Genomic DNA, 53853 nt, shown 5'->3' on the forward strand with positions numbered 1-53853 from the left:
GCCCCCCCCCCCCCCTCCTGCCCACCCCCCCCCCCCCCCTCCCCGCCCCCCCCCCCCCCCACCCCCCCCCCCCCCCCCCTCCCCCCCCCCCCCCCCCCCTCCCTCCCCCCCCCCCCCCCCCCCCCCCCCCCCCCTCTCCCCGCCCCCCCCCCCCCGGGCCGGCCTCGGCCACCTTCGACGACCAGGTGGCGGCCGTGCTCGCCGCCGTGGACTCGGCGTCGGGGGCGCCCATGGTGGTGGGGCACTCCGCCGCCTGCACCCTGGCCTGGCTGGCCGCCGACGCGCGGCCGGAGAGGGTCGCCAAGGTCGTGTTCATCGGAGGCTTCCCGGCCGCCGACGGGCAGCGCTACGCCGACCTCTTCGAGCCGGAGGACGGCGTGACGCCCTTTCCCGGCTGGGGTCCGTTCGAGGGGCCGGACTCCGCCGACCTCGGTGAGAAGGCCAGGCGGGACTTCGCGGACGCGGCGATCCCCGTGCCCGCAGGGGTGACGAAGGGCGTGGTGCGCCTGAGGGACGAGCGGCGGTTCGGCGTCCCCGTCCTCGTCGTGTGTCCGGAGTTCACCCCCGCCCAGGCCCGGGAGTGGATCGCCGCCGGTGACGCGCCCGAGGTGGCCGGGGTCGAGCACCTCGACCTCGTGGACATCGACTCGGGCCACTGGCCCATGATCACGGAGCCGTCCGGACTCGCCCGGCTCCTGGCCGCAGCGGCCCCGCGATGAACGCACCGCGGCGGCCGGGCGGCACGTCGGGCGTACCGCAGGCGCGTCCGGTGCACGGCCGGTGCGGGGCCGGTGCACGGTCTTGTCCGACGGGTACCATTCCTCGCCGGCGGGCTCGTCCTTTCGGCGAGCCCCTGGAGGGTGCGGCATGGACGGCATCGGCGGTATCGGCTGCGCGCCGGCCCGCAACGGTGGAACATGTGGGGCGTTGCGCATCACCCCGACGGCTCATCCGCCGGGGATGCGGCCGGAAGGGGAGCTGGATCATGGCGGCGTGCCCGCGGTGACGATGACGGTGGCGTCGGCGCCGATGACTCATCCGGCGGCCTGCGGTGACGGCCCTCTTCACGTTGATCTGAGCGGGTCGGCCGTCATCGATGCCGGTGGTCTGCGAGTGCCGGTCGGCGCCGGTCTCGACGCGGGTGACGGCGACGCGGGCGTGATCCGGGCGACGTCGATCTCGCCGGTGGCGGGTCGCCCGTCGAAGCCGGTGGCGGGTCGCCTGTCGAAGCCGACCGGACGGGAGAGCGGACCCGGCCGGGGCCGAGCGTCCGTCATGGGCCGGGCGCGGCCCGGCGTCGGCGGACATCGCCGGCCCGTGGTCGCCACGGACACCGGTGTCGTGGACGGCGGAGGTTGATGGACAGGCGGCGCTCGGCGGCGGTGTGGACGGCGATCAACGACCACGCCCGTGCCGAGGGCACGGCGGTCCGTCTCGAGACGGTGTGCCTGGTCTGCGCGCGGACACTACGCGCCCAAGGGGTGGGCATGGCCCTCAACGGCCGGCTCACGGGGTACGAACCGGTGTGCGGGAGCGGTGCGGGCGCCTTTCGCTCGATGGACCTGCACGCCACGCTGGGCGAGGGCCCGGGGCATGACGCGCTGGCCGGGGACCGGCCCGTGCTGGTCGACGACCTGGCCGATGACGCCACGCGGCGGCGCTGGCCGATGTTCGCCCCGGCCGCCGTGCAGGCAGGCGTCCGCGCGATTTTCGTGTTCCCGCTGCTGCTGGGAGTGATCTCGGTCGGTGTGCTGGAGATCAGCCGCACCGAGCCCGGATGGCTGACGCCGCAGCAGGTGGCCGACGCGCTGGTGTTCGCCGATGCGGCGCTGCTGGTGCAGGTGCAGCACCTGGCGTCCCCCGACGACGCCGACGAGGTGAAGGAACTGCGGTGGGAGAGCGCCGAGCGCTGGGCACAGGTGCACCAGGCCACCGGCATGGTGGCGATCCAGTCAGGTACCGACCTGAGTGCAGCGTTCGTCCGGTTACGCGCCCGCGCCTTCGCCGATGGACGCGGCCTGCTGGAGGTGGCCCGCGACGTGGTGGCGCGGCGGCTGCGATTCGAACCGGACTGACACCGGACCGGAGCCGCCGTGGCTCCCACGGACGACGAACCGCCGGACACGATCACGATCATGGAACGAAGGTGAGGACAGTGCTCGACCGACGGACGGCGCAGACGTTCGTGGAGCTGGCCGACACGCTGGTGGTCGGCTTCGACGTCATCGATTTCCTGCAGACGCTGGCCGAGCGCTGCGTGGACCTCCTCGACGTCGACGCCGCCGGCATCCTGCTGGCCGACCCGCGTGGCTCCTTGACGCTGGTGGCGGCCTCCACCGAACAGGTCCGCCTGCTGGAGCTGTTCCAGCTGCAGAACGAGGAAGGCCCCTGCCTGGACTGCTACCACAGCGGGCGACCGGTGATCTGCCCGGACCTGGCCGCTCCCCCGCAGCGATGGCCGCGTTTCGCCGCGGCGGCCCACCAGGTGGGCTTCGCCGCGGTGCAGGCCTTTCCGCTGCGGCTGCGCGACCAGGTACTGGGAGCGATGAACCTGTTCAGCGCCACCACCGAGGCCGTCTCTCCCGACCATGTCGCCGTGGCTCAGGCGCTGGCGGACGTGGCCACCATCGGCATCACCCATGAGCGCACCCTGCGCCGGCAGCAGCTCGTCACCGAGCAACTGCAACACGCCCTCAACAGCCGCATCGTCATCGAACAGGCCAGCGGCATGCTCGCCGAGCGCGGCCAGATCCCCATCGCCGAGGCGTTCGCGCTGATGCGCGCCCATGCCCGCAACCACAACGAGCGGCTGTCGGCGGTGGCCCGTCAGGTGACCGACCAGGACCCGATCGTGTCCGAGCTGCTCGGCGCCGCCCCGTCGTAGCCGGGCGGTCCGGGCAGCCGGTCGCTCAGGTGATGGGGGTCTGGGCGGTCGGCCGGTGGTCCGGGCCGACCGCGACGGGGAAGAGGGACTCCAGGCGGGTCAGGCACAGAAGCCGCCGGACGAAGGGGGTGAGCGCGGCGAGCCGCAGAGGGATCATGGCGGTGTCCGCACGGGTCCTGATCGCGACCAGGGCGGTCAGTCCACGGGCGTCCATGAAGGTCACCGCACCGAGGTCGAGGACCAGCGGGCCGGCGGCGCCGTCGATGAGCGAGGCGAGGCAGGCGTGCAGGCGGGGGGCGGTGGCCAGATCCACCTCACCGCCGACCTCGACCACGGTGTGGTCGTCGGGGTAGTCGTGCACGGGGCGGACGGTCAGATGAAACGGACCCATGGTGTCTCCCTGATGCATCACCTGAAGGACGCGGGGTCAAGACGGCCCAGGGAGATGGCGATGTACGAAACATGCCGAATAGGAAAAAACTCTGTGTGTATTTTTAAATACACTCCGTAGTGTAGGGCGTGGTCTCTCGCGGCACCAGCCCCGTCCCGAAGCGATCGCCGGACGAGGGCCGCGGGAACGGGCCGCCGATCACGCCGTGAACCCTTCCCGCCGAAGGACACCGCCGGAGGCGGGCCGGTGACGCCGTAGCGGCCCGTGCGTCATGACGTGGTGATGAGCTCGTCGGCGACCCGCCGCGCGACCCCCTCGGAGAAGGGGGCGGGTCGCGCGGCCGGGGCCAGGGCGGGGGGCGTACGGCATGGGCGTGGTCCTTTCGGTGCCGCGGGGGCTCAGCGGCGCCGCAGCGAGGGGTCGAGCAGGGCGGGCGGGGTGTCGAACCGCTCGTGCGGGGCCAGGTCGACGCCGGGTGCGACGACGGAGTCGACGGCGTCGAGCACGTCGGCGGGCAGCACCGTGTCCGCGGCGGCGAGCTGTGAGCGCAGGTGGTCCAGGGTGCGGGGGCCGATGATCGCGCTGGTCACGGCCGGATGGGCGGTGACGAAGCCGAGCGCGAGCTGGATCATCGTCAGACCGGCCTCGTCGGCGACCTTCGCCAGCCGCTCGACCGCGTCGAGCCTGGCGCGGTTGGACGGGACGGACAGGTCGAAGCGCTCGGGCATGAACGCCGAGCGGTGGGTGGCGATCCGCCGGCCCTCGCGGATCGCGCCGGTCAGCCAGCCCGAGGCCAGCGGGCTCCACGCCAGCACCCCGAGCCCGTACTGCTCGGTGACGGGCAGGACGTGGGTCTCGATCCCGCGCTGCAGGATCGAGTAGCCGGGCTGCTCGGTGACGTAGCGGCCGAGGTGGTGCTCCCTGGCGGCCCACTGGGCCTGGACGATGCGGTAGGCGGGGAAGGTCGAGGAGCCGAAGTAGCGGATCTTGCCGGCGCGCCGCAGGTCGGTCAGGGCCGACAGCGTCTCCTCGTCACCGGTCGCCGGGTCCCACCGGTGGATCTGGTAGAGGTCGACGTGGTCGACGCCGAGTCGGCGCAGGCTGTTCTCCAGCTCGACGACCAGCCAGCGGCGCGAGCCGCCCCGGTGGTTGCGTTCCCGGCCCATCGGCAGGCCGGCCTTGGTGGCCAGCACGATGTCGTCGCGGCGGCCGGCGATGGCCCTGCCGACCATCTCCTCGGACTCGCCGGCGCCGTACATGTCGGCGGTGTCGACGAGGTTGATCCCGGCCTCGAGGGCGGCGTCGACGATGGCGGTGGCCTCGTCCTGGGTGGTGCGCCCGATGGCGCCGAAGTTCATCGCGCCGAGCGCGAGGGAGCTGACCTGAACGCCGGTACGGCCCAGGGTGCGGTACTGCATGGCGGGGTTCCTGACGTTGGTGGAGGGGATGCGACTCTGGCATCATGAGTAAACGGAACACCGTTCCGCATGACTCACGATACGGAACCGTGTTCCGTTTGGCAAACGCGACAGGGAGGACGTGGCACGTGAACGGCGGCGACGAGGACACGGGGCGGGCGGCCCCGCGCAAGCGGGCGGACGCCCGGCGCAACGAGAGGGTGCTGCTCGACGCCGCGGCGGCCGTCTTCGTGGCCTCGGGCGTCGAGGCGCCGATCCGCGACATCGCGGCCAGGGCCGGGGTCGGGGTGGCCACGATCTACCGTCACTTCCCGACGCGCGCGGACCTCGTCATCGCCGTCTACCGGCACCAGATCGAGGCCTGCGCCGAGGCCGGGCCCGTGCTGCTCGCGAGCGGCACGAGCCCGCACGCGGCACTGGGACGATGGATCGACCTGTTCGTCGACTTCCTGGTCACCAAGCACGGGCTCGCCGCCGCGCTGCGGTCCGACGAGGCCGGCTTCCGGCAGCTGCACGCCTACTTCCTCGACCGGCTCCTGCCCGTGTGCGCCCGGCTCGTGGAGGCCGCGGCCGCGGCCGGCGAGATCCGTCCCGACCTGGAGGCGTACGAGCTCATGCGCGGCGTCGGGAACCTCTGCATCGGCGCGGACAGCGACCCCCGCTACGACGCGCGCCGCCTGGTCGGGCTCCTCGTGGACGGCCTGCGCCTGCCCGGTGCCGCCGGTCGGGCCGAAGGCGTGCCGTTCCCCGTGATTCCTTGATCCACACGGGTATAGCATCGGCGGCATGGCGATGCGGCTTGTTCAGATTGCGATGGACGCCCGGGACGACTCCGCGGTCGGCCGGTTCTGGGCGGAGGCGCTCGGCTGGGGTGTCGGCAGCGAGGAACCCGGTGTGACCAACATCGAGCCCGTGGGTTTCGCCTACCCCGACCCCGTCGCCGTCTGCATCGACGTCATCGCCGTCCCGGAACCCAAGACGGTGAAGAACCGCGTGCACGTCGACCTGGCCACCACCTCCGTGGCCCATCAGGCGGAGCTGGTCGAGCGCCTGAAGGGGCTCGGTGCGACGCCCGCCGACATCGGCCAGGGCGATGTGCCGTGGACGGTCCTCGCCGACCCGGAGGGCAACGAGTTCTGCGTGCTGGAGCCCCGGGAGATCTACCGGGACACCGGGCCGATCGCCGCGGTGGTCGTCGACTGCGCGGACCCGCGGGCCATGGCCCGGTTCTGGGACGAGGCGATCGACTGGACCCTGCACGAGGTCACCGACGACCACGCGAGGATGCGCTCGGCCAGGGGCGTGGGCCCGTACCTGGAGTTCCTCCGCACGCCCGGCGTCAAGACCGTGAAGAACCGCGTCCATCTCGACCTGCGGCCCTACCCCGGCGACGACCAGGCCGCGGAGGTGGCCCGGCTGCGGGCGCTCGGCGCCACCGACCTCGACCTCGGCCAGGGCGACGTCCCGTGGACGTGCCTCGCCGACCCCGAGGGCAACGAGTTCGACGTCCTCACCCCCCGCTGACCTCCGACGCGGCCACCCCGCACCGCCGGGCCGCGGACCCGGTCCGGCGCCGCGGTCGTCACCGGGATCCGCCGGGCGGACCGGCCGGCCGGAGACTTGAAGATCGTCAAGGTGTACCGAGCAGCAGGCCGACGGTGAAGGAGCCGCCGATGACCACCGACCCGACGATGACCCGGATCGGCCAGGGGGTGGAGTTGCATCACCACCAGGGCCGGCGGGAAGCCGCGCGCGAGCTGTTCGCGCAGATCTGGGACGACATCGGCGGCGAGCAGGGCGATCCGCTGCACGTCTGCGTCCTCGCCCACTCGATGGCCGACGTGCAGGACGACGTACGGCAGGAGCTGATGTGGGATCTGCGGGCGCTCGACGCCGTCGCGCTGGTCACCGATGAGCGGGTGGCGCAGGCCGGGGTGCCGCTCTCGGTGGCCGGCCTGTATCCGTCGCTGCACCTCAACCTGAGCGACTGCTACCGCAAGCTGGGCGACCTCGACCGCGCCCGCGAGCACCTGCGGCAGGCGCGGGCCCGGATCGGCGCACTGGGCGACGACGAGTACGGGAAGATCGTCAAGGGGGGCCTGGAGCGGCTGACCGAACAGCTGGGCGACACCGTCTGACCGCGCCTTCGGCGATCCGGACCCCCGACGACCGGAACGGACGGCCGCCGACCGGCCGCGTGCGGCGGTGAGCCCGGGGCAGGTGTCGAGGGAGCATCCGCGTCTTCGGGCGAAGGGGCCGGGCGCTTAGGTTGGGTCCATGGGTGACGACGGGCTGCAGGCTGCGGGCGAGGGCACCGGGAAGCCGCCGGTCCCCCGCGGTGGGGAGGGCTGATGGCCACGGAGGAGGCACCCGAGCTGTACGAGGCGCTGGCCGTGTTCGCCGCGTCGGCGCGGTCGGCCTACGCCGACGGTTCGAACCTGCGGGTGCGCTCGTCGGGCATCGTGCACGCGGTGGTGATGACGCGCTGGCTGGGCGGGGAGCGGATGCCCGGTCCGGCGTGCATGGTCGGGGTGAGCGGGTGGGATCCGGGCGCGGCGCATCCGGACCGGGGCGCGGTCACCTGCCGGCGCTGCCTGAAGCTGACGACCTCGGAACCCGGGGACGAGCAACTGGAGCTGTTCCCCGTGACCACCGCCGAGCCCGAGCGCGCCACCCCCGGCCGGGCCGATACGGGCGGGGCCGATACGGGCGGGGCCGGGTAGTACGCGTCCACGGCGCCCCGGTGCCGGCGACCGCCCGCGGTACCGCACCCCGCCCCCGGGCAGGGCGTCCGGAGCGGCGCCCATGGTCCTGGTGCCGGGGCCTGCCGTCTTGCCGGTGAAGTGACCCGTAGAGGACCGGCCGATCGTACTCGATCCTCTCGGCGACCCGTCGCGTGGTCACCGCGTCCCGGGCTTCCGGCAGGACGGTTTCCCGCGCGGTCGTTTTTCGCGCGGCTGTTTCCCCCGCGGCCGTTTCCCGGGCGGTCGTGGTGATCGGCCGCTCTCGCTCACGGCACGTCCTGGTCGGCACGACCTCGATTCTATCGTCGCTGTTTTTCCTGTCATTGACATGTTAGTTTCGCTCTATATTCTAGCGCTGCTAGCAAAAGGAAAGATCATGCTCACCCCCGTCGCCTACGGCCTGGCCGTCGTGCTGAATCTGTTCATCATCTTCATCGGCCTCCGGTTCCTCCTGACACCCCACGCCTCGGCCGCCGGTTACGGCGTCCCCGCCAGGAAGGACGGTGACGGCGCCTACCTGGCCGTCAAGGGCGTGCGCGACCTCGGTTACGGCGTCCTCGGCCTCGTCCTGCTCGCCTTCGCGGGCGCCCGCGCCGAGGCCTGGTTCATGCTCGTCGTCGCCCTCGTCCCTCTGGGCGACACCGTCATCGTCCTGCGCCACGGTGGCACCAGGGCGGTCGCGTTCGGCATCCACTTCGCCACGGCCGTGGTCGTGCTCGTCAACGCCGCCCTCCTGTTCGCCGTCTGAGGCCCGAGAGCCCGTGACGGCCTTCGTGAGCCGGTCGGTGAGCCGGTCGGTGGCCCGATGCCGGGACGGTCTCCAGCCGGCCGGGGGCGGGGTCAGCCGTGTTCGGCGTGCCGGCCGTGGTCGGCGACCTGGGCGTCGAACCAGGCGTGCAACGCCTTCACCAGGGACGGGTCGGTGGTGGTGTAGGTGATCGTGGCCCCGGCGGGGAGTTCGGCGTAGCGGATGGTGATGCGGTCGTGGCCTTGTTCGAGGTCGCGCAGGCCCGGCATCCGGCCACCGTGGATGGAGGCCGGGTCGCCGTAGTCGCCCCTGCCGAAGCGTTCCGCCTCTTTGGTCAGGTGCTCGCGGATCAGGGCGACTTGCCCGGTGTCGGCCGGGTCGTCGGAGGTGACCGTCTGCACGCCACCGGTGGCGGACGTGGTGAAGCGGTGGGTGGTGCGCTCCAGGTCGAACGGCATCACCTGCCGGCCCCTGGCCGCGATCTCGGCCTGGCGGGCGGCCGACGCCTGCTCGTCGCGGCCGGTGAGCGCGTACGCGGTCACGGCGATCATGACGAGCGCCAGTGCCGCGACCAGCGCCTGGACGCGGCGATCCCTATGTTTCATCGATGGCCTCCGTGAGGATGGTCAGGGCGCGCAGCACGCCGGCACGCTCCCCTTCGGGAACACGGTCCAGAACGGCGGAGAACCGCTGGGACCTGGCCTCGGCGAGCCTGTGGGCGGCGCTCACCCCGGACGGGGTGAGCCGGACCAGCACGCCGCGTCCGTCGTCGGGCGCGGGGGTGCGCTCGGCCCAGCCGCGGTCGATGAGCTGGGTGACCAGCCGGCTGGTGGTGCTCTTCTCCAGCCGCAGCCGGTGGGCCAGCTCGCTCTGGCGCAGCGCGCCGTCTCTTGCCAGCTCGCCCAGCGCGTGCGCCTCCGAGACCGGGACGGGCTGCCCGCAGGGCGTCCGGTCCGGCTGGTGCAGGCCGAAGGCCCGCACGAAGCGGACCACGGCGTCCTGAAGTTCGCGATCAGCCGCCATGGTTCGACCATACAACCAAATGGTTGTACTGAACAACCGGATCGCGGGGAGGTCGTCGTCAGTCCCGGGCGGCGGGACGGGCCCGCGGCCCGGCCGCCACCGCTTCCGGACGCCCGGGCCGAGCCCTTCGGTGCGCCGGCCGGATCATCGGCCCGGTTCCCGGGTGGCGGCCCGTCACCTCCCCCGGATGGCCCCCGTGGGCGGAACCGGGGCCGGGCTCGATCCGGGCCCCGTCCTGGCCGGCGTGGCCCACGCCGGGGTGGGGCCGCCGTCGCGGCGCTACCCCGGCGCATTCCGGGCGGTACTCGAAGTGCCACCACTCGTTGTCGTACATGCGGTACAGGTCGTGGCGGGCGCCGTGTTCCTCGAGCCAGCGGGCGCCCTCGTGCGGTCGTACGTCCAGCGCGATGCCCTTGACGTGGCCGGATTCCGCCGGTGGCAGCACGAGCATGCGTGCCGAGGCCGGGGAGCCGGAGCGGCGCACCTCCTCGTCGAACATCCGCTGCTGGAGGAGGGGGTCGCGGTATCCCGAGGTGAGGCCGATGAGCTGGCCGTGACGCCAGAGCGCCCGGGTACGCGCCGCGGTGAACGCCGCCAGGGCACCGTCGGTGAGCCCGGTGAGGTCCTCGGCGGGAAATCGCGTCCGCAACGCCCAGCGGCAGGCCACCTCCAGGGCCCGGCCGGGATGCCGGGCGAACGCCGCGGGCAGCAGGAGCACGGCGAGCACCAGCGTGACCACGGCGTACAGCCGGTCACGGGGCCGGGGTGGGATCGTGCGTGATTCGTTCATGACGAACTACGATTGGCGTCGAATGTGCGTGCGTTGTCCGCCGCATGTCACCGTTTCTCGACGGCGGCCATCGCCGGTGGATCATCGGTGGATCGCCGGTGGATCGTCGGCGCGACCGTGACACGACCATGACACGGCGCGGACGGGGCGGGGACACGGCCGGTCGACAGTGGGTGGAGTCGGCCGGCGGCGAGGTACGGAGCGTGCTGTTGATACTCGGTGGCGTGTCACGAGTGTTGTTGATCGAGGACGACCCCGCCGTGCGGGAGGGCCTCGAGCTGGCCCTGACCCGGCACGGGCACCGGGTGCGCGCGGTGGAGTCCGGTGAGCAGGGGCTGGAGCGGCTGCGTGCGGACCTTCCCGACGTCGTGGTGCTCGATCTGATGCTGCCCGGCATGGACGGGTTCGAGGTCTGCCGCCGTATCCGGGCCGCCGGGGACGTGCCGATCATCATGGTGACCGCGCGCGGCGACGACATGGACGTGGTGGCCGGGCTGGAGGCGGGCGCCGACGACTACGTGGTCAAGCCGGTGCAGCCCAGGGTGCTGGAGGCGCGCATCCGCGCGGTGCTGCGGCGGATCGGCCGGGACCAGGCGGAGCTGGAGCGGCACGGGGACCTGACCATCGACCGGGCCGGGCTGACGGTCTCCAACCGCGGCGTGCCGGTCAGCCTCGCCCCGACCGAGCTGCGCCTGCTGCTGGAGCTCTCCGGCACGCCGGGCCGGGTGCACAGCCGCCAGCAGCTGCTGGAGTCGGTGTGGGAGCACGGGTACTTCGGCGACTCGCGGCTGGTGGACGCCTGCGTGCAGCGGTTGCGCGCGAAGATCGAGGACGACTCTGCGGCGCCCGTCTACGTGCAGACGGTACGGGGCTTCGGGTACCGGTTCGGGCCGGTGTGATCCTCCGGTGGCATCCTGGCCGAACCTGGGGCTACGTGCCCGGCTGCTGTTCGCGTTCGCGCTGCTGTGCGTGGTCACCGTGACGGCGGTGGCCGGAGGGATCTACCTCCAGGCCCGCAACGACATCCTGCAGCGGACCCAGGACGCCACGGTCCAGGCGGTCAGGAGCCGCCTGCAGGCGCTCTACCCGTTGCGGAGCGCGACGCCGGGCCCGGCCGAGCTCGGCGACATCGCCGCCGCCGTGCCCGGCCAGGACGGCGTGGAGTATGCGATCGCCGTCTACGGTGGGATGCACTCGCCGGTCGCCCCCTCAGGGCCCGGGAGGCCGGGCCGGAGGGTGCTGGCTCCGCCGGAGCCCGGCAGGCCGGACGGGGGGATGCCGGTCCCGCAGGCCCCGCCGGAGCCCGGGGGGCCGGACGGGAGGGTGCCGGCCATGGATCTCGGGGTGGTTTCACCGGAGTTGCGGCGGGTGGTGGCCGGCGGCGATACCGCGTGGCAACGCGTGGTGCGGCAGGGCGTGCCCTGGCTGATCATCGGCGCGCCGTTGCTGATCACCGAACCGGACGGCACGGCGCGGGTATCGGGTGTCGAGGTCTACGCCGCGCGCAGCCTGCTCGCCGAACAGCGCAGCATCGACGACCTCGCCACCCGCGCCTGGCTGATCGGCGGGGCGGCCCTGGGATTCGCGGTCGTCCTCGCGTTGCTGGCCACCCGGAGCGTGCTGGGCCCGGTGCGCGAGCTCGGCCGGGCGGCACGCCTGCTGGGCGAGGGCGAGCTGCGGACCAGGATCGTGGTCCGCGGCTCCGACGAGCTGGCCGAGGTGGCGCGCACGTTCAACGACACCGCCGCGGAGCTGGAACGGCACGTCACGCAGCTGCGCGAGATGGAGGCCGACGCCCGCCGGTTCGTGGCCGACGTGTCCCACGAGCTGCGCACCCCGCTGGCCGCGCTCACCGCGGTCGCCGACGTCCTCGACGAGGAGGCGGCCGGGCTGCCCGAGCCCGCAGGCAGGGCCGCCAGGCTGGTCAGCCAGGAGACGCTCAACCTCACCGCGCTGGTGAACGACCTCATCGAGATCAGCAGGTTCGACTCGGGCGTCGCGGCCCTCGTGCCGAACGAGGTCGACGTGGCCGAGCTGGTGCGCTCGACCCTGCGGGTGCGGGGCTGGTCGGAGCGGGTGCAGGCCGAGCTTCCCCCGGCGGTGACGGCACGGCTGGACCCGCGCCGGGTGGACGTCATCCTCGCGAACCTGGTCGGCAACGCCCTGCGGCACGGCGAACCACCGGTGTCGGTACGGCTCTCCGCCGACCCGCACCGGATCGTTCTGGAGGTCCGCGACCACGGACCGGGGCTGGACGAGGCGGTGCTGCCGCACGTGTTCGACCGTTTCTACAAGGCCAGCGCGGCCAGGGCCAGGTCCGAGGGCAGCGGCCTGGGCCTGGCCATCGCGCGGGAGAACGCGCGCCTGCACCGGGGTGACCTCACCGTCGCCAACGCCCCGGACGGCGGCGCCGTCTTCACGCTGCGCCTGCCACGCCGGGCACCCGAACCGGTGTCCGACCCGGACGGGGGCCCCGGGTGAGGACCGGCCCCGCCCGCCGCGTGCTCGCCGCGGGCCTCGTGTCGCTCGCCGTCGTGGCCGGCTGCGGCGTGCAGCCCAGCGACGTCATCCCCGCCGGCGACCCGCCGAGCGGAGGCGTCGTACCGGCCACCACGATCACCCTCTACCTGGTGAAGGACGGCCGGCTCACCGCGGTGACGCGGCCCCGGCCCGGTGGCCGTCCGCTGTTCGAGGCGGACACGCTCGCGCTGCTGGCGGCCGGGCCCACCGCGAGGGAGCAGGCGCACGGGCTCACCAGCGACGTTCCGCCCGAGGCCGGCCCGTTCTCGGTGACCGGCAGGTCCGCGGGCCACGTGGTGGTGACCCTGTCCACCCCGGCCGGTGAGCTGTCCGCGCTGGCCGTCGGCCAGATCGTGTGCACGGCCGCCGCCACGGCGCCCGAGAGCCCCGCCCGGGTCACGGTCGTCGGTGCCGGGCAGAGCGTCGGCCCCCACAGCTGCCCGGCATGACGGCGGCGCCTTCCGGGCCGCCGGTCGTGCGGGCCGCATCCGCCGATGCCGTGGCGTGCCTCGGGCCGCCTCAGGCGGTGGTCCTCACCAGGTGGCGCAGCGTCTCGCCGAGCTCGGTCGTACACGTGTGCCGCCTGCCGCCCCCGGGTCGCAGGACGCCTCGCTGCTCGGCGTCGTACAGGCCGGCCAGTTCCTCGGCGAGCCGGGGCGGAACGCCCCCCTCCACCATCGTGGAGACCCACGAGGGCCGCGGGACGGTCACCACCGTGAGCGGCCTGCCGAGAACGGCCGCCAGCTCCTCGGCCACCTGCCGTTCCGAGTACTCGGGGCCGTCCAGATCGATGATCTCGCCGGCCGGGGCGGGCGCCGTGAGGGAGCCGGCGACCACCCCGCCGATGTCGCGCGTCGCGATCATCGGGACGGGCACGTCGGCCGACGCCCCGAAGACCGGGTAGACGCCGGCCCCGAGAGCGGCGTCGAGCACCGTCTCGACCTTCTCCTGGAAGTGCGACGCGCGAATCGCGGTCAGGGGCACGCCCGTCTCGCGCAGCCGGTTCTCCATGTGGTGGAGCCAGCGGATGGGGCCGCTGCCCTCGGCCAGCTCTGCCCCGATCGAGGACAGCATCACCACGTGCGGGACACCGCCGTCCAGGACCGCACCGGCGATCGAGTCGGCCAGCCCGCGGTGGTAGGCGTCAGGGTCGGCCGCCGCCGGATCCGTCGGCAGCAGGACGAACACCCCGCGGCAGCCGCGGAACGCCTCCGCCAGCGCCGCCCTGTCGCCGAGATCGGCGACGGAGACCTCGGCTCCCGCTCCGGTCCAGTCCGCGCCCTTGGCCGCGTCGCGGACCACGGCCCGCACCGGTTCCCCCCTGGCCAGGAGGTCCCGGGCCGCCGCCCCGCCTACGTGGCCTGTCACTCCTGTGATCGCGTACATCGGATGCCTCCGGTGGGTCGTCGAGGTGGGTCGTCGAGTGGGTCATGCCCAGTGAACAGGCATCGGGAGAGACGATCCATATTCCGTACGCTCACTTCCATTTCTGTGCGTCTAAACTGAGGTCGTGGACCCCCTCGCTGACCTGCTCGACGGCGTTCGTGCCCGAAGTGCGGCGTTCTGTCAGGCGATCCTGGAACCTCCGTGGTCGCTGCGGATCTCCGACGGCGCCCCGCTCGCCCTGGCCACCACGCTGCGCGGGCACGCCTGGATCATGCTCGGCGACGGTGAGCCGGTGCCGATGCGCACCGGGGACGTGGCCATCGTCAAGGGACCGGATCCGTACACGATCAGCGACGACCCGGCGACCCCGCCGGAGATCATGGTCCACGCGGGCAACCGGCTGACCACCATGGACGGCGTCGACATCACCGAGAGGCTGCGGCTCGGGCCGCGCACGAGCGGGCACGGCCCCGACGGGTCGGCGATCGTGGCCAGCGGGACCTACCAGGTCACCGGGGACGTGAGCGAGCGGCTGCTGAGCGCCCTGCCGCAGGTCGTGCTCGTGCCGCGGTCGGGCGAGCAGTCCCCGATCATGGAACTGCTCGCCCGGGAGGTCGACAACGAAGGACCCGGCCAGCAGGTCGTCCTCGACCGTCTCCTGGATCTGGCACTGCTCGCGACCCTGCGCGCCTGGTTCGCCCGCCCCGAGGCCCGGGCACCCGGCTGGTACCGGGCGCAGAGCGATCCGCTGATCGGCCCGGCGCTGCGGCTGATCCATGACGACCCGGCCCGCCCGTGGACGGTCGCCTCGCTGGCGCAGAAGGTGGGCGCCTCACGCGCGGCGTTCGCGCGCCGGTTCACCACCCTCGTGGGGGAACCCCCCATGGCGTACCTCACCGGCTGGCGGATGGCGCTCGCCGCCGACCTGCTGCGCTCCTCCGACACCACGATCGACGCGGTCGCCCGCCACGTCGGCTACGCCAACGCCTTCGCGCTGAGCGTGGCCTTCAAACGGGTACGCGGCGTGTCCCCGAGCCGCCACCGGGCGGGCAGGTGAGACCGGCGCCCGACGAGGACCGGCCGGGCGGCATCGTCCAGGACGACCTCCATGCCCTGATCCCGCGCGGACGGCGGGGCGGTCCCGTACGGCTCAGATCATCCGCCGCAGGGCGGTCTCCACGGCGTCGACGAGCGCGTCGCCCTCGGTGCCGGGGTGGCGGGTGAGACCGAGTTCGACGTCCGGCAGGGCGGGCAACGCGGTGGCGTCGTGGCAGGCCATGGCCGGTTCGAGGTTGGCGGGCAGGAGCGCCGCGACCCCGAGCCCGGCCCGCAGCGCGGCCAGCACCCCGGCGAGACTGTTGCTCTCGAACGCCACCCGCCAGGGACGTCCCGTGCCCTCCATCGTCTCCAGCACCGACGTCCGCCAGGCGCACGTGTTCGAGAACAGCACCACCGGCAGCGGATCGGCGCCGGTGTCGACTCCCTGCCCTACCGCCCAGACCAGCGGCAGACGCACCGTCCAGCGCGGTGGCCAGGGAAGATGGGGGACCTCGTCGAGCACGAGCTGGACACGGCCCGTGTCGTAGGCCTCCCGCATCGCCGCGCCGGAAAGGCTGAGCACCTCCAGCCTCGCCTCGGGGTGCGGCCGCGCGAGGTCGGCGAGCACCTGGGAGAGACGGGAGGCGGCGAGGTCTTCGAGGAGTCCCACTCCGCAGCGCCCGGTGAGCGCACGTCCCGTCCCGGCGAGCGCCTGGGCCGACAGCGCGAGAATGCGCTCGGCGTAGGGAAGCAGCTCCTCGCCCGCCCGGGTCGGTGAGACACCGGACGGCGCCCGGTGCAGCAGCGGACCGCCCACGTCCCTCTCCAGCCTGCGCAACTGCTGGCTGAGCGCGGGCTGGGTGCGGCCGAGCGCCGTCGCCGCGCGGCTGATGCTGCCCGCCCGCACGGCGGTGACGAACGACCGCAGCAGCGCGATGTCGAGATCACGGGCCATAAGCATTCATTATGCCCCGCCCAACGAATTGACGACTTCCTATGGCCTTCCCGGTGTCCTAGCGTCACACCGGTGATCGAGTTTCGGCGGGTGCTCGCGGTGCCGGGGATGGCGCCGCTGCTGGGCATCTCGCTGCTCGCCCGTGCCGCGATCACGGCGGACGCGATGGCGTTGACGATGTACGTCGTGCTCGCCCTCGACCTGAGTTACGCGGCGGCCGGAGCCGTGGTGGCGGCGCTCACCGCGGGTGTCGCGCTGGGCGGGCCGCTGCTGGGACGGATGATCGACCGGCGGGGCCTGCGTGTCGTGCTGTCGGTCACGGTCGTTCCGCAGTTCGTGTTCTGGCTGACCGTCCCGGTGCTGCCGTACGTGGTCCTGCTGGGCGCCTCCTTCGCCGCCGGTCTGCTGATGGTGCCGATCCAGGCGGTCACCAGGCAGGCGATCGCCGCGATGACGACGGCGGAACAGCGGCGGGCGGCGTTCGCGCTGGAGTCGGTGGCGGGCGAGCTGTCGTACCTCGTGGGGCCGACGCTGGTGATCCTGTGCGCGGCGCGGTTCTCCCCCGGCGTGGTGGCCTGGGGGGTGGGCGCCGCGATCGTCGCCGGCGGGGCGGGGATCGCCCTGCTCGACCCGCCGCTGCGGGCCGAGGACGAGACCGGGACCGGGGTAGCGGGCCGGCCCCGGCGCCGGGAGTGGCTCGAAGCGCCCATGGCCGCCGTCCTGACGATGGGGTTCGGCGTCGCGATGCTGCTCAGCGGCGTCGACCTGGCCATCGTCGCCACCCTCCGGGAGGCCGGTCAGGTCTCGTGGGCGGCCCTGGTCGTCGCCGTGTTCGCGCTGACGTCCGTCGTGGGCGGCCTGGTGTACGGGGCGCTGCCCCGGCCGATGCCCACCTGGCTGCTGCTCGGCCTGCTCGGGCTGGTGACGGTTCCGGCCGGACTCGCCCATGACTGGCCCTGGCTGTGCGCGGCCGTCGCCGGTGCCGGACTGCTCACCGCCCCGACCCTTTCCACGGTCTCCGACGAGGTGAGCCGGCTGGCGCCGGCCGGTGCGCGAGGCGAGGCGACCGGCCTGCAGTCCTCGGCGGCGAGCGCGGGGTTCGCGCTCGGCGCCCCGGTCGTGGGAGCGGCGATCGACGCCTCCGTCCCGGCGAGCGGCTTCGCGGCCGCCGGCCTGGTCGGCCTGCTCGCCGCGCTGGCGGGATACCTGCTCTCGCGCCGGTCACCCGCCGCGCCGTCTCCGTCGTCCTCGTCACGGGCACCCGGCCGGACCCGGCGGGTGACCGTCAGGAACCCCACGTCGAGGTAGCGCGCCGGAGATCACCCGCGCTCACCCGGGACCTCGCCCCACGGCCTTCGTGACGAGCCTCCCCAGTGCCGCCTCACCGGCCTCGCTCAACTCCGTCAGGGCGTAGGCCGTCGGCCACATGCCGTCGTCGTCGTCGAGATCCGCCTCCGCGGTGAACCCGAACGACGAGTAGCGCTCCTTGTCCACCTGCCCGCTGCGGAAGAAGCACACCACCTTCCCGGCCCTGGCGTAGGCGGGCTGGCCGTACCACAGCTTCGGCGCCAGCTCCGGGGCGGCGGCCGTGACGACGGCGTGCACGCGCTCGGCCAGCGCGCGGTCCTGCGGCGCCATCTCGGCGATCTTCGCGAGCACGTCCCGCTCGTCGGCCGCGGCCTTGTCCGCGCTCCGGCCGCGGCGCGCGTCCGTCCTCAGTTCTGCCGCGCGCTCCTTGACGGCGGCGCGCTCCTGCCCGGAGAACCCCTCCCCCGGGGGCTCGCCCCGCTCGTTCCTCCGGCCTGCCTTCGATGCTGCGCTCATGGAGGTGCTGCTCCCTGTGTCGATGGTCGTGGTCGTCTTCCGCGTGGTCCGTCCGGGACGGGGACGTGCTCCGGGTCCGGACGGGCGTACGGCCCTCGTGGGGCTCAGTACGTCACCCTCCACAGGAAGCCGTCCGGGTCGGTGAAGGAACCGGAGTATCCCCCGGCCGTCTCGGCGGCGCCGCCGGTGATCCGGCCCCCGGCGGCGGCCGCGGACGCCAGGAGGGCGTCGACCTCCTGGCGGGACCCGGCCGTGTGGGTGAGGACCGCCGACGGGAAACCGCCCCCGCCTTCGGTGATGCCCGCGTCCTTCGCCAGTACACCGCGTTCCATCAGGCACAGCCTGGTCGCCGCCTTGGCGGGGTGGAAGTCGATGTACTTGTTGCCGTACTCCCGGTCGGCCGTCATGCCCAGGGCCTCGTAGAAGACCTTGGACGCCTTCGGCGCGGAAACACCGAGGATGAGCGTGGTCTCGGTCGGCAGCGGCCTGTCCGCCGCGGAGCCGGTGTCCTTGCCGGTGGCCGCCACCGGCTTCCAGACGGCGCCGTCCGGTGCCCGGAACACCCCCGAGAACGAACCGAAGAGGGCCTTCCTCGCGGGCTTGAGGACCTCCGCCCCGCCGCGGACGGCGGCGTCCATCAGGGCCCTGACCCCGGCCGGCCGGTCGACGACGTAGGTCAGCAGGTAGCCGCGGAATCCCGGCGCGGCCGGTTCCGCGCCCGCCTCCACGGCGAGCCGCCCGGTCCCGTGCAGGTCGAGGTTCACCGGGTCCCCGTCGTCACCGTCGTCACCGCCGTCACCGCCGCCGGTGACGGCGCAGGAGAACGCGGTGGCGTAGAACCTGCCCGCGGCCTGCACCTCGGGGGTCCAGAGGGTGATGACGTCGAGCGTGAGGTTCATGCGTGACTCCCGTGCGGGAGGAGGCCGGAGCGAACGGTGATGTTCATGCGGGCAACGCTAGGCGCGGCCGTCCAGGCAGCGCTTCTCGATTCCTGACCGCTTCGCCCGCGCCCGCCCCGTGAGCGGCTCGCCGTGGGCAAGGGCCTTCGGACCGGTCAGCGCTGAAAGTGCCACAGCAGCATCGACGGCGTCCCGGCGACGGCCGCGTGCGCGGCCTCGGGCGCCAGGTCGCCCAGGGCCCACGGCCACACGTCCCACGGTCCCGGGACGTCGCTGCGCTCACGCGGCTCGCCCGGCGGATTCCCGGGCTCCTCGCAGCGCCGCACCCGGAGCCCCGCAGCGAGCGCGGCTCGTACGTAGTCCCCGACCAGGTGGCGGTAGGTGGCCACCCTTCCCGGCCGGCCGTCCGGCAGCCGTACCGGCGGGATCAGCCCTCGTGCCACGCCCTCGGGATGGATGTCGGCGATCACCGCATGTCCGCCGGGCCGCAGCACCCGGGCGAACTCGGCCAGTACCGGGTCCAGAGCGGGTACGTGCGTCAGCGCCAGCGAGCAGACCACCAGGTCGACGGACTCGTCGGGGACGGGCAGGCGGGACAGGTCGCCGAGCAGGAACTCCGCCAGGGGCACCCGCAGGCGCGCCCGCTGCAGCATGTCGGGCGAGAGGTCCACACCGCGTACCCGGTGGCCACGGCCGGCGAGGTAGGCCGCGATCCTGCCGGTGCCGCACGCCGCGTCCAGTGCGTCGCCGGCGGGCAGCGGGTCGACGATCTCCCGGATGAAGGGCTCGTCGAGGTCGAACGCGGTGTTGGGCCCGTCGTAGGTCCGCGACCAGATCCGGTACCCCTCCACGGGGTCCACACGGACCACCTCGACGGCGGCGGCCAGGGACTCGTCGTCGAGGAGCTCACGGATCTCGGCCAGACGCGCCTCGACGAACGCCCGGCCGTGCTCACCGGTGTAGGACCGCATCAGGGCGATGCCCTCCAGGCCGAGCACGTACGCCAGAGGATGCTCGTAGATCATCGTGACACGCTAACGACGATCGGCTCGCGGAGGCCATCGAATATCGTCCGGCCGGCCCGGACGCCCCTCGGCGTGCTCCCCCGGGTCACCCGTGCGGCGTGTCACAGCGGGCGAAATCCAGATGAGCCGGGGGCGCCGGGGCTGCTAGCGTGACCGTCATGGCACCAGGCAACCGCTCGCAGAACATCTGGTCGCACAGGATCCGCTCCGCCCGCTGACGGCGGCGCCTTCTTCCTGCTGAGTCCGCGCTCGCCGTCCCGGTTCCCGCCGGGCGGCCGATCACCGCTGCCCGGCTCCACTGCGAGCTGCGGAGCACCGTTGAACCTCACCCCCAACCCCGAGATCATGTCCCTGCCCGTCGAGGCGGGCGACAGCGCACACGTCCGCGCCACGAACGTCACCGTCACCCGCGGGTCCCGGCGCGTCCTGAACGACGTCTCGATCACCGTCTCCGCGCGGTCGCGGATCGCCGTCGTCGGCGAGAACGGCCGTGGCAAGACGACGCTGCTGCACCTGCTGGCCGGGCTCCTCACGCCGGACGCGGGCACCGTGCACCGGGCCGGCACGATCGGCCTGGCCCGCCAGGAGCTGTCCGTGCGAGACGGGGAGACCGTCGGCACCCTGACGTCCCGGGCGCTGGCCGCGTCGCTCGCCGCCCTCGGCGCGCTGGAGGAGGCGACCCTCGCCATGTCCGAGGGCGACCCCGCCGCCGGCGACCGCTACTCCGCCGCGCTGGACGCCGCCACCCGGCTGGACGCCTGGGACGCCGAACGCCGCGTCGACGTCGCCCTCGAGGCCCTCGGAGCCTGCACCGACCGTGACCGTCCACTGGCGACGCTGTCGGTCGGGCAGCGCTACCGGGTACGGCTGGCGTGCCTGCTCGGCGCGCGGCACGACGTGCTGCTGCTCGACGAGCCGACCAACCACCTCGACGCCGACGGGCTGGACTTCCTGACGGCCAGGCTGCGCGAGCACGACGGCGGCCTCGCCGTCGTCAGCCACGACCGGGCGCTGCTGCGCGACGTCGCGGACCGCTTCCTCGACCTCGACCCGACCCGCGACGACAGGCCGCGGCTGTACGCCGGCGGCTACGACGCCTGGCAGGAGGCCCGGCGCCGCGAGCGCGAGAGCTGGGAGCAGGACCACGAGCAGCAGCAGGCCGAGCACCGGCGGCTGCAGGACGCGGTGTCGAGGGCCCGCGACCGGCTCTCCACCGGCTGGCGGCCGGACAAGGGGACCGGCAAGCACCAGCGCCAGTCACGCGCGCCGGGCGTCGTGCAGGCCCTGAACCGGCAGCAGGACGTCCTGCGGGCGCACCGGATCGACGTGCCGCCGCCACCGCCTGCGTTGCGGTGGCCGGACCTGGGCGTCCGGCCGGGTGCGCCGCAGCTGCGCGCGTACGGCGTCGCCGTCGAGGGGCGGCTGGCCGGACCGGTCGACCTCACCCTCGACGGTGGCGACCGGCTGCTCGTCACCGGCCCCAACGGCGCGGGCAAGTCCACGCTGCTCGCGGTGCTGGACGGTTCGCTCGCGCCCACGAGCGGGCACGTCCAGGTGGCGAGGGGGGCGCGGATCGCCCGGGTCACCCAGGAGACCGCCGAGCAGGACCTCGCACTCACCGCCCGCGAGGCGTACACCCGCCAGGTGGGACGGCTGGTGGCCCGCGGAACGCTGCGCGACGCCGACGCCGTCCCGCTCGGGGCGCTCGGGCTGCTGGACTCCGATGCGATGCGCACACCGGTCGGGAGGATGTCGCAGGGCCAGCGGCGGCGCCTCGACCTGGCGCTGGCGCTGGCCGGGCGGCCCGGGCTGATCCTGCTCGACGAGCCGACCAATCACCTGTCGCCGGCGCTGGTCGACGAGCTGACCGGCGCGATCCGCGGCACGAGCGCCGCCGTCGTCGTCGCCACGCACGACCGGCAGCTGCTGCGCGACCTCGCCGACTGGCCGCGTCTGGAGATCTGACCACGAGCGCACGCCCGCGGCCGGCACCGTCACCTCGTACCGGGACGGGCCGGCCGCGTGGCACAGCGGCGATCCGGCCGCGTGGCGCACAGGGCGATCCGGCGGCGTGGCGCGGGGGCGGAGGCGGGTCGGCGGGGTGGCACGAGGGCGAGCCGGCGGTGTGGCGAGGGCGGGCCGAAGTCCGCCACGGCGGGACATACCGATCAAGTAGGCTGCCGACCGTGTCCGCCCCTCCCCCGCTCACCGACCGCATGCGTGCCGAGGCGCGTTCGACGCCCGGCCGGTGGTTGTACGCCGTCGACCCGTTCTTCGACCCGGACGGCGCGGTCCCCCCGTACGGTGTGATCGGCGCGTGGCGGGTCGACGAGCGCGGCGAGGTGAGCGAGGAGTTCACCCCCAACCCGGACCACCGGCCCTCGCCCGTGTCACTGGGCTTCGGCGAGCCGGCCGACCCGCTCGACGCCGCCGTCCAGCTGGCGGTGACCGGCTACTCGGACGGCGGGGACCTCGTACCGCTCCTGCTGGAGTCGGAGGTCCTCACCGGCACCGACGCCGAGGGGAGGATCCCGGTGTACGACACGGGAGTCGTCATGGCCTACACCTCGCGGGCCCATCTGCCGGGGGACCTTCCGGCCGGGGTGTCGGGCTGGCAGGTGCTGCGCGGCTCCGACCTGGTGGATCTCATGCCCGAGGGCGTCGATCTCGCGCTCAACGCGCAGGGGCACGCGGGCGTCCGCATTCCCCGCCCGGACGGACGCTGACCGGCCATGTCCCTTCGGCTGCCGCAGGAGCTGGCCGTCCCGCTGGCCTGGACCGGCCTGGTCGTCTGGCCGGACTCCGACGAGGACGCGATCCGTGCCGAGGGCACGCGGTACGTGATGCTCGCGGCGCGGCTGAGGCGGTCCGCGCAGGACATGGAGGCGCACCAGCGCCAGGTGTGGGAGCGCAACTCCGGCGACGGCGTGGACGCCTACCGCTCGTGGGCGGAGCGGAGCGCGCCGGTCGACCGGGCGAACCGGCTGGCCGACGCCCTCGAACTGGTCGGCACGGCCCTGCTGACCGCGGCGCTGATCGTGCTGCTGTGGAAGCTCGGGGTGATCGCCCAGCTCGTCGCGCTGCTGATCGCCGTCGCCCGTGCCGCGGCCACGGCGGTGGTCTCCCCGGCGGCCTCGCTCGCGGCCGTCGCCGCGCGTACGGCCATGACCCGCGCCGCCCTGCGCAGGCTGCTGGACGACGTCGTCCGCTTCTTCTCGCGCGGCGTGGTCGACCCGCTGAAGCGCGCGGTCATGCTCCTGCGCGGCGGTGCCGGTCGGCTGCGCGGCCGCCCGGCGGACTGGGACCCTCTCCGGGTCGCCGCGAACCGCGACGTCGACCTGTCCGCGATCCGGCCCCGGCCGGGCTTTCGCGACTCCCCCTTCCGTGGCACGCGGCCGGTGTGGCGCCGGGACGACCGGCCCCTCTACCGGTCCGACACCCGACACCCCGACGAGATCTTCTCCCAGGGCCTTCAGCCGAGGAATCCCGCCAACACCGACCTGAACGGGTACGTCGCCTTCCTGGACGAGCGGGCGCGCAGCTCCGCCTTCGTCGGCACCAGCTACAACCGCGACATCCACCGGTGGTGGCACGAGTACGGGCGACAGGGCTGGGTGTACGAGGTCAGCACGCCGGGCGGCACCGGCATCCGGCTGCCGGGCTCGAGTTACGACGAGGTCGTCTTCCCCGGTGGCGTCGCCCCGGACCACATCACCCGGGCCCGGCCGTACCGGATGTCCCGGCAGGGGGAGATGACGGTGGGCGACTGGCTGGAGAATCCCCGCGTACGGCCTGACTGACGGCCTCCTCGCCGAGCCGCTCGGCCCGGCGGTACCCGGCGTCCATCAGGCCCAGCGCCTGCTCGGCGTCCCCCAGGTCGGTCACGACCGACTCCAGCGACTCCAGGATCGCACCGACCGTCTGCGCGTAGACCCCGCCGACCAGCCCGCCGACGGGCCCGGTGCCGAACATGGCCGGGGAGCCGCCGAGGTCGCGGCCGTGCGCGGCGAGGTCGTCCCGCACCCCGCCGAGCCGGCCGGACGCCGTTCGCAGGGTGGACGGGCGGACGTCCAGGGGCTTCATCCGCGGCTCTCGATCCGGTGGGCGAGATCGCCGATCTCCTGCACGATGGCGTTCATCGTCCTCATGGACTCGTCCTGGACGCCCTCCAGCGCCCGGGCCAGTCCTGCCGCGTCGACGTGTTCGCGCCTGGCCTCGACGTTCGCGCGCAGGTCGTCCAGGGCGGCGTTGACGGCGACCATGACCAGGTCGCACAGCTCGTGCGAGCCCATCCGCATGACCCGTGGATCGACCTCCAGCGACGTGAGCCGGCACTCCGGGGAGACCCTCGCCGACACCCGCCCGTCCGCGGCCGTCCCCTCGCCACCGGAGGGTTCCGGCTCCGGCGGCGGCTCCTTGCCCAGCGCGTCGAGCCCGCGCCTGGCCTCGTCCAGGAACCGGTCGAAACTCTCGAAATCCACGGCCACGGGTCGAGAGGATAGGGACGGCGGCGTACGGGAAGGCGTCATCCGGGTGAACGGCTCGTGGTGGACCAGAACCAGGGCCGGAACCGGACCGGGACCAGGGCCGGGGCCCCGCGCTCCCGTCGCGGGCACGCGACGGACGCGTCCCGGTCTGCGGCGCCACCGGGCCGATCGGCGGGGTGACCGCGTCGGCCGTCGTCCGGGGCCGGTCTGACAGGATCGGCCGTGTCGCGGCGAGAGGATTTCTCCGGGGCCGTGTCGATCGGCGGGCCGCCCGTTCGACGTGTGAGGGCGAGGGCCGAGGGGCGGCCCCGCCGGACGAGGAGAACGCGATGTCGAAATACCTGCTGATCATGCGGGGCACCGACGAGACGAACGCGGCCATGATGGCCGATCTCGACGAGATGATGGCCGCGACCCACCGGTTCATCGAGGAGATGATGAAGGCCGAGGTCCTCGTCGCGGCCGAGGGGCTGGACGATCCGGGCCAGGGCGTCGTGGTCGACTTCGGCGGCGAGGCGCCGGTGGTCACCGACGGGCCGTACGGCGAGACCAGGGAACTGTTCGGCGGCTACTTCATGCTCGACGTCGCCACGAAACAGGAGGCGGTCGAGTGGGCCACGCGGGTCCCGGCGGTCCGCGGGTCCAAGATCGAGGTCCGTCGGGTGGCCGAGGCCGACGAGGCCCCGCTGGGCGGCGAGAGCGACGGCCGGACCTGATGGGAACGGCCGACGTCGAGGCCGTCTGGCGGATCGAGTCGGCCCGGATCGTCGCCGCGCTGACCCGGTTCACCGGCGATTTCGGGCTGGCCGAGGACGCGGCCCAGGAGGCGGTGGCCGAGGCGCTGGTGTCGTGGCCGCGTGCCTGTCCGGCCAATCCGGCCGGATGGCTGATGGCCACGGCCCGGCGGCGGGCGATCGACGCGATCCGCCGCAGGGCCGCCCTCCAGGACCGGTACGCCCTGCTGGCGGCCGACCCCGGGGTCGAGCAGGAGATCGACCCCGACGGGATCGGCGACGACGTCCTGACGCTGATGTTCGTCGGCTGCCACCCGGTGCTCTCCCGCGAGTCCCGGGTGGCGCTGACCCTGCGCGTGGTCGGCGGCCTGTCCACCGAGGAGATCGCCCGCGCGTTCCTGGTACCCGTGCCGACCGTGCAGGCCCGCATCACCCGGGGCAAGAGGACGATCGCGGCGGCCGGGGTGCCGTTCGAGCCGCCACCGGCCGGTGAGCGCCGGGAACGGCTGGGCGGCGTGCTCAGCGTCCTCTACGTGATCTTCACCGAGGGGTCGACGGCCACGTCGGGCGACCGGCTGCTGCGTCCCGACGTCGCGTACGAGGCGATCCGGCTGGCCCGCACGCTGGCCGCGCTGCAGCCGGACGAGCCCGAGGTGCACGGCCTGCTCGCGTTGTGCGAGCTGACGGCCGCGCGCTTCCCGGCCAGGACCGGCCCGGACGGCACGCCGGTCCTGCTCGGGGACCAGGACCGGCGGCTGTGGGACGTCGCGGCGATCCGCCGGGGGCTGGCCGCGCTGGCCAGGGCATCGGGGGCAGCGAAGGCACCGGGGGCACCGCGGGCAGCGAAGGCACCGGGGGCACCGGGGGCAGCGTCCCGGGGCCTGGGCCCCTACGGCCTGCAGGCCGCGATCGCCGCCGTCCACGTGTCGGCGCCGTCGGTCGAGGCGACCGACTGGGACCGGATCGTGCTGCTCTACGAGGCGCTCGGCCGGGTCGCGCCCTCGCCGGTGGTCGAGCTCAACCGGGCCGTCGCCGTGGCCATGGCCTCGGGCCCGGCGCGGGCCCTGGCCATCGTGGACGAGCTGGTCGCCTCGGACCGGCTCCCCGGTTCGCATCTGGTCCCGACCGTACGCGGGGAGCTGCTGGCCCGCCTGGGCCGGCGGGCGGAGGCACGCGCCGAGCTGGAGCTGGCGGCCCGGCTGTGCGCCAACCGGCGCGAACGCTCGGTGCTGCTGCGCAAGGCGGCCGCGCTGGAGTGACCTCCCCGGCACGGTCCGTGCCTCGTTCCCGGCCGGGACACCGCGCGAACGGTTGGCCGCCACGCCTCGGACCCGGCGGCCGACAAGTGCACCGGAGCCTTGCACGAAGGCGGCCACCGCGGCCACGAGCATCCCGGCGGCACGGCCGAGCGGTGGCCTTCCTCGGGGGAACGGCCGCTCCTTCGGGGAAACGCCCGTCGGGGAGGAGCCGATAGGGTGATCCGGTGATGTTCACGAAACTCGGGCACTCCTGTGTACGCCTCCAGGAGGGCGACCGGGTGCTGGTGATCGATCCGGGCGTCTTCTCCGAGGCGGAGGCCGCACTGTCCGGCGCCACGGCCGTGCTCGTCTCGCACGAGCACGCCGACCACGTCGACGTCGAGGCGCTCAAGGCGGCCAGGGCGGGCAACCCCGCGCTGACCGTGCACACCCATGCGGCGCTGGCCGCGGAGCTCGGCGAGGGAGCGGTCGCGGTCGCGGCGGGCGAGACCTTCGACGCCGCGGGCTTCACCGTGAAGGCCGTCGGCGGCGAGCACGCCGAGATCGTCGACGGCCTGCCCGGCTGCCCGAACCTCGGGTTCCTCGTGGACGGCCTCTACCACCCGGGGGACTCCTTCTTCGTGCCCTCCGAAGAGGTCGACACCCTGCTGGTCCCGGCGTCCGGGCCGTGGGTGAAGACCGGCGAGGCCGTCACCTTCATCCGGGGCGTCCGGCCTGCCCGGGCGTTCCCGATCCACGACGTCCACCTCAGCGCGATCGGCCTGGAGTACGTGGACGGGTGGCTCGAGAGGGAGAGCGGCTACGCCCGGATCCCGGCAGGCGCGTCCGTCGCCCTGTGAGACCGGCGACGCCGTCCGCGAGGCCGTCGAGGCCGTCGAGACCGGCCTGACCCCGGGCCTGTCGGCGGCCGGGACGATCGGGGGCGCGACGCACCGGCAGGGCGGCCCCGCCGGTGCGGCTACGCGCGTGGGCGCAGGACCAGCCGGGTCATCCCGCCCGGGTACCGGTGCGTCTCGACCAGGTCCAGTGCGGTGCGCGGGTGGCCGTCGGGGAACAGCTTGCGGCCGGAGCCGACGACGATGGGGTTGAGCAGCAGCCGGATCTCGTCGATCTGGCCGGCGGCGAGCAGGTGGCGCATGAGGGTGGCGCTGCCGTACATGAGCAGGTCTCCGTCACCGGCCTGCTTGAGGGCGGCGACCTGTTCGGCCACGTCGCCGTGGGCGCCGTCGAGGACCTCGGTGCCGTGCCAGGCCGGCTCGCGCAACGTGGTCGAGGCGACGTACTTGGGCATCGCGTTCATCTTGTCGGCGAAGCCCATCGGGTCCTCGCGGGACGGCCAGGCCCCGGCGAAGCCGTCGTAGGTCGTCCGGCCCAGCAGCAGGGCCTCCGCGCCGAGCACCAGCTCGAGCGCGTCCTTCATGTTCTCCTCGTCGTGGAAGTCGAACGACCAGGTCTCCGGAGCCTCCATCACGCCGTCGAGGGTGACGAAGGTCGAAACGATCACACGTCGCATCGTGGAAATCCTCAGATCTTGAAGTGCTCGGGGAAGGACCGTGTCGGGCGGCCACTGTGCCCGCCGCACACTGTGTACGATAGACACAGTCCTGCTCGGGTCGCAAGAAGGGATCGAGGATGACAGCCGCGCCTGCCGACGACGAGGAGAACATCCTGACGCTGTTGTGGTCCCCGCCGCCGTCACCACGCTTCGGACCGCAGCCCTCGCTGAGCCACGCCGCCCTCGCGGCGGCGGCGGTGCACGTCGCGGACGCCGAGGGCCTGCACGCCGTGTCGATGCAACGGGTCGCCGGCGCACTCGGGGTCACGAAGAACGCGCTCTACCGCTACGTGCGCAGCAAGGCCGAGCTCGTCGCGCTGACCGTCGAACACGCCGTCGAGGACCCGCCGGACCTGTCCCACATCCCTGACTGGCGCCTCCGCGCCGAACGGTGGGCCGACGACCTGTACGCCGTCTGGCAACGCCACCCGTGGCTGCCGGCGGCGACGATCGGCGAGCGGTCCATGGGGCCACGCGAGGTCGGCTGGATCGAGGCCGCGCTGGCCGCCATCGGCCCGAGCGGCCTGCCGGTCGCCCGGCGCCTGGACGTCGTGCTGGCCATGTTCGCCCTCGTGCGCTCCGTCGCCCTCACCGGCAGGGGCACCCAGCCCTGGACGCTTCCCGGCGACACCGGGCAACGCCTGCTCGCCCGGTTGCGGGAACATCCGGCGCGGTACCCGGCCCTCCTGCACGCCAGTGCCACGTTCGCCGACGGCGAGGACGGCCGCCCGCGCGCCACCCCGGCGGCGGACGCGCACCGGGCGGCCACCTCGGCGGCGGACGACGGCTGGCGGACCGGTCTGCGCCTGCTGCTCGACGGCCTCGAAGCGAGCGCGGCACCACGGGAACCGTGACGGGCACGACGACCGCGGCCCCAGCGGCCGATCACGTCCGGACACCGGCGGGGAGGAGCCGGTCGGGCCCTTCCGCCGGGACGTCCGGCTGCGGCGTGGCCGGACCGGCGTGCGTCACACCGGGGCGTCCAGCCGGCCGGCGGGGAACATCGGAACGGGGATCGGCGGTGGCCGTCAGCCGGCAGGCGGCGTAGCGGCCGGCGTCAAGGCGTCGGCGGCGGTGGGTGCGGCAGCGGGTGGGCACCTTCGGGGCGCAGGCCGTCGAAGATGATGGCGAGATACCGCCGCCACAGGTCAGGCGGGGCGTCCGGCACGTAGGTGGTGACGTAGTTCGGCGCGCACATCAGCAGGATGATGTCCGCGCCGGTGACGTCGGTCCGCACGGCGCCGTGCTCGCGCGCCCGGTCGACCAGGGTGTGCACGATGTCGAACATCCGCGTGCGGACCCTGGTGACCTCTGGGGTGGGTTCGCCGGCCTCCTGCAGGAACGACAGGTCGCGCTGCTGTCGCTGATGCGCTGCGGCGGTGAGGAACTCCAGCAGTGCCGCGCCTGGATCCGCCGCGTCCAGCAGTCGTTCGCCGATCGTGGTGAGCGCGTCGATGCGGTCGAGGACGATCGCGGCGATCAGGTCGTCCTTGCTGGCGAAGTGGCGGAACACGGTGCCTTTTCCGACACCGGCCCGCCGGGCGATGTCGGCGACCGATGCGTCCATGCCCCGCTCCGCGAACTCGTCCGCGGCGGCCGCCAGCAGCAGTTCCCTGTTGCGGGCGGCATCGGCGCGCAACGGCCGGGTCGAGGTCACTCCGGCATCCTAGCAAGTTGACCGCTCGGTCCGTTTATTGCTAACTTGGCGCCCGTAACATGACCGACCGGTCCGTTTTTTGGAGGGAACCACGTGAAGGCAGTCGTCGCGACCGGCTACGGACCACCCGAGGATTACCTGGTGGCCGACGTGCCGGTGCCGCAGCCCGGTCCGGGGCAGATCCAGGTCCGGATCGCCGCGGCCTCGATCAACCCGGCGGACGTGCGGCTGCCCAGCGGCGATTTCCGCGAGGTCGTGCCGCTGACGTTTCCGCACGTGCCCGGCAACGACTTCGCCGGCACGGTCAGCGAGGTCGGTGACGGGGTCACGGCCTATCGGGTGGGCGACGAGATCTTCGGTCAGGCCGTGCCCCGGGCGCTGCGGACCATGGCCGATACGAAGCGGCCGTCGCTGAGCACCGGCTCACTGGCCGAGTACGCGGTCTTCGAGGCCGACACCCCGTTCCTGACGCACCGCCCGCCCGGTCTCGACGTCGAACAGGCGGCGGCCCTGCCGACCATCGGCCTGACCGCCCGGGCGCTGATGGCCACCGCCCAGGTCCGGCCGGGCGAGACCGTCCTGGTGGTCGGCGCCACCGGCGGCGTCGGTACCGCGCTGATCCCGCTGCTCGCCGGCGCGGGAGCCCGGGTGACCGCGACCGCCGCCGACGCCGACGTCCTGCGAGCACTCGGCGCCGACGGGACCATCGGGTACGCCGAGACGGAGTACCCCGAAGGAGTCGATGTCGCGTTCAACCTGACCCTGCCGAGCGACCGTCTCACCGCGGTCGCGAACGCCGTCCGCCCGGGCGGGCGTCTGCTGACGATCACCTACCCCGTGCCACGACAGGAGTGGATCGACCGCGACGACGTGGGCCTGCATTTCGTGCTGGACATGGACGGCACGTTCGGCGGGATGCGCGAGGTCGCCGAACTGGCGGTGCGCGGCGGACCACCGGCCACCATCGGCCGCCGCTACACCCTCGACGACGGCGTTCAGGCGTGCGTGGACTTCGTCCGGCTGCACACGACCGGCAAGCTGGTCGTCACGATGTGAACACAGGGCCGGCGGGGATCGGGCCGCAGAACGACGCGCCGGACGACACCTCCGGTGGTGATCCGCGGTCAGGGGGGCGCGTCGCCGCGTGCGGCCTCCTGGGCGCACACCTCGTCCAGGTCGTCGAGCCGCCGCATGCCGTACACGCCGCGGGCCGTGCGCGGGTTGGCGGCCAGCCACTCCTGGTTGCGGGCGAAGAACCACCAGTAACCCGCGGTGAACGGGCAGGCGTCCTCACCGGTCCGCCGGGCCGGCCGGTAACGGCAGGACGCGCAGAAGTCGCTCATGCGGTTGATGTACGCGCCCCCGGCCGCGTACGGCTTGGTCGCCAGCATGCCGCCGTCGGCGTGCTGCGACATGCCGATCACGTTGGGCACCATCACCCAGTCGTACCCGTCGACGAAGCAGCGGTGGAACCAGTCGGTCAGCCGCGCCGGGTCGTACCCCCGCTGGAGCGCGAAGTTCCCGAGCACCATCAGCCGGACGATGTGGTGGGTGAACCCGGTGTCGCGCACCTGGGCGAGCGCCCACGACAGGCAGCGCGCCTCGACGGCGTCGGCGTCAAGCTCCTCGAACCAGGCGGGTGGCGCCGTGCGGGCCGACAGCCGGTTGAGGTCGCGGTAGTCCTCGCCGAAGTACCAGTACAGGTGCCAGATGTAGTCGCGCCAGCCGATGAGCTGCCGCACGTACCCCTCGACGCTCGCGAGCGGGGCGTGGCCCGCCCGGTAGGCGGCCTCGGCGGCCCGCACGCACGTCATGGGGTCGAGCAGCCCGAGGTTGATGGCGGGCGAGAGCATGCTGTGCGCCATGAACGGGTCACCGGCGAGCATCGCGTCCTGGTGCGGGCCGAAGGCGGGCAGCCTGTGGTCGATGAAGTGCCGCAGCGCGCTGCGCGCCTCCGCGACGGTCGCGGGGAACGTGCGCGGGCCGTCGCGCCCGACGAAGGACACCTCGCCGTCGCGTTCCCACCGGTCGAGGTCGTGGCGCACCCGCTCGTCGATCTCGTCCTCCTCGGCCGTCCACGGGCCGGGCACGTCCAGCCCTCCGGCGGGCGGCGGCTCGCGGTTGTCCGCGTCGAGGTTCCACCGGCCGCCGGCGGGCTCGTCGCCGTCCATGAGCACGTCCAGGCGGCGCCGGGCGTCGCGGTAGAAGTCCTCCATGAGCAGTCGGTGGCCGGCCCTGCCCTCGGCCCAGGTGGTGAACTCCCGCGCGGTGCTGGTGAAGCCGCGCGAGGGCAGGACGGTCACCTCGGCGCGGCCCCGGACGAGCGCGTCGGCCGCGTGGCTGGTGGGCCCGCAGACGGTGATGCGGCCACCGGCGCGGCCGAGCGCCTCGCCGAAGGTGGCCGTGCGCAGGAACAGCGCGCGGTCGCCCAGCTCGGCCGCCCGGTGCCGCAGCGCCGAGAGCACCAGGTGCGCCTTCTGCCGGTGGTAGCGCCGCCGCCGCAGCGCCGACCTGGCCTCGACCAGCAGCACCGGCTGGTCGTCGGAGTCGAGGAAGTGGTCCCCGAGCTGATCGGCGAAGAGCCATCGCCTGCCGTGTTCCCCCATGCAGCCATCCTGTCGGCTCGGCGCCTCATTTCCCGCGCGCCTCGCTGGCCGGACCGCGTGCGGCACGGCGCCCTCCCTGCCCGGAGGTCGCCGTCGGTGTGGCGTGGAGCTTCCGGGGCGGTGAGCGGCAACGGCCTGGTTAAGGTGGTGTTCGCCGGTGTACCGGATCGACCGGCGCCGCACGGCGATGTCCCCCCCGCGCTCACAGAGCCGAGGTCAAGGAGATCGTCATGTTCCGCACGTGTGCCGCCGCCATGGGATGTCTCCTGGCGGTCACCGTCCTCACCTCGACGCCCCCGGCCGTCGCCTCCCGTCCGGCTCGGGCGCTCCCCGCCGTTTCGGGGGTGGAGGCCCCCGAGCGGGTCCTGCCGGCGCGCAAACCCCCGATGGGCATGCTGAAGGCCATCCGGCGGGACCTGGGACTGACCGAGGACCAGGCCCAGAGCCGCCTGCTCAACGAATCCCGGCTGACCTCGATCGCGGCGCAGCTGCGCGAAAGGCTCGGTGATCGTTTCGCCGGCTCCTGGCTGCGGGGGGTCGCCGGGCAGACATTGGTGGTGGCCACCACCGGCCGTGCCGACGCCGCCCAGATCACCGCCGCGGGCGCCCGGCCCCTCGTCGTCGCCCGATCGCTGGCGAGACTGCGGGCGGTCAAGGAGAAGCTCACCACCGCCCGGTCCGCGCTTTCGGAGGTGAGCGGCGTGCGCTACATCGACGTCAGGGCCAACAAGGTCGTCATCTCGTCGAGCACGCCCAGGGCCACCGCCTGCAAAGACTGAACGGTCTCACCTGGAACACCGTCGCGGTCTCCGAGACCCCCCGCCCCTTCGAGGAGCTCGGCTACGTGGGCCCGCCCGGCGTCTACCGCTACCTGCTGCTCTCCTTCAAGGGCAGCGGCCACTACACGCTGGGCTACACGACGCCGTAGCCGGCGCGGCCGGCGGGGCGAGGGGACGCGAGATCGACGACTTCGCTCCCGGCCGGCCGGCCGGGAGCGCCGCGGATCGCGGGACGGCCGCCGCCCGGGTGGGATCAGCCGGCGGGCCTGCCGAACCAGCGGGAGAGGTGGTCGTCCAGGTCCTGCTGGTCGTCGCCGATCCAGGCGACGTGTCCGTCGGGGCGCAGCAGGACGCACGGGACGTCCAGTTCGGCGGTGGGGTCCGCGAGGTGGTCGACCCGGTCGGACCAGCCGCCGGCGGTCAGGCGGCCGGTGCGGTCCAGCAGCAGGCCGCGGCCGCGATGCAGCAGACCGTAGAGGCGGCCCTGTCCCACCTGGATGTCGCGCAGGCGGCGGCCGAGCAGGTCGGGGCCTTCACCGAGGTCGTAGCGGACGCCGATCGCGGTGATCTTCTCGATCAGGTGGCGGTTCACCTCGTCGAAGTCCATCAGTTCGGTGAGCAGCCTGCGCAGGGCCTGCGGGCCCGGCCCGGCGGACGTCAGTTCCATCTGGGCGCGGGTGTTGTCCAGCACGTCCTCGGCGACCGGATGACGTTCGGCGTGGTAGGTGTCCAGCAGCGTCTCCGGCGCCCGGCCGCGGATCTGCGCGGCCAGCTTCCAGCCGAGGTTGAACGCGTCCTGAACGCCCAGGTTGAGACCCTGACCGCCGAGGGGCGGGTGGATGTGCGCCGCGTCACCGGCCAGCAGCACCCGCCCGACGCGGTAACGTTCGGCCAGCCGGGTGGCGTCACCGAAGCGGGACAACCATCGCGGGGAGTGCACGCCGAAGTCGGTTCCGGCGACGGCGCGCAACCGCTGCCTGAAATCCTCCAGGGTGGGCGGTTCGGCGCGGTCGCCGCCTTCCGCGGCGGGGACCACGACGCTGTAGACCCCTTCGCCGAAGGGCCGCAGCCAGAACGGCCGATGGATCTGGCCGATCTCGGCCACCCTGGCGGCGATCTCCTCGCCCGGCATGTCCGCCTTCAGCTCGCCCATGAGCGTGTCGTTCCGTGAGGGCTCGCCGGGGAAGCCGACGCCGAGCAGCTTGCGCACCGCGCTGCGCGCGCCGTCGCAGCCGACGAGGTAGCGCGACCGCAGCCGCTGCCCGTCGGACAGCTCGACGGTCACGCCCTCGTCGTCCTGCTCGAGACCGGTGACCGTGCGACCGCGCCGGACCTGCGCGCCCCGTTCGATCGCGTGTTCCTCCAGCAGGCGGACGATGACCGGCTGCGGGATGCCCAGCAGGTAGGCGTACTCGGAGTCCAGGCCCTCGGGCGCGGGTTTGGGGATGGCGGCGAAGAAGCCGCCGGCCGGACGCCGTCTTCCGTGCGGGAGGACGCGATCGAGCAGTCCGCGCATCGCCATCAGCTCGAGACTGCGGATGTGCAGGCCGACGATGCGGACGAACGACGCGGGCTCGGTGTCCTTCTCCAGGACGAGGACCCGTACGTCGTGCAGCCGCAGTTCGGCGGCCAGCATCGCACCGGTCGGCCCGCACCCGGCGATGATCACATCGAACACGAGGGGCGCGCGATCGGCGCCGGAGGCCGGCGACCGGAGAGCTGCGGGGACCTCGCCCGCCGTGGAGTCGCGCTCGCCTTCGTCGTTCGACGACGGCTCGGAGATGACCTGTTGAGAGTGCATGGGTGTCGCCTTTCGGGAGTGCCTTGTCATCGAGGCGCTCCCGGCGACACCTACGTCGTTCGCCCGACCGTGACGGCAGGCGGGAGCACCCACATCGATACAGCGTTCATGGGTCTCACCTCCTCGGGCCGTGTCGCGGTCGCCTGCAAGCTACAAGTCCGGGCGTCACGGCGTCCAATCCTTTTCCGGCCGCGCGATCACGACCCCGGACGGGCCGTGCGGCCGCTCCCCCGGCGCCGGCCGCGTGGTCGTCAATCGGCGTGTTCCTGCCGGGCGGCCGCGGCGTAGGCGGCGTCGAGGCGCTCGAACGGGCCCGGACCGTCGTGCGGCTTCGGCGGGGCGCCGAGGTGGCGGACGCGGAGGTCGTCCATGAGTTCCTCGATGAACGCCGGCCCCTCCTCGCGCATGAGGCGCTGCCGGATCCGGAGCCCGTCGCCGCCCTCGCGCCAGTCGAGGCCCCAGTTGCCGAGGGCGTAGATGATCGGAAGAGTCTGGATACCGGCTTCGGTGAGGCTGTAGCGGGCGCGTTGCCCCCGCGCCGCGGTGCCGCGGGTGAGGATCCCCGCCTCGACGAGCCGCACGAGGCGGTCGGCGAGGATGTTCGAGGCGATGCCCTCCATCGACCCGGTGAGCAGCATCCGGAAGTAACGACGGTCGCCGAAGATGACGTCGCGCAGCACGAGCAACGACCAGCGATCTCCGAGCAGCTCGACGGCCGCGTTGATCGGACAGCCGGACCGTGGTTCCACGATTCCTCCTTGACAGGTATGTCGTCCTCACTATAGTGATTGCAAAATACAATCACTATAGGGGAAGAGGAGACGATGGGCCACTTCGTGTATTGGATGAACGTGTCCCTCGACCTGCGGATCGAGCAGGTCCCCGGGGACGACGGCGCCGGCGAGTGGCTGCGCATCGGCGAGGAGTTGCACCGCGAGTTCAACGCCCGCGCAAAGGGGCTCTCCCTGATGGTCCAGGGCCGGACCATGTACGAGACGATGGAGGAGTACTGGCCGCGGGCGCGTGAGGACGCCTCACTGCCGGACGTCCTGCGTGAGTACGGCGAGATCTGGACCACCACGCCCAAGGTGCTCGTCTCCCGCACCCGTCACAGCGCCGGCCACAACACCCGGATCATCGGCGGGGACGACGCGATCGAGCAGCTGGCCGCCCTCCGGGCCGAGACCGAAGGCGCCATCGGGGTCGGCGGCGCGGCGGTCGCGACACAGCTGCTCCGGGCCGGGCTGCTCGACGAGCTGCTGCTCTTCACCCACCCGGACATCCTCGGCTTCGGCAGGCCGTTGTTCGACGGCTACGACATGCCGATCGAGCTCGACCTGCTCGAGCAGCGATCGTTCGAGCGGGGCGTCACGATGCATCGCTACGCCGTCCGGGGCGCAGGGAAGGCGAGCCCGGCCGGGACCGGTTGACCGGCGCGCACGAAGGACGGCCCTGTGTCCTTCCGCCGCGCCCCGGCTGCATCCGGCGTCGGGGACGGCGGTGACGAGAAACGGGAACGCCGCTCTCCACTGCCCGGGACGCTGACGCCGCCCATGGCCGCGTCCACGTGAGCATGGCGCAGGCTCTCCGGAACGTCGCGCGGGGGTCGAGCCCGGCCTTGACGGAAGACGACGGTCGCCATTGATGGCGTAACCGATATGCCGTGCGAATCCGTTCGTACCCCCCTGTCGCCTCGTTGAGCTCAACGTACCGATGAAAAAGGTGTCATCATCCCCAAAACGGTGTTTATTGTGCTGTGACTCGCGTGGTCAATACCGGGCGGTCGTGAAACACCCCGGTATACATCGGCGAACCGGTCGAGCACCGGGCGACCCTCGGCTTCCGGCGAGGGTCATCCCGATGTCGTGTCCGGACCGCGGCTTTCCCGGCGGCTCATCCGGTCACCGGGACGGTCCGGCTTCCCGACGGGCACTGCACCGCGAAGTGCTCGACCGTGGTGCGCGTGAGGATCGACATCCGATGTCGGCGGATGCGGCTCCGGCCGCCCGAGCAGGAAAGGCCGTGTCAGTGGGACTTGAGACCGGGACGCCCGGATGGTGAGAAGACCGGGACGCTTCGAAACGGTTGACGCGGTCCTCGTGAGATTGCCGGGACCGCTGCACGCCCTTGCCCTGAAGCACCGTGAGCTGCTGAAGTTCGTGGTGGTCGGCGGAACGGCGTTCCTGGTGGACAACGCGGTGTTCTACGGGCTGAAGCTGACCGTTCTGGAGCCGAAACCGGTGACCGCGAAGGTCATCGCGGTGCTCGTGGCGACGATCGTGTCCTACGTGCTGAACCGCGAATGGTCGTTCCGGACCAGGGGCGGTCGCGAACGCCATCACGAGGCGGCGCTGTTCTTCCTGGTCAGCGGCGTCGGCCTGGTGCTCAGCTCCGTACCGCTATGGATCTCCCGGTACGTGTTCCTGCTGGAGACCCCGAACGTGAGCCTGGTCGCCCAGGAGGTCGCCGACTTCATGAGCGCGCAGGTCATCGGCACACTGATCGCCATGGTCTTCCGTTTCTGGGCGTTCCGGAAGTGGGTCTTCCCCGACGGGGAGGCCCACCCCGGCCGCGTGCGGCCCGCTCCGGCTCCCAGGCCCAGGAAGGAGGACGAGGCGGCCTGACCGCCCGCGACGGTGCGTTCGACGAGCCTCGGGCGCTTGAGCGACCACCGCGGATCGCGCACCGATCAGGTTTCCGCGCCCCGCCCGTCTGTACGTGTGAGATCGACTCACGAGAGGCTGACACGATGCGGAAACTGATCTTCGCCATGAACGTGACCCTGGACGGCTACATCGCCGCGCCCGGCGACGACCTCGGCTGGAGTGGAGGGGAGGGACCGGACTCGTCGTCGAGCGCCGAGCTGTTCCAGTGGTGGTCCGACCGGGTGGACGCGACGGGCCTGGCGCTGTACGGGCGCAAGCTGTGGGAGGCGATGAGCTCCGACTGGCCGACCGCCGACAAGCAGCCGGGTGCCACACCGGCGGAGATCGAGTTCGCGCGCCGCTGGCGGGACATGCCGAAGGTGGTGTTCTCGTCGACGATCGACGAGGTCGACTGGAACACCCGCCTGGTCACCGGCGACGCGGTCGCCGAGATCGCCCGGCTCAGGGCCGGCGACGGCGGCCCGATGGACATCTGCGGCGCCACACTCGCCGCGGCGGCCATGCGGGCCGGGCTGATCGACGAGTACGCGATCGTCACCCATCCGGTCCTGGTGGGCGGCGGCACGCCGTTCTTCACGGCCCTGGACGACTGGGTGAAGCTGACCCTGGTGGAGACCCGGACGTTTCCCGGCGGCGTGGTACTGACCCGGTACGAGACGAGGCGATGAGCACGGGCCGAACGCCCGGCTGGTGAATCCTTCCCGGCGTGCTCACCGCGCCCCCCGGCGATGAGGGAACCTTTTCCCGGCCCTTCCTTGCGTTCCGGTGAGCTGCCGGCCGACTCGCCGAAGACGGGGACGACGGTGACGCCTGCCCGTGCACCGGACTCGTCGACGACGGGGACGAGTCCGATCACAGCGTCGCGGGCAGGTCCAGCCATGGTTTGTCGGTGGCGTCGAATCCGGTGAGCTCGGCGATCTTCCCGTCGACGATGTGCAGGACCGCGATGTTGAACAGACGGTGTTCCCGGTCGCCGGGGGCGCGGCGGTACAGCGCGGCGGCGGGCATGCGGTTGACCGTCGTGGCGATGCAGCGCCAGTCGTCGTAGCCGCGCTGGAAGAGCCCACCGGAGACCCAGCCGTCCACCGCGTCCTTGGCCGTGACGATCAAGGCGCCCGGGTCGGGCAGCATCGCGAAGCGCAGGTCGTCGCGCAGCAGGGCCGTCAGCCCGTTGAGGTCGTTGCGCTCATGGGCTTCCATGTACGACTTCACCACGCCGCGCTCGTCGTCCGACAGCTCGTTCGTGGCAGGGCTCCGCCAGTCGAGGCGGCGGCCGGGCAGCTGCTCGCGCATCGTCACGCGCGCCCGCTGCAGTGCGCTGGTCACCGACGCGACGGTCAGTTCGAGGGCGTCGGCGGCCTTCGACGCCGGCCAGCCGAGGACGTCGCGCACGATGAACACCGCCCGCTGCCGCGGCGGCAGGTGCTGGACGGCGACGATGAACGCCAGCTCGATCGTCTCCCGCGCCACCACCGATTCCTGCGGGTCCTCCGGGAGCATCCGGTCCGGGTAGGGCTGCAGGTGGTGCACCTCCGAGCCCGCGCCCGGCAGCTCGGCAGGCACGGGTGTGCGGTCGTTGCGCTTCTCCAGGAAGTCGAGGCAGGCGTTCGTCGCGATCCGGTACAGCCAGGTCCGCAGCGTAGCGTGGCCCTTGAACGACTCCCGCTTGTTCCACGCCCGCAGGAACGTCTCCTGCGTCATGTCCTGGGCGTCCTCGTAGTTGGCGAGCATCCGGTAGCAGTGCACCTGCAGCTCACGCCGGTGGCGCTCCGTGAGGAGCGTGAACCGTGCTGCGTCGTCGGAGCGGGCCGCCGCGATGAACGCGGCCTCGTCGGCGCTCGGCAGTCTGGAGTCGGTCATGGTCGTCGATCCTTCCGCGAGTGGTGAGGGGTCACCAGAACCGACGACGTGGCGGAGGATTTCTGAGCGGTGAGGCCGCTGACACCGGGCCGCCCGTCAGGCCCGGCGGGCCGGGCCGATCCAGGGGACGTGTCCGGGCCGGGCACACCCTCGATGTCGAGGCGGGGTCCCCGTGGTCGCGCGTGATCACCAAGACCCGCGTCAGGCGCGCAGCAGGGGAAGGCGCAACAGCAGTCGCGCTCCGGGGCGGGCGCCGGTGGGATCGGTGGCATGCAGGGTGCCGCCGTGCGCCTGCGCGATCTGGCGGGCGATGGGCAACCCCAGACCGGTGCCGCCGGGGTCGTTGCGGCGGGCGTCGGGGCGGCGGAAGAACCGGCGGAAGACCGCTTCCCTGTCGGCACGGGGGATGCCGGGCCCGTCGTCGGTCACCTCCACGACCGCCTGCTCGCCCTGGGCGCCCACGGTCACCTCCAGGCAGGAGTGGGCGTGGCGTTCACCGTTGGCCAGCAGGTTGCCCACCAGCCGGCCCAGCCGGACCGCCGAACCCTGCACCAGCACCCCCGCGGCCAGGCAGGTGGAAGTGGTGATCGTGGTGATCGTCGCCTGGCGGTGAAGCAGTTCTTTTCTCACCAGGTGAGCCAGGTCGACCGGCTCGGTGTCGGCGGGTGCGCCGGCCTCCAGCCTGGCCAGCTCCAGCAGGTCGCCGACGATGGCGCCCAGGCGCTCGGCGTCTTCGAGGGCGGCCAGCAGGATCTGGCGGGCGTCGGCCTGAGGATCGGCGAGGGCGACCTGCAGGAGGGTCTGCAGGCCGGTGATCGGGCCGCGCAGGTCGTGGGAGGTGTCGGCGACGGCTTGTTGCTGGTGTTGCATCGCCGTGCGCAGCTCCTGTGCCAACCGGCGTTCCCTCGCCTCGCCTCGGCGCAGCCGCTGGGTGATCTCCTGCAGCTGGCCGGCCTGGGCGAACAGCTGGGCCTCGATCGCGGCCATGGGCGCCAGGGCGGTCTCGGTGGTGACCGCCAGCCCCCTGGTGGTCATCTGCTGGACGAAGGCGGTCACCTCCTGCGGCAGGTTGACCACGCCGCAGGTGTTGCCCTGATCGTCCAGCAAGGGAGCGTTGGTGATGTTCCAGTACCGCTCCTGCACCTGTCCCGGTCTACCGGGGATCTCCAGGTCATAGCGCTGCAATGGCATGATGTCGATCGCGCCTTCGGCCAGGACCCGTTGCATCGAGAGCTGCAGCGCCTCTCCCTGGCTTGTCGACGGGCTGCCGGGAAAGATCTCCAGCAGATGACGGCCGACGATCTCGTGGCGTGAGTGGCCCGTCAGCCGCTCGAAGGTCTGGTTGACCGTGGTGTACACCAGATCCGGCGACAACAACGCCAGTGCGGCCGGTGTGGCCTGGAAGAAAGCGGCGAAATCGGGTTCTGCCATCTCCGGTCCCCTTCGGTCGGTCGGCTCTGACCGGCGGACCGATTCGGCCACCGCCTCATCCCGTTTCCTTGGGGGTATGTTCGCGCGGACCGACCCTCCCGGTTGCGTTCGCAGAGATGATATACGCAAGTTTTCCCAGGTGGAGGGCGTGCGGTCATGGAACGAGGGGGCAGGGCGTGATCCTTCGGGATCGCGCGCGGTCGTGATGACCCGGTGGCCGGGCGGGGAGCAGATGCCCGCCCGACCCTGACGGGCGGGCAAACTGCTGGACCTGCCGTGATCTCGTGGGATCGACGCGCGGGAAGAGGCTCTCCGGTGTCCGTCTAGTCCGGGAAGCAGTTACCCACCCTCGGGCACCTGAGCGTGAGGTTTCGGGCGATCCCCGGTCCACCCGGATTGGCCGTGTCGTAGAGCTCGGCCGCGGCCGCGAACGAGTAGACGCCGCTTTTCCTGGAGATCTTCTTGGTCCAGCAGCGGGTCTGTCCCGGCCGGACGTACCCGTTCCCGCCCTGGTCACAGGTGTCGGCCGACCACCAGTTGCCGTTCTTGTACGTCACGATGGCGGCCTGCGCGGACCGGTTGGACGCGAGCGGCCGGTAGAAGATCACATATGCCCAGAACCGGTTTCGGTTGTCCTTGCACAGCTGTATCGAACCGGTCTTCCCCGGGAGAAGGTAGGCGGCCGAACGTGGTTTCCCGCTGCCGCCACTGTGCTGGCAGTTGGGCGCCGCGGCACCGGCACCCGAGGCGGCGGTGGCCGGGCTGAACGCTCCGGCCAGGACCCCGCCGACCAGGAGCAGCGCTCCCAGGACGCGCTTGACAACGAGCACGCGATCTCCTCACGTCAGACGATCATCCCGCCCCGCCCTTTTCGGCATCGTCCGGCGGGGCGGTGTAAAAGCGGTGTCCACAGCAATACACCGCTCCCGCGTCGGCTCCCAACGATTCGAGCCGGATCGAATCCGGACGTTCGAACAGCACACCCGAAGGTCGTAGCGGTTGATCAGTGCCCGGACGGCGACGGCCGGCTCGTCATCGTTCATGGCTTCAGCATGCCCCGGTACGGCGGTGAACGTCATCCGGGGGTGGGGACGCCGCCCCCCGCCGTCCGGTCCGGCGGGGAGCGGCCGGGCCGGGTGCGCCCGGCGTCGCCGTGGTGACGTCCTCGGTCACGGCCTGACGGGCCGGTACCGCACGCTCAGCTCGGCCGTGGGGTCGTCGGCGCCGACCCGGTGCAGGTAGTGCGGCCGGCCACCGGGGAGGTCCAGCAGCCGGATGCCGTCGCCGAGCAGCACGGGCGCGATGTGCAGGTCGATCTCGTCGAGCAGCCCGCGTTCGAGAAGCTGGCCGCCGATCGTCGGCGAGAGCACCTCGACGTTCTTGCCGCCGGCCGCGGCCAGCGCGATCTTCACCGCCTCGGCCACGTCACAGTCCAGGAACGTGACGCCGTCGGCGGGCTCGGCGTCCTCGGGATGGTGGGTGAGCACGAAGATCGGTCCGGTCCAGGCGCCGCCGTAGACGCCGCGGGGATCCGGGAAGCGGTCCCAGCCGCTCCTGCCGCCCAGGACCGCGCCGGTGGTCTCGACGTACTGCTCGACCAGGCCCGGCTGGAACGAGATGCCGGTCATCATCCAGTCCATGTCGTGGTCCGGCCCGGCCACGAACCCGTCCAGGGACATGGTGAAGTGCCAGAGCACCTTGCCGTTCGCGGTCTGCGGTTCGATGTCGCTCACTGTCGTCTCCTCTGTCGGTCGATCACCTTGTGCCTTCTGAGACGGCATCCACCGCGGAACCTCATCGGTCCAGGGTGGGCGGGAGGCCGAACGACGGGAACAGGGCCGGCTCGTGGAACGCGACGATCTCGGTTATCCGGCCGTCGCGGACCCACAGCACGCCGATGCCGAACGGCTCGTAGGCGTCCCCGCCCGGCGGGCACCGGTACGTCGCCGCGGCCGGCCGGCCGTTGGCGCTGGTCGGCAGCATGCGCAGCGTCCCGACGTAGTGGGGTGAGCCGGCGTCCCAGCTCTCCGTCAACGCCGCCAGCACGCTGTCGCGGTCGGCGAACCACTCCGGGTACGGCGGCATCGTCGCCCGTACGTCCCGCGCCAGCAGCTCGGCGACCGCGGTCAGGTCGCCGCGCTCCACCGCGGACATGTAGGACCGCAGGATCCTGCGGTCCTCGTCGGAGGGCGGGGCCGACGGGGCCCAGTCCGACCGGCCGGGCGGCAGGTGGGCGCGCAGAGTGGCCCTGGCCCGCTGCAACGCGCTGTTGACCGAGGCGACACTGCCGTCGAGGGCCTCGGCCGTACGGCGGACCGGCCAGCCCAGCACGTCGCACAGGATCGTCGCGGCGCGCTGCCTCGGCGGCAGGTGCTGGATGGCGGCCAGGAACGCCAGCTCCAGGGTCTCCTTCGCGATCACCGCGCTCTCCGGGTCGTCGGCGCTCGGCGCGACCGGTTCCCACAGGTGGTCGGGGAAGGGCTGCAGCCACGGGCCGGCCGGCGAATCGGCCTGGTCGGGCAGTGTCCGGCGGTTTTTGCCGTCGAGGAAGTCCAGGCAGGCGTTGGTGGCGATCCGGTACAGCCAGGCGCGCAGCGAGGAACGGCCCTCGAAGCCGTCCCGGCCGCGCCACGCCCGCAGGAACACCTCCTGGACCAGGTCCTCCGCCTCGTCGAACGACCCGAGCATCCGGTAGCAGTGCACCCGCAGCTCGCCCCGGTGCCGCTCGGCACTTTCGGCGAAGTCGGTCATCGGGTCGTCGTCCGGGCGTACCGCGGCCGGCGGGGTGGCGGGCGGGTCCTGCGGGGGCACCGGCCCCGGGACGGCGTTCCCGTCCTCGGCCGCGGCGGTCCGCCGGGTGTCCAGCTCCCGGACCGCCCTGGCCCGCCGGACGCCGTGCTCGTCCATGTAGGCGCGGATCTCCCGCTCACGCTTGTCCACGATCGGCTCCCTCATGGCGCAGGTGCCCACGTCACCCCGCCGGATCAGCACGATCGGTCGGGCGGAACCTGTCTCGCGCACGGAGGCGACGGCACTCTTGTCCTCTTCACGGCCGGGACGTGGGCCCGGAACCGCTCGGATTCAGGTGGGCGCGCGACGGCCACCGATTCACGACCCTACCCCCGGACACCGTCAAAAACGCCGATGATCCCCGTACGGCCGACACCCAGGTCTCCGTCATCTCGGCCGGCTCCGCCATCTCGGCCGGCTCGGCAGTCGGCACGCGGGGCTCGGCCGCCGGGCCGACGTCCGGTGTGCCGACACGCGGGTCTCCGGTCTCCCGCCCGTCGGCAGGCGGGCCGTGACCGCCGGTGACGCCCCGACGGCCGCATCACGTCCGCCCGCCGTTCCCGGCCGTCCCGAGGTGGTGCGCCTGGCCGGTCACGACGGCCAGGAAGGCCGTGAGCGCGGGGGGCGAGGGGCCGTCCCTGCGGACGACGACCAGCCGCCGCCCGAGCCGTTGCCCGGCGACGTCTCGGATCGCCAGGGCCGGGTCCTGCGTGGTCGGCAGGGTCAGGGCCGGCAGCAGCGCCACGGCCCCGGTGGTGCGGACGAGTTCGAGCTGGACGTCGGCGTCGCTGGACCGGTGCCGTACGTCGGGTTCGTAGCCGCCGATGGACCGGCAGCTTCCCACGACCATGTCGTGATGGCCGGTCCCCCGGTCCGAGGCCACCCAGACCTCGTCCCGGAGCTCGGGCAGGGCGACCGGTCCCCCGGGCCCGGCCAGCCGGTGGCCGGGTGGCAGGACCAGCTTCAGCGGTTCCTCGTGCAGCAGCGCGAAGCGCAGCCCGGCCGGCCGGGGGCGTGGGTGGCCGTCGTACTCGTCGCTGATCACCAGGTCGATCGTCCCGAGGCGTAGTCCGGGCAGGGCCTGCTCGAGCTCGATCTCGGTGATCTCGGTGCGCACCCGGGGGTGCAGGGCCGACATGCGCGCCACCGCGGGGACCAGCAGCCGGCGGGTCGCCGACTGCAGGCCGCCGGCGCGTACGGTGCCGCGCACCTCACCGCCCAAGGCGGCCAGATCCGCCGTCGCGGCCTCGGCCGCGGCCAGCAGGACGCCGGCGTGCTGCGCGAGCAGGCGACCGGCGTCGGTGAGCCGCACCCCCCGCCCGGCCTTCTCCAGCAGGCGCGCGCCGACCTCCCTCTCCAGGACGGCCAGCTGCTGCGACACCGAGGAGGGACTGTAGTCCAGGGCGGCGGCCACCGCGCCCAGGGTGCCGCGTTCCTCGAGCTCGCGAAGCAGGCGAAGACGGCGGAGATCCAGCGTGACCATTCGGAAATCCTAACGAATGACACCCGATAATCGTCACTGGACTCGAAGTGTCCAGGTCCTCGATGCTGGGGGCATGGGTCCGGTTCTGTGTCTTGTGTCCGCCGCGTGCTTCGGCGCCATGGCGATCTTCGGGAAGCTCGCGTACGCCTCGGGCGTCTCGCCCGACGCGCTGCTGCTGGTGCGCTTCGTCCTGGGAGCCGCGTTGCTGGCGACGCTGCTGCTCCTGCGGCCGGGTCTGCGCCGTACCCCGGTGGTCCCCGGCCGGACGGCGGCGCGCGTCACCCCGGCGGTGTTGGTGACCGCCCTGGGCCTGGGCGCCGTCGGGTACGCCGCCCAGGCCGGCCTGTACTTCTCCGCGCTGGAACTCATGGACGCCTCGCTGCTGTCCCTGGTCTTCTACACCTACCCACTGCTGGTCACCCTCGCCGCCGTGCTGCTCGGCCGGGACCGTCTGACGGCCGGACGCTGCGCGGCGCTGGCGGTCGCCTCCTGCGGGACGCTGCTCGTCCTGCTGGGCAGCGGTGAGGCGGCCTTTCACCCGCTCGGCGCGGCCCTGGCGTTCGGCGCCGCCGCCACCTACACCGTCTACATCCTCGTCTCGGACACCGTCGTGCACCGGCTGCCGCCGGTGACGCTGGCCGCGCTGGTGATGACCGGGGCGGCCCTGACCATGACCGTCCGCGCACTGGTGACGGGCGGGACGGACCTCGGTTTCGGATGGCGGGGGTGGTTCTGGCTCGGGTGCATCACCGTCGTGTCCACCGTCCTGGCGATGCTGACCTTCTTCGCGGGCCTGCGGCGCACGGGACCGTCGACGGCGGCCATCCTGTCGACGTTCGAGCCGGTCGTCACCACGGCGCTGGCGGCGCTCACGCTCGGCGAGCTCCTCGGCCCCGTCCAGTGGGCGGGCGGGCTGCTGGTGCTGTCGTCCGTGGCCGTCCTGCAGTTACGACGCGGACGCCCCGGACGGCGCGGCGACGGGCCACCCCGGGAGCAGGACCGGGCCAGCACCCGCGGCCGGAGGGACCCGGTCGCGGTCGGGGAATGATCGTCCGCGTGCCGTCACGGTGTGACGGCCGGCAGGCCGGCCAGCTCGGCGCAGTCCCTCCACAGGGCCTCCTCCCGGGCCCGGTCGAACGACTCCGGTGACGAGCGGGCGACGCGGTCGCGGTCGATGTAGTCGCCGGACGCCCCCGGACGCGGGCCGAGCGCGACCGCCGCGAGCTGAGCGCCGGCCGAGCGCGCTCGCTGGGCGAAGGGCAGCAGGCTCAGCGCCGGGGCGAGCAGCCCGAACGCGCGCCGCAGGGCCGGTCCGGCGTCGCGGACGAGGTCCGTGTCCGGGACCAGCCCGGGGTTGAACGCGTACGCGTCGACGCCCTGCGGCAGCCGCCGGGCCAGCTCGTGGACGAGGTGGACGAGGTGGACGACCGCCAGCTTGCTGGTCGAGGTGAGCTGCACGCCGGCGTTGGCCACGATCCCGTACAGCGGGGGGAGGTCGCCGGTGCGCCGCGCCACGGCGCACACGGGGCACGCGGGGCGCCGCCGGAGCTGCTCGCCTTTCGGACGGGAGGCCGTGCACGCCGGTGCACGCCGGTGCCCGCCGGTGCACGCCGGTGCACGCCCCGCCGACCGGCTCGCTCAGCCGGGGGCGACGCGACGGTAGCCCCTGACGTAGTCGACCGTGAACCGCTTGGGATAGTCGCCCCCGAGCCCCGGCGACCCGTCCGGTCCGGGGAACTCGTAGATGTTCAGCATCAGCTGCATCGGATAGCCCGGCGACTGGTCGACCGTCCGGACATGGTGACCGTCGACGAAGAAGGCTACGTGCTCGGGGGTCCACTCGGCGGCGTAGACGTGGAACTCCCGTGCGTCGATGGGCAGGGTCTCCACCGTGAAGTCGTCGGTGATCTCCGGGTCCCCGAACGGGTGAAGTCCCATCCCCACCTTCGCGCCGTCCGGTCCGACGTCCCGGCCGAAGATCTCGCACACGCATATCTCGGCGGAGCGCTCCGGTGAGTCCTCGTAGCCGATCATCCACAGCGCGACCATGCATCCCGGGTCGCCGGTCGCCCTGGCCCGCATCTCGATCAGCCCGTACCTCGGGGTGTAGAGCCGGACGTTGCGCTGGGCCTCACGCACGACGGCCCCGGAGCCGCGCCCGTGCTGTCCGATCGTGCTCCCCACCGGACCGGCGAAGACACCGGTCTGCAGCGACGACACGCGGAGCGCCCCCTCGAGCTCGGGCGACCAGGGCGGCTGGTCCCGCTCGATCAGCAGGTGCAGGTGGCGGCCGTCCAGCTCGTACCGGGCGGCGGAGGCCGTGCGGTCGCTCCACTGGGGCAGGTACCGGGCGACCCAGCGATCCTCGTCGAGGCGATCCCCCTCGAAGGTGTCCTCGAACTCCAGCTCGTAGCCGGCCCGCGCCATGCCGTCTCACCCTCCTGTCACCGTCGTTCCGGAAGGGACCCTACGCCGGTCGGGCCGCCGCGGGCGAAGGCGCCCGTCATCCGCGGGGGCCGGTCGGCGGGGCGACGACCATCTCGGTGTCCGGGTCGTGGCCGACGTACGGAGGACCTGCGACGATCATGGTGGCGCGGGCCCACGGCCGTTCCCGCAGCAGGAACGGCAGCTCCTCGCGCAGCCAGTTCGCCACGTGCTCCCGCTGCTCGGGCGAGTCGCCGTCGCGGGCGAGCAGCAGGCGCTCCTGCTCGTCGAGGTCTCCCTGCACCCACACCGAGGCGTCCAGCCACGGGGCGAGCTCTGCGCGGACGACGCCGGTGCCCTCGACCCAGACGACCTCGGCACCGGCGGGGACGGTGATCGATCCTGGCCGGTCGTGGGCGATCCAGGCATCGGGGCGGAAGTCCACCGCCTCACCCCGGTACAGGGGCCGCAGGACGTTCTCGGCGAGCACGGCGCCCCAGTCGAAGTAGGCGTGGTTCCAGGCGATGTCGTCGGTGTGCACGACGGCGGAGCCGGGCACCGCCGCGCGCAGCCGCTCGGCCAGGGTCGTCTTGCCGGCACCGCCCCGGCCGTCGATCGCGATCACCCGTGGACGTCCGGTGACGCCGGGTGAGGCGTCGAGCAGCCGCCGAACGGCGTCGCGCACGCTCACCACCCGCCGGCCGGCGGCCTCGGTCTCGCCTGGATGAAGACGCATCGGCGACCTCTTCTCCGAAGGTGGGGACACGGGTCCGGCTCGCCGGGCATGCCGCCACGGCACCGCGGACCGGTGATGCCCGGAAAGGTCCGGATCACCCGTCCAGTCGACCACGACCCTGAGCCCGCCCGTGCCGCCACCGCCCGACGTCCAGGCTCCCCGCCCTCGAGGGGCGCGGCGCCCCTGTCCGCCCGGGTCGCGAGCGGTCTCGGCGGCGCTCGCCGGTTCCGAGGGGTCCGGGAGGGATCGTGCGCGAGGCGGGTCAGGTGCCCGAGGCGGCGATCACCTCGGAGACCAGGCCCGGGGAGGTGATCAGGCGACTGTACTCGGGCCGGCGCAGTTCGCCGCCCATGAACGGGTGGGGGTTGCGGTGCACGGCGGGGCTGGGCGCGTCGACCAGGGCGGCGAAGTGGATCTCGGAGGCTCCGGTCGCCTCGACCACGCGGTGCACGTTGCGGGGCGTGATGCCGCCGCCGGGCATGACGACCAGGTCACCGCCCGCCCGCTCGACCAGGGAGGCGATCAGCGGCGCGCCCTCCAGCGCGGTGACGTCCTGGCCGGAGGTGAGGACCCGGTCGACGCCCAGCGAGACGAGGGTGTCCAGGGCGGCGAACGGGTCGGCGGTCATGTCGAAGGCCCGGTGGAAGGTGACCGACATGCCCCCGGCCGCGCCGATGAGGCGCTTGCTCACCTCGACGTTCACCTCGCCGGACGGTGTCAGCACCCCGATCACCACACCCTGAGCGCCCGCGTCCCTGATCGTGGCCACGTCGCGTTCCATGGCCGCGACCTCGTACTCGTCGTAGATGAAGTCGCCGCCCCGGGGGCGGACGATCACGTGGACCCGGATCGTCGAGACCGCCGCGAGCGTCGCCTCGACGGTGCCGAGGGTCGGGGTCAGGCCCCCCTCGAAGAGGGCGGAGCACAGCTCGACGCGGTGCGCCCCGGCCTGCTCGGCCGCGAGCGCGCCCGCGGTGCCGTCGATGCAGATCTCATGGACAAGGCTCATTCTTCCTCCAGTGCGTGGATTTCACCGACAGGTACGCCCCCGCCCAGCACGGGGACGCTCGCGAAGCCCGCGGCCGGCGCGACGTCTCCCCCGGCCGCCCCGAGCGCGGCCAGCGCGATCGCGCTCGTGGCCCGCGGGCTGCCGTCGATGACCTTGACGGCCGCCGCGTGCCCGGTGGCGAGCGCGACGACGAGGACCCCCTCGGCCCCGCCCTTGGCCACCGCCCCCGGCAGCGCCCGCATCAGCGAGGTGTTCACGTGCCCGGTCCCGCCGACGTACTCGGGGTGCTCGCGCATCGCGTCGGCGACCGCGCGCGGCGGGGTCCCCGGCTCGGCGACGACCAGGGCCCGCACGGCCCGCGCCAGCCCGGTCAGCGACAGCCCGAACAGCGGGGCGCCGCACCCGTCGACGGCGACGTGGGCGGTCTCCTCCCCCGACAGCTCCTCGGTCACGGCGCGCACCCGCCGCTGCAGCGGGTGGCCGGCGTCCAGGTAGGAGGCGGTCTCCCAGCCGGAGGCGACGGACGCGGCGAGCATCGCGGCGTGCTTGCCCGAGCAGTTCATCCGCTCGCGCGAGGCCGTCAGGCCCGCCCGGATCAGCGTGTGCCGGGTGGTCTCGTCCTCGGGCCAGTCCGCGGGGCAGCCGAGCGCGTCGAAGCCGAGCCCGGCCCCGGCGAGGATGTCGGCGACCAGCCGCACGTGGAAGTCCTGGCCGGTGTGGCTGCCCGCGGCGATCGCCAGGCCGCGACCGTCCAGGTCCGCCCCGGACAGCAGGCAGGCCAGGGACTGGAACGGCTTGGCCGAGGAACGCGGCAGCACCGGCGCTTCGACCGCTCCCCTGGCGACGGCCACGGTGCCGTCGGGTGCCAGCGCGACGGCGCTGCCGAAGTGCACGCTCTCGGTGAATCCGGAGCGCACCACCTCCGCGAGCGGGACGAGGTCAGGCACGGGCGGATCTCCTTCCGAACCGGCGGGCACGCGGGGCGGCGCGGGTGACGCGGGTGACGCGGGCGTTGCGGGCGTCGAGGGTACGGGCGAGCTTGGACAGCGAGGCGTTGACCACCAGGTAGATCAGCGCGACGACGATGTAGGTCTGGATGAGCAGGCCGTTGAAGGTCGCCAGGACCTTGCCGCTGTAGAGCAGCTCGGCGTAGCTGACCACGAAGCCCAGCGAGGTGTCCTTGAGCAGGCCGACCGACTGGCTGACGATCGAGGGAAGCACCCGGCGGGCCGCCTGCGGCAGCACGATCAGGCGCATGGTCTGGCCCTGGGTGAGCCCGACCGCGAGACCGGCCTCGCCCTGGCCGCGCTCCACCGACAGCACCCCGGCGCGGAAGATCTCCGCGAACGCCGCGGCGTTCGAGATCGCCAGCGGCACCACGAGCTTCCAGAACAGCGGCAGGTCGAGCCCGTAGCGGGGCAGCGCGAACAGCACGACGTAGACCAGCAGCAGCGCCGGGACGGTCCGCACGACCTCCACGTACGCCGCGGCGGGCACGCGGATCCACCTGCGCCGCGACAACCGCCCGAGGGCGAGGGCCAGCCCGGCCGCCATCGCGAGCGCGGCCGAGACGACGGCGGCGAGCGCGGTGGCCCACAGCCCGTTCAACAGGTAGCGCCACATCGGCCAGGTCGCGTACGGCGACCAGCGGTCGGCGTCGAGCTGGCCGTTGGCGGCGAACTGGCGCAGCGCCAGCGCCAGCAGGGCGAGGACCGCGACCGCCCCCACAGCGGTCGCGATCCTGATCCTGCGGCGGGCGCGCGGCCCCGGCTGGTCGAACAGGAGAGCGCTCACCGGACGACCACCGCTCCGCCCGGGACCGCGACGGGAAGGACGCTCATCGGACCACCACCAGCCGTCGTTCGAGCCGCCCGGTGACGAACCCGGCGCAGGCGGCGATCAGTGCGTAGGCCAGGCCCGCCCCGACGAAGATCGGGATGGGTTGCGCCTCCGCGAGGTTCACCCGGTTGGCCGCGGCGGTCAGGTCGACGACGCCGACCGCGGCGGCGAGCGAGGTGTTCATCGTCAGCGCGATGAAGATGTTGCCGACCGGCTGGATCACCGTGCGCAGCGCCTGCGGCAGGACCACGTGGCGCAGGGACTGGCCGAAGGTCAGCCCGAGCGCGCGGGCCGCCTCGCCCTGCCCGGCGGAGACGGCGTTGACGCCGGAGCGCAGCGCCTCGGCGATGTAGGCGGCCTCGTAGAGCGCGATGACGATCATGGCCGTCACCAGCAGGTCGGCCTTGAGCCCGATCTCGGGCAGGCCGAAGACGGCGAGCACCAGCAGTACCAGCAGCGGCAGGTTCTGGAAGGTCTCCACGTACACCGTGCCGATCCCGCGCAGGACGCCGACCGGGCTCACCCGCATGGCGGTGATCACGAGCCCGACGACCGCAGCGCCGGCGAAGGACGCCGCGGTCAGCTGGAGGGTCACGACCAGCCCCTGCCAGAACTCGGGCAGGTGGTCCAGGAGGGCGGACATCAGGACCCCGGCACCGATCCGATCTGCGGCGGGGTGGGGGCCTCGCCCTTCACGACCGTGCCGAGGGAGTTCTTCCAGGTCTTCTGCCAGAGGCCGTCGGCCTGGATCTTCTTCAGCCAGTCGTTGACGAACGTCTTGAACTGCTCGTCACCGTGCTTGAGGCCGATGCCGTACGGGTCCTCGGTGAACGGGCTGCCGACGACCTGGACCGAGGGGTCCTTCTGCGCGTTCGCGACCAGGAGCGTCTCGTCCTGGACGTAGGCGTCGCCGCGTTCCTGCTTGAGGGCCTGCATGCACTCGGGGTCGCTGCCGAACGTCACGATCTTCGCCTGCGGGGCGAGCTTCTTGATCGCCGGGATGGCCGGGGTGTTGGCCCCGGCGATGACGGTCTTGCCGTTGAGGTCCTCGGGCTTGGCGATGCCCGTGGTGCCCTTCCTGACCGCGAGGCTCAGCCCGGAGGAGTAGTACGGCCCGGCGAAGGCGACCTGCTCGGCCCGCTCCGGGGTGATCGTGTACGTCTGGAGGACGACGTCCACGGTGCCGTTGGACAGCAGCGCCTCGCGGGTCTCCGAGGCCGAGTTGACGATCTTCACCTTGGGCTCGCCGATGATGTACTTGGCGAGCGCCTTGCCCATGTCCGCGTCGAACCCCTCGACCTCGCCGGTCGTCGGGTTCTGCTGCGACAGCAGCGGCGCGTCGAGCGACCCTCCGACGATCAGCTCACCGCGCTTTTTGATCTTCTCCATCGTGGAGCCGGGCAGGATGTCCGCGGCGGCCGCGACCGGCGCCGAGGCGATCAGGTCGTTCCCCTTGGCCTCGCCCGGTACGGCCGGGCTCGCCGCGTCCGTACCGCCGCAGGCCGACAGGCCGAGCATGGACACGGCGGCGACAGCGGCCAGTCGTTTCATGGACACCATCGGGCCCACCATCCTTTTCGATCGGTTTCGATCAGTGAGTGAGAACTTTGGCCAGGAAGTCCCTGGCCCTGTCCGTCCGGGGAGCCTCGAAGAAGGCGGCGGGCTCGCCCGTCTCGACGATCCGGCCGGCGTCCATGAAGACCACGCGGTCGGCGGCCCTGCGGGCGAAGCCCATCTCGTGGGTGACGACGACCATGGTCATGCCGTCGGCGGCGAGCCGGACCATCACGTCCAGCACCTCGCCGACCATCTCCGGGTCGAGGGCCGAGGTGGGCTCGTCGAAGAGCATCACCTTGGGCCGCATGGCCAGCGCGCGGGCGATGGCGGCCCGTTGCTGCTGCCCGCCGGACAGCCGGGCGGGCATCTTCTCGGCCTGCTCGGCGATGCCGACGCGCTCCAGCAGCCTGCGCGCCGACGCCTCGGCCTCGGCGCGGCCGTCGCCCCGGACCTTCATCGGCGCGAGCACGACGTTCTCCAGGACGGTCATGTGCTGGAACAGGTTGAACGACTGGAACACCATGCCCACGTCGGCCCGCAGCCGGGCCAGGTCCCGGCCCTCGACGGGGGCGGGCACGCCGTCGACGAGGACGTCCCCGGATCCGGCCGTCTCCAGCCGGTTGAGGCAGCGGCACAGCGTGGACTTGCCCGACCCCGAGGGGCCGACCACGACGACGACCTCGCCCCGCGCCACTTCAAGGTCGATGTCGCGCAGCACGTGATGATCACCGAACCACTTGTTCAACCCTTTAACCTGAATCATTGCCATCTTCCTTCGAAATCGAAGATAAGCGGGAACGTAATGGATGATTCTCCTGGAAGTCAACACGTTGCCGTAGTAAGTACAGACGTGGTATTTCTCTAGTCCATGTCAGGCAAAGAGCGGCTGCCGGTACGGGGAGCGCAGGGCGACCTCCTGCGTCTCGTCGCCACCGGCCACGCCGAGTCGCGCGCGCAGCTGGCCCGCATCTCCGGCCTGGCGGCGTCGAGCGTCTCCCTGCGCGTCGAGGAGCTGATCGACACCGGGCTCCTCGTCGAGGAGGGCTCGGGCACCTCCAGCGGCGGGCGGCGGCCCCGGCGGCTGCGGGTCAGCCCGACCGCGGGCCTGCTCGCGGTGGCCGACCTGGGGGCGCACCACGCCCGCCTCGGCCTGCTCGACCTCAGCGGCGTCCCCCTCGTCGTCGAGGAGCGCGCCTGTGACATAGCGCTCGGCCCCGAGGCGACCCTCGACTGGATGGCCGCGGCGTTCGACGAGCTGATGGCGACCCACGGCCCGCCCGGCGTCCCCCTGCGCGGCGTGGGCACCGGCATCCCCGGCCCCGTCGACCCCGGCAGCGGCCGGGTGGTGTCCCCCTCCCGCATGCCCGGCTGGAACAACTTCCCCGTCGCCGAGCATCTCGGCGCGCGCTACGACCTTCCGGTACTCGTCGAGAACGACGCCAACCTCCTGGCCGTCGGCGAGGCCCGCTCCTGGCCGGGCTTCGACAACCTCATGGTGCTCAAGGTCGGCAGCGGCATAGGGTGCGGCGTGATCG

General features: G+C 72.9%; 60 protein-coding genes (1 of these 60 only partly in view). 28 read left to right on the forward strand and 32 right to left on the reverse strand.

Translation table 11 applies throughout. The features are described 5' to 3' along the window. Positions 1-17 precede the first annotated feature (17 nt). The 4 genes from ACZ6RT_RS30655 (at position 18) to ACZ6RT_RS30670 (ending at position 2884) form a co-directional block, all read left to right on the forward strand. The gene (locus ACZ6RT_RS30655; protein WP_470157449.1) at positions 18-719 is read left to right on the forward strand and encodes an alpha/beta fold hydrolase; all 702 of its coding nucleotides are present in this window, start codon (positions 18-20) and stop codon (positions 717-719) included. Between the two features lie 148 nt (positions 720-867). Continuing rightward, positions 868-1359 (forward strand): hypothetical protein, encoded by a 492-nt coding sequence (locus ACZ6RT_RS30660; RefSeq protein WP_470157384.1) that lies wholly within the window; start codon positions 868-870, stop codon positions 1357-1359. Then, positions 1359-2075 carry a GAF and ANTAR domain-containing protein gene (locus ACZ6RT_RS30665; protein ID WP_470157385.1) on the forward strand — a complete coding sequence of 239 codons (717 nt, stop codon included), beginning with the start codon at positions 1359-1361 and terminating at the stop codon, positions 2073-2075. The genes ACZ6RT_RS30660 and ACZ6RT_RS30665 overlap by 1 nt, the downstream gene beginning before the upstream one ends. A gap of 80 nt (positions 2076-2155) precedes the next feature. Then, positions 2156-2884 carry a GAF and ANTAR domain-containing protein gene (locus ACZ6RT_RS30670; protein WP_399192488.1) on the forward strand — a complete coding sequence of 243 codons (729 nt, stop codon included), beginning with the start codon at positions 2156-2158 and terminating at the stop codon, positions 2882-2884. A gap of 25 nt (positions 2885-2909) precedes the next feature. On the opposite strand, the gene ACZ6RT_RS30675 is transcribed toward ACZ6RT_RS30670, so the two are convergent. Together ACZ6RT_RS30675 and ACZ6RT_RS30680 are read right to left on the reverse strand one after the other, a co-directional pair. Beyond that, positions 2910-3275 (reverse strand): STAS domain-containing protein, encoded by a 366-nt coding sequence (locus ACZ6RT_RS30675; protein WP_470157386.1) that lies wholly within the window; start codon positions 3273-3275, stop codon positions 2910-2912. Between the two features lie 398 nt (positions 3276-3673). Next, positions 3674-4693 (reverse strand): aldo/keto reductase, encoded by a 1020-nt coding sequence (locus ACZ6RT_RS30680; protein WP_399192484.1) that lies wholly within the window; start codon positions 4691-4693, stop codon positions 3674-3676. A gap of 128 nt (positions 4694-4821) precedes the next feature. Here ACZ6RT_RS30680 and ACZ6RT_RS30685 point away from each other — a divergent pair, with 128 nt between their 5' ends. The 5 genes from ACZ6RT_RS30685 to ACZ6RT_RS30705 all read left to right on the forward strand — a co-directional run bounded on the left by ACZ6RT_RS30685 (position 4822) and on the right by ACZ6RT_RS30705 (position 8185). After that, the gene (locus ACZ6RT_RS30685; RefSeq protein ID WP_470157387.1) at positions 4822-5454 is read left to right on the forward strand and encodes a TetR/AcrR family transcriptional regulator; all 633 of its coding nucleotides are present in this window, start codon (positions 4822-4824) and stop codon (positions 5452-5454) included. Positions 5455-5479: 25 nt separating this feature from the next. Beyond that, a complete protein-coding gene (locus tag ACZ6RT_RS30690; RefSeq protein ID WP_470157388.1) occupies positions 5480-6217 on the forward strand; it encodes a VOC family protein in 738 nt (245 codons plus the stop codon). Positions 6218-6366: 149 nt separating this feature from the next. Further along, entirely contained in the window at positions 6367-6831 is a 465-nt protein-coding gene (locus ACZ6RT_RS30695) for a tetratricopeptide repeat protein (protein WP_399192478.1), read from the forward strand. Between the two features lie 213 nt (positions 6832-7044). Further along, positions 7045-7416 carry a hypothetical protein gene (locus ACZ6RT_RS30700; RefSeq protein WP_399192476.1) on the forward strand — a complete coding sequence of 124 codons (372 nt, stop codon included), beginning with the start codon at positions 7045-7047 and terminating at the stop codon, positions 7414-7416. Between the two features lie 397 nt (positions 7417-7813). Beyond that, a complete protein-coding gene (locus ACZ6RT_RS30705) occupies positions 7814-8185 on the forward strand; it encodes a DUF4267 domain-containing protein (RefSeq protein ID WP_399192474.1) in 372 nt (123 codons plus the stop codon). A gap of 92 nt (positions 8186-8277) precedes the next feature. Here the strand turns inward: ACZ6RT_RS30705 and ACZ6RT_RS30710 are convergent, their stop codons facing one another. From ACZ6RT_RS30710 to vanY-N, 3 genes are read right to left on the reverse strand one after another with little or no spacing between them, the layout of a single operon-like run. Further along, a complete protein-coding gene (locus tag ACZ6RT_RS30710; protein ID WP_470157389.1) occupies positions 8278-8790 on the reverse strand; it encodes a hypothetical protein in 513 nt (170 codons plus the stop codon). Next, positions 8780-9208 (reverse strand): MarR family winged helix-turn-helix transcriptional regulator, encoded by a 429-nt coding sequence (locus tag ACZ6RT_RS30715; RefSeq protein WP_470157390.1) that lies wholly within the window; start codon positions 9206-9208, stop codon positions 8780-8782. The genes ACZ6RT_RS30710 and ACZ6RT_RS30715 overlap by 11 nt, the downstream gene beginning before the upstream one ends. A gap of 58 nt (positions 9209-9266) precedes the next feature. After that, complete coding sequence (vanY-N, locus tag ACZ6RT_RS30720; protein ID WP_470157391.1) at positions 9267-9998, reverse strand: D,D-peptidase/D,D-carboxypeptidase VanY-N; 732 nt, start codon at positions 9996-9998, stop codon at positions 9267-9269. A gap of 224 nt (positions 9999-10222) precedes the next feature. Between vanY-N and ACZ6RT_RS30725 the strand changes: the two genes are divergently transcribed. Genes ACZ6RT_RS30725 through ACZ6RT_RS30735 form a run of 3 tightly spaced genes read left to right on the forward strand, consistent with a single transcriptional unit; the run spans position 10223 to position 12967 of the window. After that, positions 10223-10897 carry a response regulator gene (locus ACZ6RT_RS30725; RefSeq protein ID WP_399192466.1) on the forward strand — a complete coding sequence of 225 codons (675 nt, stop codon included), beginning with the start codon at positions 10223-10225 and terminating at the stop codon, positions 10895-10897. Between the two features lie 7 nt (positions 10898-10904). Continuing rightward, positions 10905-12479 (forward strand): ATP-binding protein, encoded by a 1575-nt coding sequence (locus ACZ6RT_RS30730; protein WP_470157392.1) that lies wholly within the window; start codon positions 10905-10907, stop codon positions 12477-12479. Then, positions 12476-12967, forward strand: a complete 492-nt coding sequence (locus ACZ6RT_RS30735) for a GerMN domain-containing protein (protein WP_399192462.1) — start codon at positions 12476-12478, stop codon at positions 12965-12967. Before ACZ6RT_RS30730 ends, ACZ6RT_RS30735 begins: the two co-directional genes overlap by 4 nt. Before the next feature lie 70 nt (positions 12968-13037). Here the strand turns inward: ACZ6RT_RS30735 and ACZ6RT_RS30740 are convergent, their stop codons facing one another. Next, positions 13038-13886 carry an NAD(P)H-binding protein gene (locus ACZ6RT_RS30740; RefSeq protein WP_470157393.1) on the reverse strand — a complete coding sequence of 283 codons (849 nt, stop codon included), beginning with the start codon at positions 13884-13886 and terminating at the stop codon, positions 13038-13040. Between the two features lie 142 nt (positions 13887-14028). On the opposite strand from ACZ6RT_RS30740, the gene ACZ6RT_RS30745 reads away from it, so the two are divergent. Further along, on the forward strand, positions 14029-14961 hold the full coding sequence (locus tag ACZ6RT_RS30745) for an AraC family transcriptional regulator (protein ID WP_470157394.1): 933 nt from the start codon (positions 14029-14031) through the stop codon (positions 14959-14961). 93 nt (positions 14962-15054) lie between these two features. On the opposite strand, the gene ACZ6RT_RS30750 is transcribed toward ACZ6RT_RS30745, so the two are convergent. Next, positions 15055-15897 carry a LysR family transcriptional regulator gene (locus ACZ6RT_RS30750; protein ID WP_399192456.1) on the reverse strand — a complete coding sequence of 281 codons (843 nt, stop codon included), beginning with the start codon at positions 15895-15897 and terminating at the stop codon, positions 15055-15057. A gap of 72 nt (positions 15898-15969) precedes the next feature. Between ACZ6RT_RS30750 and ACZ6RT_RS30755 the strand changes: the two genes are divergently transcribed. Beyond that, on the forward strand, positions 15970-17205 hold the full coding sequence (locus ACZ6RT_RS30755; protein ID WP_470157395.1) for an MFS transporter: 1236 nt from the start codon (positions 15970-15972) through the stop codon (positions 17203-17205). Positions 17206-17226: 21 nt separating this feature from the next. On the opposite strand, the gene ACZ6RT_RS30760 is transcribed toward ACZ6RT_RS30755, so the two are convergent. The 3 genes from ACZ6RT_RS30760 to ACZ6RT_RS30770 form a co-directional block, all read right to left on the reverse strand. After that, a complete protein-coding gene (locus ACZ6RT_RS30760; RefSeq protein ID WP_470157396.1) occupies positions 17227-17721 on the reverse strand; it encodes a DUF1801 domain-containing protein in 495 nt (164 codons plus the stop codon). A gap of 104 nt (positions 17722-17825) precedes the next feature. Then, complete coding sequence (locus ACZ6RT_RS30765) at positions 17826-18620, reverse strand: VOC family protein (protein WP_470157397.1); 795 nt, start codon at positions 18618-18620, stop codon at positions 17826-17828. 155 nt (positions 18621-18775) lie between these two features. Further along, a complete protein-coding gene (locus ACZ6RT_RS30770) occupies positions 18776-19645 on the reverse strand; it encodes a class I SAM-dependent methyltransferase (RefSeq protein WP_399192448.1) in 870 nt (289 codons plus the stop codon). A 345-nt stretch (positions 19646-19990) separates the two neighbouring features. Between ACZ6RT_RS30770 and ACZ6RT_RS30775 the strand changes: the two genes are divergently transcribed. The 3 genes from ACZ6RT_RS30775 (at position 19991) to ACZ6RT_RS30785 (ending at position 23445) form a co-directional block, all read left to right on the forward strand. Then, entirely contained in the window at positions 19991-21610 is a 1620-nt protein-coding gene (locus tag ACZ6RT_RS30775; protein WP_470157450.1) for an ABC-F family ATP-binding cassette domain-containing protein, read from the forward strand. Positions 21611-21831: 221 nt separating this feature from the next. Beyond that, positions 21832-22371 carry a type VII secretion system-associated protein gene (locus ACZ6RT_RS30780; RefSeq protein ID WP_470157398.1) on the forward strand — a complete coding sequence of 180 codons (540 nt, stop codon included), beginning with the start codon at positions 21832-21834 and terminating at the stop codon, positions 22369-22371. 6 nt (positions 22372-22377) lie between these two features. After that, positions 22378-23445: a WXG100 family type VII secretion target gene (locus tag ACZ6RT_RS30785; protein WP_470157399.1), complete on the forward strand. Its 1068-nt coding sequence runs from the start codon at positions 22378-22380 to the stop codon at positions 23443-23445. Here ACZ6RT_RS30785 and ACZ6RT_RS30790 read toward each other — a convergent pair. Then, positions 23357-23728: a hypothetical protein gene (locus ACZ6RT_RS30790; RefSeq protein ID WP_470157400.1), complete on the reverse strand. Its 372-nt coding sequence runs from the start codon at positions 23726-23728 to the stop codon at positions 23357-23359. The two genes, ACZ6RT_RS30785 and ACZ6RT_RS30790, sit on opposite strands and share 89 nt — an antisense overlap. Further along, the gene (locus ACZ6RT_RS30795; RefSeq protein WP_470157401.1) at positions 23725-24132 is read right to left on the reverse strand and encodes a YbaB/EbfC family nucleoid-associated protein; all 408 of its coding nucleotides are present in this window, start codon (positions 24130-24132) and stop codon (positions 23725-23727) included. Before ACZ6RT_RS30795 ends, ACZ6RT_RS30790 begins: the two co-directional genes overlap by 4 nt. 329 nt (positions 24133-24461) lie before the next feature. Between ACZ6RT_RS30795 and ACZ6RT_RS30800 the strand changes: the two genes are divergently transcribed. The 3 genes from ACZ6RT_RS30800 (at position 24462) to ACZ6RT_RS30810 (ending at position 26964) form a co-directional block, all read left to right on the forward strand. Next, the gene (locus ACZ6RT_RS30800; RefSeq protein WP_399192439.1) at positions 24462-24848 is read left to right on the forward strand and encodes a YciI family protein; all 387 of its coding nucleotides are present in this window, start codon (positions 24462-24464) and stop codon (positions 24846-24848) included. Beyond that, positions 24848-26125 carry an RNA polymerase sigma factor gene (locus ACZ6RT_RS30805; RefSeq protein WP_470157402.1) on the forward strand — a complete coding sequence of 426 codons (1278 nt, stop codon included), beginning with the start codon at positions 24848-24850 and terminating at the stop codon, positions 26123-26125. Before ACZ6RT_RS30800 ends, ACZ6RT_RS30805 begins: the two co-directional genes overlap by 1 nt. Positions 26126-26352: 227 nt before the next feature. After that, entirely contained in the window at positions 26353-26964 is a 612-nt protein-coding gene (locus ACZ6RT_RS30810) for an MBL fold metallo-hydrolase (RefSeq protein WP_470157403.1), read from the forward strand. Between the two features lie 119 nt (positions 26965-27083). On the opposite strand, the gene ACZ6RT_RS30815 is transcribed toward ACZ6RT_RS30810, so the two are convergent. Next, the gene (locus ACZ6RT_RS30815) at positions 27084-27629 is read right to left on the reverse strand and encodes a dihydrofolate reductase family protein (protein WP_470157404.1); all 546 of its coding nucleotides are present in this window, start codon (positions 27627-27629) and stop codon (positions 27084-27086) included. 128 nt (positions 27630-27757) lie between these two features. On the opposite strand from ACZ6RT_RS30815, the gene ACZ6RT_RS30820 reads away from it, so the two are divergent. Beyond that, positions 27758-28534: a TetR/AcrR family transcriptional regulator gene (locus ACZ6RT_RS30820; RefSeq protein WP_470157405.1), complete on the forward strand. Its 777-nt coding sequence runs from the start codon at positions 27758-27760 to the stop codon at positions 28532-28534. A 203-nt stretch (positions 28535-28737) separates the two neighbouring features. Here the strand turns inward: ACZ6RT_RS30820 and ACZ6RT_RS30825 are convergent, their stop codons facing one another. Next, positions 28738-29337: a TetR/AcrR family transcriptional regulator gene (locus ACZ6RT_RS30825; protein ID WP_470157406.1), complete on the reverse strand. Its 600-nt coding sequence runs from the start codon at positions 29335-29337 to the stop codon at positions 28738-28740. A gap of 93 nt (positions 29338-29430) precedes the next feature. On the opposite strand from ACZ6RT_RS30825, the gene ACZ6RT_RS30830 reads away from it, so the two are divergent. Further along, complete coding sequence (locus ACZ6RT_RS30830) at positions 29431-30393, forward strand: NADP-dependent oxidoreductase (protein WP_470157407.1); 963 nt, start codon at positions 29431-29433, stop codon at positions 30391-30393. Positions 30394-30461: 68 nt separating this feature from the next. Here ACZ6RT_RS30830 and ACZ6RT_RS30835 read toward each other — a convergent pair whose 3' ends face one another. Next, the gene (locus ACZ6RT_RS30835) at positions 30462-31943 is read right to left on the reverse strand and encodes a cryptochrome/photolyase family protein (RefSeq protein ID WP_470157408.1); all 1482 of its coding nucleotides are present in this window, start codon (positions 31941-31943) and stop codon (positions 30462-30464) included. A gap of 230 nt (positions 31944-32173) precedes the next feature. Between ACZ6RT_RS30835 and ACZ6RT_RS30840 the strand changes: the two genes are divergently transcribed. Next, positions 32174-32722: an alpha-lytic protease prodomain-containing protein gene (locus tag ACZ6RT_RS30840; protein ID WP_470157409.1), complete on the forward strand. Its 549-nt coding sequence runs from the start codon at positions 32174-32176 to the stop codon at positions 32720-32722. Between the two features lie 253 nt (positions 32723-32975). Here ACZ6RT_RS30840 and rox read toward each other — a convergent pair whose 3' ends face one another. Continuing rightward, positions 32976-34400, reverse strand: a complete 1425-nt coding sequence (gene rox, locus ACZ6RT_RS30845; protein WP_470157451.1) for a rifampin monooxygenase — start codon at positions 34398-34400, stop codon at positions 32976-32978. A 374-nt stretch (positions 34401-34774) separates the two neighbouring features. Next, complete coding sequence (locus ACZ6RT_RS30850) at positions 34775-35272, reverse strand: winged helix-turn-helix transcriptional regulator (protein WP_470157410.1); 498 nt, start codon at positions 35270-35272, stop codon at positions 34775-34777. Between the two features lie 75 nt (positions 35273-35347). On the opposite strand from ACZ6RT_RS30850, the gene ACZ6RT_RS30855 reads away from it, so the two are divergent. The 3 genes from ACZ6RT_RS30855 to ACZ6RT_RS30865 all read left to right on the forward strand — a co-directional run bounded on the left by ACZ6RT_RS30855 (position 35348) and on the right by ACZ6RT_RS30865 (position 37857). Beyond that, positions 35348-35953, forward strand: a complete 606-nt coding sequence (locus ACZ6RT_RS30855; RefSeq protein WP_470157411.1) for a dihydrofolate reductase family protein — start codon at positions 35348-35350, stop codon at positions 35951-35953. 669 nt (positions 35954-36622) lie between these two features. Then, positions 36623-37147, forward strand: a complete 525-nt coding sequence (locus ACZ6RT_RS30860) for a GtrA family protein (protein WP_399192418.1) — start codon at positions 36623-36625, stop codon at positions 37145-37147. Between the two features lie 125 nt (positions 37148-37272). Beyond that, entirely contained in the window at positions 37273-37857 is a 585-nt protein-coding gene (locus ACZ6RT_RS30865) for a dihydrofolate reductase family protein (RefSeq protein ID WP_470157412.1), read from the forward strand. A gap of 184 nt (positions 37858-38041) precedes the next feature. Here ACZ6RT_RS30865 and ACZ6RT_RS30870 read toward each other — a convergent pair whose 3' ends face one another. The 6 genes from ACZ6RT_RS30870 to ACZ6RT_RS30895 form a co-directional block, all read right to left on the reverse strand. Next, the gene (locus tag ACZ6RT_RS30870) at positions 38042-39049 is read right to left on the reverse strand and encodes an RNA polymerase subunit sigma-70 (RefSeq protein ID WP_399192414.1); all 1008 of its coding nucleotides are present in this window, start codon (positions 39047-39049) and stop codon (positions 38042-38044) included. Positions 39050-39250: 201 nt separating this feature from the next. Further along, positions 39251-40480 (reverse strand): sensor histidine kinase, encoded by a 1230-nt coding sequence (locus ACZ6RT_RS30875; RefSeq protein WP_470157413.1) that lies wholly within the window; start codon positions 40478-40480, stop codon positions 39251-39253. A gap of 323 nt (positions 40481-40803) precedes the next feature. Continuing rightward, a complete protein-coding gene (locus tag ACZ6RT_RS30880) occupies positions 40804-41310 on the reverse strand; it encodes a hypothetical protein (protein ID WP_399192411.1) in 507 nt (168 codons plus the stop codon). Positions 41311-41649: 339 nt separating this feature from the next. Beyond that, the gene (locus ACZ6RT_RS30885; protein WP_470157414.1) at positions 41650-42213 is read right to left on the reverse strand and encodes a dihydrofolate reductase family protein; all 564 of its coding nucleotides are present in this window, start codon (positions 42211-42213) and stop codon (positions 41650-41652) included. A gap of 61 nt (positions 42214-42274) precedes the next feature. After that, a complete protein-coding gene (locus tag ACZ6RT_RS30890) occupies positions 42275-43420 on the reverse strand; it encodes an RNA polymerase subunit sigma-70 (protein WP_470157415.1) in 1146 nt (381 codons plus the stop codon). A gap of 391 nt (positions 43421-43811) precedes the next feature. Next, positions 43812-44753 (reverse strand): LysR family transcriptional regulator, encoded by a 942-nt coding sequence (locus ACZ6RT_RS30895; RefSeq protein WP_470157416.1) that lies wholly within the window; start codon positions 44751-44753, stop codon positions 43812-43814. 73 nt (positions 44754-44826) lie between these two features. Between ACZ6RT_RS30895 and ACZ6RT_RS30900 the strand changes: the two genes are divergently transcribed. Next, the gene (locus ACZ6RT_RS30900) at positions 44827-45801 is read left to right on the forward strand and encodes a DMT family transporter (protein ID WP_470157417.1); all 975 of its coding nucleotides are present in this window, start codon (positions 44827-44829) and stop codon (positions 45799-45801) included. 14 nt (positions 45802-45815) lie between these two features. Here ACZ6RT_RS30900 and ACZ6RT_RS30905 read toward each other — a convergent pair whose 3' ends face one another. The 9 genes from ACZ6RT_RS30905 to ACZ6RT_RS30945 all read right to left on the reverse strand — a co-directional run bounded on the left by ACZ6RT_RS30905 (position 45816) and on the right by ACZ6RT_RS30945 (position 53081). Next, positions 45816-46268, reverse strand: coding sequence for a Rossmann-fold NAD(P)-binding domain-containing protein (locus ACZ6RT_RS30905; protein WP_470157418.1), 453 nt, complete (start codon positions 46266-46268; stop codon positions 45816-45818). A gap of 123 nt (positions 46269-46391) precedes the next feature. Then, entirely contained in the window at positions 46392-47180 is a 789-nt protein-coding gene (locus ACZ6RT_RS30910) for a glycoside hydrolase family 16 protein (protein ID WP_470157419.1), read from the reverse strand. Between the two features lie 76 nt (positions 47181-47256). Then, complete coding sequence (locus tag ACZ6RT_RS30915; protein ID WP_470157420.1) at positions 47257-47913, reverse strand: uridine kinase family protein; 657 nt, start codon at positions 47911-47913, stop codon at positions 47257-47259. 262 nt (positions 47914-48175) lie between these two features. Continuing rightward, the gene (locus ACZ6RT_RS30920) at positions 48176-48922 is read right to left on the reverse strand and encodes a copper homeostasis protein CutC (RefSeq protein ID WP_399192384.1); all 747 of its coding nucleotides are present in this window, start codon (positions 48920-48922) and stop codon (positions 48176-48178) included. Next, a complete protein-coding gene (locus ACZ6RT_RS30925; RefSeq protein ID WP_470157421.1) occupies positions 48919-49869 on the reverse strand; it encodes an asparaginase in 951 nt (316 codons plus the stop codon). The genes ACZ6RT_RS30920 and ACZ6RT_RS30925 overlap by 4 nt, the downstream gene beginning before the upstream one ends. Beyond that, positions 49862-50716, reverse strand: a complete 855-nt coding sequence (locus ACZ6RT_RS30930; protein ID WP_470157422.1) for an amino acid ABC transporter permease — start codon at positions 50714-50716, stop codon at positions 49862-49864. The genes ACZ6RT_RS30925 and ACZ6RT_RS30930 overlap by 8 nt, the downstream gene beginning before the upstream one ends. A gap of 43 nt (positions 50717-50759) precedes the next feature. Next, a complete protein-coding gene (locus tag ACZ6RT_RS30935) occupies positions 50760-51404 on the reverse strand; it encodes an amino acid ABC transporter permease (protein WP_470157423.1) in 645 nt (214 codons plus the stop codon). Continuing rightward, complete coding sequence (locus ACZ6RT_RS30940) at positions 51404-52312, reverse strand: glutamate ABC transporter substrate-binding protein (protein WP_470157424.1); 909 nt, start codon at positions 52310-52312, stop codon at positions 51404-51406. Before ACZ6RT_RS30940 ends, ACZ6RT_RS30935 begins: the two co-directional genes overlap by 1 nt. 40 nt (positions 52313-52352) lie before the next feature. Continuing rightward, positions 52353-53081, reverse strand: a complete 729-nt coding sequence (locus tag ACZ6RT_RS30945; protein WP_399192373.1) for an amino acid ABC transporter ATP-binding protein — start codon at positions 53079-53081, stop codon at positions 52353-52355. 105 nt (positions 53082-53186) lie between these two features. On the opposite strand from ACZ6RT_RS30945, the gene ACZ6RT_RS30950 reads away from it, so the two are divergent. Next, positions 53187-53853 carry the 5' portion of an ROK family protein gene (locus ACZ6RT_RS30950; RefSeq protein WP_470157425.1) on the forward strand. It continues 476 nt past the right edge of the window, so only the first 667 of its 1143 coding nucleotides appear in the window; it begins with the start codon at positions 53187-53189; its stop codon lies off the right edge, out of view.

It is taken from the genome of Streptosporangium sp. NPDC050148, assembly GCF_055586505.1.

Bases quoted from the DNA above. Each gene is read 5' to 3' on its own strand.
- ACZ6RT_RS30660 (WP_470157384.1), top strand. From the start codon at position 868: ATGGACGGCATCGGCGGTATCGGCTGCGCGCCGGCCCGCAACGGTGGA.
- ACZ6RT_RS30665 (WP_470157385.1), top strand. From the start codon at position 1,359: ATGGACAGGCGGCGCTCGGCGGCGGTGTGGACGGCGATCAACGACCAC.
- ACZ6RT_RS30675 (WP_470157386.1), bottom strand. From the start codon at position 3,275: ATGGGTCCGTTTCATCTGACCGTCCGCCCCGTGCACGACTACCCCGAC.
- ACZ6RT_RS30680 (WP_399192484.1), bottom strand. From the start codon at position 4,693: ATGCAGTACCGCACCCTGGGCCGTACCGGCGTTCAGGTCAGCTCCCTC.
- ACZ6RT_RS30690 (WP_470157388.1), top strand. From the start codon at position 5,480: ATGGCGATGCGGCTTGTTCAGATTGCGATGGACGCCCGGGACGACTCC.
- ACZ6RT_RS30695 (WP_399192478.1), top strand. From the start codon at position 6,367: ATGACCACCGACCCGACGATGACCCGGATCGGCCAGGGGGTGGAGTTG.
- ACZ6RT_RS30700 (WP_399192476.1), top strand. From the start codon at position 7,045: ATGGCCACGGAGGAGGCACCCGAGCTGTACGAGGCGCTGGCCGTGTTC.
- ACZ6RT_RS30705 (WP_399192474.1), top strand. From the start codon at position 7,814: ATGCTCACCCCCGTCGCCTACGGCCTGGCCGTCGTGCTGAATCTGTTC.
- ACZ6RT_RS30710 (WP_470157389.1), bottom strand. From the start codon at position 8,790: ATGAAACATAGGGATCGCCGCGTCCAGGCGCTGGTCGCGGCACTGGCG.
- ACZ6RT_RS30715 (WP_470157390.1), bottom strand. From the start codon at position 9,208: ATGGCGGCTGATCGCGAACTTCAGGACGCCGTGGTCCGCTTCGTGCGG.
- vanY-N (WP_470157391.1), bottom strand. From the start codon at position 9,998: ATGAACGAATCACGCACGATCCCACCCCGGCCCCGTGACCGGCTGTAC.
- ACZ6RT_RS30750 (WP_399192456.1), bottom strand. From the start codon at position 15,897: ATGGCCCGTGATCTCGACATCGCGCTGCTGCGGTCGTTCGTCACCGCC.
- ACZ6RT_RS30760 (WP_470157396.1), bottom strand. From the start codon at position 17,721: ATGAGCGCAGCATCGAAGGCAGGCCGGAGGAACGAGCGGGGCGAGCCC.
- ACZ6RT_RS30765 (WP_470157397.1), bottom strand. From the start codon at position 18,620: ATGAACCTCACGCTCGACGTCATCACCCTCTGGACCCCCGAGGTGCAG.
- ACZ6RT_RS30770 (WP_399192448.1), bottom strand. From the start codon at position 19,645: ATGATCTACGAGCATCCTCTGGCGTACGTGCTCGGCCTGGAGGGCATC.
- ACZ6RT_RS30775 (WP_470157450.1), top strand. From the start codon at position 19,991: ATGTCCCTGCCCGTCGAGGCGGGCGACAGCGCACACGTCCGCGCCACG.
- ACZ6RT_RS30785 (WP_470157399.1), top strand. From the start codon at position 22,378: ATGTCCCTTCGGCTGCCGCAGGAGCTGGCCGTCCCGCTGGCCTGGACC.
- ACZ6RT_RS30790 (WP_470157400.1), bottom strand. From the start codon at position 23,728: ATGAAGCCCCTGGACGTCCGCCCGTCCACCCTGCGAACGGCGTCCGGC.
- ACZ6RT_RS30800 (WP_399192439.1), top strand. From the start codon at position 24,462: ATGTCGAAATACCTGCTGATCATGCGGGGCACCGACGAGACGAACGCG.
- ACZ6RT_RS30805 (WP_470157402.1), top strand. From the start codon at position 24,848: ATGGGAACGGCCGACGTCGAGGCCGTCTGGCGGATCGAGTCGGCCCGG.
- ACZ6RT_RS30810 (WP_470157403.1), top strand. From the start codon at position 26,353: ATGTTCACGAAACTCGGGCACTCCTGTGTACGCCTCCAGGAGGGCGAC.
- ACZ6RT_RS30820 (WP_470157405.1), top strand. From the start codon at position 27,758: ATGACAGCCGCGCCTGCCGACGACGAGGAGAACATCCTGACGCTGTTG.
- ACZ6RT_RS30835 (WP_470157408.1), bottom strand. From the start codon at position 31,943: ATGGGGGAACACGGCAGGCGATGGCTCTTCGCCGATCAGCTCGGGGAC.
- ACZ6RT_RS30840 (WP_470157409.1), top strand. From the start codon at position 32,174: ATGTTCCGCACGTGTGCCGCCGCCATGGGATGTCTCCTGGCGGTCACC.
- ACZ6RT_RS30855 (WP_470157411.1), top strand. From the start codon at position 35,348: ATGGGCCACTTCGTGTATTGGATGAACGTGTCCCTCGACCTGCGGATC.
- ACZ6RT_RS30865 (WP_470157412.1), top strand. From the start codon at position 37,273: ATGCGGAAACTGATCTTCGCCATGAACGTGACCCTGGACGGCTACATC.
- ACZ6RT_RS30870 (WP_399192414.1), bottom strand. From the start codon at position 39,049: ATGACCGACTCCAGACTGCCGAGCGCCGACGAGGCCGCGTTCATCGCG.
- ACZ6RT_RS30875 (WP_470157413.1), bottom strand. From the start codon at position 40,480: ATGGCAGAACCCGATTTCGCCGCTTTCTTCCAGGCCACACCGGCCGCA.
- ACZ6RT_RS30895 (WP_470157416.1), bottom strand. From the start codon at position 44,753: ATGGTCACGCTGGATCTCCGCCGTCTTCGCCTGCTTCGCGAGCTCGAG.
- ACZ6RT_RS30900 (WP_470157417.1), top strand. From the start codon at position 44,827: ATGGGTCCGGTTCTGTGTCTTGTGTCCGCCGCGTGCTTCGGCGCCATG.
- ACZ6RT_RS30910 (WP_470157419.1), bottom strand. From the start codon at position 47,180: ATGGCGCGGGCCGGCTACGAGCTGGAGTTCGAGGACACCTTCGAGGGG.
- ACZ6RT_RS30915 (WP_470157420.1), bottom strand. From the start codon at position 47,913: ATGCGTCTTCATCCAGGCGAGACCGAGGCCGCCGGCCGGCGGGTGGTG.
- ACZ6RT_RS30920 (WP_399192384.1), bottom strand. From the start codon at position 48,922: ATGAGCCTTGTCCATGAGATCTGCATCGACGGCACCGCGGGCGCGCTC.
- ACZ6RT_RS30935 (WP_470157423.1), bottom strand. From the start codon at position 51,404: ATGTCCGCCCTCCTGGACCACCTGCCCGAGTTCTGGCAGGGGCTGGTC.
- ACZ6RT_RS30940 (WP_470157424.1), bottom strand. From the start codon at position 52,312: ATGAAACGACTGGCCGCTGTCGCCGCCGTGTCCATGCTCGGCCTGTCG.
- ACZ6RT_RS30945 (WP_399192373.1), bottom strand. From the start codon at position 53,081: ATGATTCAGGTTAAAGGGTTGAACAAGTGGTTCGGTGATCATCACGTG.